The following is a 57,671-nucleotide window of genomic DNA, read 5'->3' as shown; positions in this document are numbered from 1 at the left end:
AGGGCGGTCCAGATATCGCGTGCCATGGCGCGGCGGGCGCGCGAGGCCTCATCCATGCTGGCTTCGTAGAAGCAGATCTTTTCGTCCATGCTCTTCTTGGCGCGGTACATGGCGAGGTCGGCATTGTTGAGCAATTGCGCACGGTCGACGGCGTCACCGGGGAACATCGCCACCCCCAGGCTGGCGCCGGGGACGATGTCGGTCTGTGCCAGGTGCAGCATGGTGGTCAGGGCGCGTTGCAGGCGGCTGATGAAGTCGGCCAGATGGCGCTGTTGACGGAATACCTTGAAGGCGACGAATTCATCACCGCCGAAGCGCGCCACGGTCTCGCCCTCGCCCACGGTGTTCTTGAGGCGCCGTCCCAGTTCGGAAAGCAGTTGGTCGCCCACGCCATGACCGAAGGCATCGTTGATTTCCTTGAAGCCATCCAGGTCGATGCTGACCACGGCCACCTGTTGCTCGCCGGCATGCGGGGTGGACATGGCTTCGTCCAGCCGTTCCAGGAAATGGACGCGGTTGGGCAGGCCGGTCATGGCATCGTGCCGGGCCATGAAGAGGATTTTTTCGTTGGTTTCCAGTTGCTCGGTGCGGTCGCGGGTGATCTTGGCGAACCCCAGCAGGCGTCCATCTTCCTGGTAGATGGGATCGATCACCACGTGCGCCCAGAAGCGCGAGCCGTCCTTGCGCACGCGCCAGCCCTCGTCCTCGAACTTGCCCTCGCGCAGGGCCAGGGCCAGGTTATTGGCGGGCAGGCCAGCGAGACGATCCGGCTCTTCATAGAAGACCGAATAATGCTGGCCGATGATTTCTTCGGCGGTATAGCCCTTGAAGCGCTGGGCGCCGGCATTCCAGCTGGCGACCACGCCATCCGGACGCAGCATGTAGATGGCGTAGTCCTTGATCCGCTGCACCAGCAGCCGATAGGCGTTTTCCGAACCGAATTCGATCAAGTCATTCTGCTGGCTCATCGCCCTTGCCCCCACTCCCCGATTGCATGCCGTCATTGTACGCTGGCACACCCTTGGCACCGTGGTGCTGGTGCTACGCATACCGATTGACGGCCAGGTGCGGCGGCGAGGCGTCCAGGCGGAAGGTCGACACCAGGCTGGCCAGGGCCGCAGCCTGTTCCTTCATCGAATTGGCAGCGGCGGCAGCTTCCTCGACCAGCGCCGAGTTCTGCTGCGTAGCCTCATCCATGTGGGTGATGGCCAGGTTGACCTGGGTGATACCGTGACTCTGCTCCTGACTTGCATGCGAGATCTCGGCGACGACATCGGTCACCCGCCTCACGCTGTTGACGACGTTTTCCATCGTCAATCCGGCTTGCTGGACCAGGCTGCTGCCCTGCCCGATCTGGCCTACCGATTCATTGATCAGTTCGGTGATTTCCTTGGCAGCGGTGGCGCTGCGCTGTGCCAGGTTGCGCACTTCCGAGGCCACGACTGCGAAACCGCGTCCCTGCTCGCCGGCCCGGGCTGCTTCCACTGCCGCGTTCAAGGCCAGGATATTGGTCTGGAATGCGATGCCGTCAATGACGCTGATGATGTCGACGATCTTGCGCGAGGAGGCATTGATGCCGTCCATGGTGCTGACCACCTGGCCCACCGCGACGCCGCCCTGGCTGGCCACTTCCGAGGCCGACACCGCGAGCTGGCTCGCCTGCCTGGCGTTATCGGCGTTCTGCTTCACGGTGGACATCAGCTCCTCCATGGCCGAGGCGGTCTGTTCCAGTGCACCAGCCTGTTGCTCCGTGCGCGAGGACAGGTCCAGGTTGCCGGTGGCAATCTCGGCAGAAGCCTGTTCGATGGTGTGCGTGCCTTCTCGCACCTTGCCGACGATGGCGACCAGGCTGTCGCGCATCTGTTTGATGGCCATCAGCAGGCTGGCGGTGTCGCCCGGCCGGGTCAGCACTTCAGAGGTCAGGTCACCGGCGGCGATCTGCTGGGCGATGTCGGCGGCATAGGCAGGTTCACCGCCCAGTTGCTTGAGCAGACTGCGGGTGATCAATACGGCCACGATGATCGAGATAAGCGTCACCAGCAAGGTGAGCGCGGCGACCACCATGGAGCCGTGGGTCGCCATTTCCAGTGTGGAATGGTGCGCCTTGTTGTTTTCGGCATCCACTTCCTGGATGACCTTGTTGATGTCCTCTACGATCTGACGTCGCAAAGGACTGCAGTCATTGACAAGGAAATCGCGGAATTCCTCGCTCCTCCCGCTTTCCCGGTAGATCCGCGGACGCTTGAGTTCCTCGGCCATCTGCAGCAGTCCGGCACGGACCTTTTCAAAGCCCTTGTTGCCCACCAGTTGCACTTCGAGTTCAGCCAGCGCCTTGAGGTAAAGCTGCTTTTGTTGATCGACGATGGCCAGCTCCTTTTGCGCATCGGCATCGCTTCGGAACACATAGGCGTTGCGGGCGGCGATACCGGTCTGGTCCAGCGCTTCCCGCGCCAGGTAGAGCGGCACCAGGTGCCGATTCTGGACGGCATCGGCGGCCTTGATGGAAGCGGTCAGCGACTGGATGCTGGTCAGGGCGACCGCCGCCAGCACCACCGTCAAGGTCAGCAACAGCGCGAACGCCAGCGATAACTTGGTGCCGATCTTCATGTTCCTGAATATATTCATTGTTCCCCCTCGGTTGTGATTGTTGAACACCGACCAATCCAGAGCGAATCAATCCATGTAGTAGAGGACTATAGACAAAGGCCGGAACCAGGGATTTAGGGCTTTTCCCGATGGGAGTGAATTTCAAGTAAAAAGGCGCCAGTGTTGCCACTGGCGCCTGTCCGCTATCCGGTACCGATAAAGCCGGCCGCGATAGTTGTTGTATTTAGAACTCATTTCATAAATAGGCGCGAGTGCGAGCGAGTCCCTTTTGGGATGAAGTGCAAGGCGCGAATTTGGGTCAAGACTGGGCGTCTTGACCCAAATTCGTAACGCAGCAATTCGCCCAAACGGGCCGCTCCCTGCGGGTTCTGCCCAGAAAGGGCGCTGGCCGCGTTGCGCTCCTTACGTGTGGCACCGCCACACGACGCGTCGCGCGCCTTGCCAGCGCCCTTTCTGGGCAGAACGCATCTCACGACTATTTATGAAATGAGTTCTAGGTACTTTCGCCCGGTCCGATGTATCCGTTCAGAGCTTTTCGGTCTCCCCGCTCTTGGGCTGCCACTTCATGAGCCGCTTCTCGATCATGCCCACGGCCAGGTCCAGCACCAGCGCAAAGACGGTCAGCACGACGATGCCGGCGAAGACGGTGTTGATATCGAAGGTCCCTTCGGCCTGCAGGATCAGGTAACCGACACCGCGGGCCGAGCCCAGGTACTCCCCCACCACGGCGCCGACGAAGGCCAGGCCGATAGAGGTGTGCAGGCTGGAGAATACCCACGAGGTGGCCGAGGGCAGGTAGACGGTGCGCAGCAGCTGGCGTGCATTGGCGCCCAGCATGCGGGCATTGGCCAACACCACCGGGCTGACTTCCTTGACGCCCTGGTAGACGTTGAAGAAGACGATGAAGAATACCAGCGTCACCGCCAGCGCCACCTTGGACCAGATGCCCAGGCCGAACCACATCGCGAAGATCGGTGCCAGGATCACGCGGGGCATGGAATTGGCGGCCTTGACGTAGGGATCGAGGATGGCGGAGGCGGTCGGCGACAGCGCCAGCCAGAGGCCGATGCCCAGGCCAGAGACGGTGCCGATGATGAAGGCCAGCACGGTCTCGGTCAGCGTGACGAGCAGGTGTGAATAAATCTCCGCCGGGAAAGTGAGCGTAAAGAAAGTGGTGTCGCCCACGCCCACCTCCAGCGAGCCGCTGCCGACCGTGAACCACTCCCAGATGCGCTGCGCCACCTTCAAAGGTTCGCCGAAGAAGAAAGCGGTCTGCGGATTGCGCGTGGCCACGTGCCATACCAGCAGGACGATGGCCAATACCATCAGTTGCCAGAAGCGGATGTTCTTGTGATTCGGTTTCAGTAATTTCCACATGGTGCTGATTCTCTTCCCTGATCGTTTCCGGTACGGCCTACGCTGCGCGCTTCTGTTGTTGATAACCCTTGAGCACTTCGTCGCGCAGTACGTCCCAGATCTGCTGGTGCAGCTCGACGAAGCGGGGATGCATGCGGATTTCGGCCACATCGCGCGGGCGCGGCAGGTCGATCCTGAATTCGCCGATGGGGTGGGTACCTGGGCCGGCGGCCAGCACGATCACGCGGTCGGACATGGCGATGGCTTCGTCGAGGTCGTGGGTGATGAAGAGCACGGCCTTCTTCTTGGCGTTCCACAGGTCCAGCACTTCGTTTTCCATCAGCTGGCGGGTCTGGATATCGAGCGCCGAGAAGGGTTCATCCATGAGGATGATGTCGGGGTCCAGGATCAAGGTCTGCGCCAGGGCCACGCGCTTGCGCATACCGCCGGAGAGCTGGTGCGGATAACGGTCGCCGAAGCCTTGCAGGCCCACGCGTGCCAGCCATTGCTCGCCCAGTTCCTGGGCCGCCTTCTCGTCCTGGCCGCGATACTGCAGGCCGGCGATTACGTTCTGCAGTGCGCTGCGCCAGGGCATCAGTGCCTCGGCCTGGAACATGTAGCCGGCGCGGCGGTTGATGCCGGTGAGCTCTTCGCCGAAGACCTTGACACTGCCCGAGGACGGTTGCAGCAGTCCGGCGCCGACGTTGAGCAGGGTGGACTTGCCGCAACCGGTGGGACCGACCACGGACACGAATTCGCCCGGTGCGATGGACAGGTCGGTATTGGCCACGGCGGTGTAGCGCTGGGAACGATCGTCCTTGGAGACGAAGGTGCAGGTGATGTTGTCGAACTGGAGTGCTGGCGTCATGGCTTCAGGGCTTCAGGGATTCACTGCATAACGGGCCGGTACGGCCGCGCTGGAGAATAGTGAGGCAAGCGCCCCGCTCAGATGCGCAAATGCCCGTTACCGGGCATTTGCTGTGCATTCGCATCGGGTGGGAACGCTGCGCTTACCTGTCTTACTTGTATTTGGCGTTGGCCTTCTGCACGAAGGAGTTGGTGAAGGTCTTGGAGAGGTCGATCGGCTTGTCGGCCAGCGACGGCTCGAAGGCCTTCAGCGTACGCAGGGCGGTATCCGGGCCACCTGGCGGGAAGTAGCCGTCCGGAGAAATGGCCTGGCGCACCTTCATGAAGGCATCGATGTAGAGCGAGCGGTCGCCCAGCAGGTAGCTCTCCGGCACGGCCTTGATGATGTCCGAGGGGCCGGCCTTCTGGATCCACTTCAGCGCGCGCACCATGGCGTTGGTCAGGGCTTGGGTGGTGTTGGGATACTTCTGGACGAAGGCCGCCGGGGCGTACAGGGTGGCAGCCGGCATCGGGCCACCGAAGACGTCGTTGGTGTCCTTCAGGGTGCGGGTGTCGGCGATGGTCTTGATCTCGTTGTGCTGTTCCAGCATGGAGATCACCGGGTCCAGGTTGGCGATGGCATCGATCTGGCCGGAGCGGATCGCCGAGATCGCACCGGCCGAGGCGCCCACGCCGATGAAGGAGACGTCGGTGGGCTTCAGGCCGGCCTTGGCCAACACATAGCTGGCCATGATGCTGGTGGACGAACCGGGCGCGGTCACGCCGATCTTCTTGCCCTTGAGGTCGGCCACGCTCTTGTAGTTGGGCATGGTCTTGTTGTTGGCCGCCAGCACGATCTGCGGCGCACGGCCCTGCAGCACGAAGGCGACGATGGCCTGGCCCTTGGCCTGCATGTTGATGGTGTGCTCGTAGGCACCGGAGACGACGTCGGCGCTGCCGCCCACCATCGCCTGCAAGGCCTTGGCTCCGCCGGCGAAGTCGGAAATTTCGACCTGCAGGCCTTCATCCTTGAAATAGCCCAGCTGTTCGGCCACGGTCAGCGGAAGGTAGTAGAACAGGTTCTTGCCACCAACGGCGATGGAGACCTTGGGCTTTTCCAGAGCCTGCGCACCGGCACTGCCGTTGAAAGAAAAATAGCCGGCCAGGAACAGGCCAGCGGCGATCAGCAATTGCTTCCAGCTCAATTTCATTATGTCTCCTCCGTGTGTGGATGGGGGTGCTGCTTTATTTTCTGCTGTCTGTGCAGTGTTGGTACGCAATCCCGTGCAGATTGCACTACCGTTTCGCGCCGCTCAGACCACACCGTGGTCGCGCAGCATCTTGATGTGGGCCTCATCATACCCCAGCGATTGCAGGATTTCATCGCTGTGGGCGCCCAACTCGGGGCCAAGCCACTTGGTCTGGCCAGGCGTCTCGGACATCTTGGGCGTGATGCCGGGCAGCTTGACCGGCGTGCCGTCGGCAAACTGGTGCTGCTCGAACATGTCGCGCGCCAGGAACTGGGCGTCGCTCATCATGTCCTTGACCGAGTAGATCTTGCCGACCGGGACATCGGCTGCCTGCAGCCTGGCCAGGGCATTTTCGATGGTCTGCGTGCTGCACCACTGCTGGATGGCGGCATCGATCTCGGCGGTACGGGGAACGCGGCCGTCGTTGCGCGCCAGACCCGGATCGTTGGCCATGTCCTCGCGATCGATGGCGCTCATCAGGCGCTTGAAGATGGCGTCGCCATTGCCGGCGATGACGATGTTCATGCCGTCGCCCGTGGTGTAGGTGTTGGAAGGCACGATGCCGGGCAACGCGCCACCGGTGCGCTCGCGCACCACGCCTGCAAAGTCGAATTCGGGAACCATCGATTCCATCATGTTGAAGACGGCCTCGTACAAGGCCACATCCACCATCTGCCCCTGGCCGGCGATGCAATCGGCGCCCTGCTTGCCGTTCCAGCGACCGCCGGTGACGTCGCGGTGGCGCAGTGCCATCATGGCGCCGATCACGCCGTGCAGGGCGGCGATGGAGTCGCCGATGGAAATGCCGATGCGCACCGGTGGACGATCCGGGTGACCGGAGACATAGCGGATGCCACCCATCGATTCGCCGATGGCGCCGAAGCCCGGCAGGTCGCGCAAGGGGCCGGTCTGGCCGTAGCCGGACAGGCGCACCATGATGGTGGCAGGGTTGAGCTGCCTGAGGTCCTCATAGCCGAGCTTCCACTTTTCCAGCACGCCGGGACGGTAGTTCTCGATGATGACGTCGGCCTCCAGGGCGAGCTTGCGGGCGATTTCCTGGGCGCGCTCGTCCTTCATGTTGAGGGTGATGCTCTTCTTGTTGCGGGCCTGGACCGACCACCACAGCGAGGTGCCATCCTTGAGGACGCGCCACTGGCGCAGCGGGTCGCCGTTGCCTGGGGCTTCGACCTTGATCACGTCGGCGCCGAATTCGGCCAGCATGCGCGAGCAGAACGGGCCTGCAATCAGCGTTCCCAGTTCCAGTACCTTGATGCCGGCCAGCGGGCCGGGCTTGGATGTGCCTGTGCTCATCGTGCTTGCACCGGAAGGCTGGCGCTGCGAAGCGGCCGATCCGGTGATCTCCTCCTGATCGTGATGCCGGACCTGGCTCTTGTCGGGTAGTGGCCAGTGTCCTGAAATGCGTGGGTTGGTGTGCAGTCCGGCGCGCAGGATTGCTGCGCGGTCGCCTGCGGCAGCCTCCGGGGGTACCGGCCGGCTGGCAGTCGTCATTCTATTGCAGCATGGACTGAATGTCGCGCATTTTGACCTTCATCGCCGGCGCCATGCCTGCAAGTTTTTCATCTGAAAACGATGCCGGCCTCACGTCGTCCGGCGGTCCAGCATGGCGCGGGCGATGGTGCCTGCATCCACGTATTCCAGCTCGCCGCCGACCGGTACGCCGCGCGCCAGGCGGCTGACCTTGAGGCCACGGGCCTTGAGGGTTTCGCTGATGTAGTGGGCGGTGGCTTCGCCTTCGTTGGTGAAGTTGGTGGCCAGCACCACTTCGCTGACCACGCCATCGGTGGCGCGGGTGATCAGCTTTTCGAGATGGATGTCACGCGGGCCGATGCCGTCCAGCGGCGAGAGGCGCCCCATGAGGACGAAATACAGGCCCTTGAAGGTCAGCGTCTGCTCGATCATGACCTGGTCGGAGGGAGACTCCACCACGCAGAGCTGGGTATGGTCGCGCTGGCTGTCCTGGCAGGTCTCGCAGATGACCTGCTCGGTGAAGGTGTTGCACAGCGCGCAATGACGGATGGTATCGAGCGCCTGCGCCAGCGATTTGCTGAGCTCGGCAGCAGCGTCGCGATCATGCTGCAGCAGGTGATAGGCCATGCGCTGCGCGGTCTTGGGCCCGATGCCGGGAAGCCGGCGCAGCGATTCGGTGAGGACGGTGAGACTGGAGGGCGTTTTCAATTGCGGTCTACGGAATAGCGGAAGGCTTCCAGCGCCTCGGCGGTCATCGAGGGGACGAATTCGATGATCTCGTATTCGGCCACACCCCCGATGAAGAAGGGATCGGATTCCATGATGGCTTCGATCTCGGCACGATCGGCGCAGTCGGCAATGATGATGCCGCCGGTGCGCGGGACCTTGCGGCCCGACATCAGGAACACGCCGTCGGCATATTGCTGGTTGAGGAATTTCTTGTGCGCGGTCAGCAGGGAGTCGATGTCGCCTGCCGGCTTGGTGTACGTGATCGAGACGATGAACATGGTGCATCCCCTAAACAATCGTGCATTCCGTCAACATCATGGATGTCTTGCATTACCGCAGCGATCATGGCGGCCCGGCATGCATGCACGAGCCGCACCGACCTCAGAACGGCATCTTGAAGCCCGGGGGCATCGGCATGCCGGCGGTGACACCGGACATCTTTTCCTGGGCGGTGGCTTCAGCCTTGCGCACGGCATCGTTGAAGGCGGCGGCGACCAGGTCTTCCAGCATGTCCTTGTCGTCAGCCAGCAGCGACGGATCGATGGCGACGCGCTTGACGTCGTTCTTGCAGGTCATCACGACCTTCACCAGACCGGCGCCGGACTGGCCTTCCACTTCGATGTTGGCCAGTTGTTCCTGGGCCTTCTTCATGTTGTCCTGCATGGCCTGTGCTTGCTTCATCAGACCTGCCAGTTGACCTTTCATCATGCTCATGCTCCTTGTTTCAATTCACGGGATTCTATCGTGTTTGCGGAAGGGGCCGGCAATCCGGTCGCCCCTTCCGTTTCTGCTTCACAACGCCTGGATCGACCCCGGCACGATGGTGGCGCCAAATTCGCGCATCATGGTCATCACGAAGGGGTCACTGGTCATCTTCTGTTCGGCCTGGCGCTGGCGCGCAGCGCGCTCGGCTTCGGCCACCGCATTGGCGGTGTCGGCGACGGCGCCAAGCTCGGTTTCCACGCGGATCTCCTTGCCGAAGCGCTCTGCCAGAGCCGCCACCAGCTTTTCCACGCTGCCGGAGGAACGCAGTGTATCGAGCGGGATGCGCAGGTGGAAGCAGACATTGCCGCCATTGAGCGCTTCACAGCGCACCAATTCACTCTGGAAAGCCATCTGATGGGCCACGCCGCGTAGGGCCAGGCTGGCAGCCAGGCTCGGCCAATGGCCATCCCAGCCCAGCTCGGTGGCGATGCGCGCGGTTTCCTGCTGTTGCGCGGGAGTCGCGGCCGGGCGCTGCGGGGCTGCTGGCGCAGCTGGTGCTGCCGAAGCTACCGGTAGGGCAACCGGTGCGGCAAGGGATTCAGTTTTTTTTTCCGCTGGGAAGCCAGCCGGTGGCATCGTGTCGGCACGGACATCCTCTTCCCATGGCGGGATGGAATCGTAGGGCGGTGGCTCGGGCATGTCCGGCATATCCGACGGCGCTGGTGCCGCGGCGCGGGCAGCGGGAGCAGGAGCAGAGGGCGCCAGCGGCGCAGCGGTCTCTGCAGGGATCGCCGCCGGTGCGGGTCGGGCAGCAGGCGCCTTGCCGCTCTTGCCGACGCGCGCCGCCATCAGCGCGGCCTCGCGGGCAGAGGCTGGGGTTGCCGGCACGGCGGCCGCGGGCACTGCGGCAGGGGACACGGCCGGTGCAGGCGCGGGCCGGGCTACGGCCGGTGCTGCTGGGCTCGACGCCGCTGGCGCAGGCGGTGTCGCTGTCGCCGGTGCCTGTGTGCGGGGGACCGGGGCGCTCGTCACGGCCGCCTGCGGCGCCATCAGCGGCGCTGCCTGGCGCGGTGTAGCCGGACGGGCTGCAGCCGGGGCGGCGGCGGGCGGTACCGGGCCACCGGCATTGGCACTGACCGGGCGGAAAGCCAGCATGCGCAAGAGCGTCATGCTGAAACCGGCGTATTCGTCCGGAGCCAGGCCCAGTTCATTGCGGCCGTGTACGGCGATCTGGTAGAACAGCTGCACATGTTCGGCACTGAACTGTGCCGACAGGCGCAGGATATCTTCGCGATTGGGCAGGTCCTCGGCCAGGGCGGCCGGTACCGCCTGCGCCAGGGCGATCTGGTGCAGCAGCGTACCCAGGTCTTGCAGCGCGGCATTGTAGGACAGGCTGCGGCTGGCCATGTCGTCAGCCACGCCCAGCAGCGCTGCGCCATCCTGTGCCGCCAGGGCATCAAGGACGCGGATCAGGTAGGACTGGTCAAGCGCGCCCAGCATGCCTTGCACGGCTTCCAGGGTCACCTTGCCGGCGGCATAGGCAATGGCTTGGTCGGTCAGTGACAACGCATCGCGCATGGAGCCGGAGGCACCCTGCGCCAGCAGGCGCAACGCGGGTGGATCGAACGCTATGCCTTCCTGGTTGAGGATGTTGTCGAGGTGGCCGATGATGTGGCCGGGCGGCATCTGCTTCAGGTTGAACTGCAAGCAGCGCGACAGCACGGTCACGGGAATCTTTTGCGGGTCGGTGGTGGCCAGGATGAACTTGATGTGCTCGGGCGGCTCTTCCAGCGTCTTCAGCATGGCGTTGAAGGCGTGATTGGTGAGCATGTGCACTTCGTCGATCATGTAGACCTTGAAGCGGGCGTTCGACGGTGCATAGATGGCCTGCTCGAGCAACTGCGCCATCTCGTCCACACCACGGTTGGAGGCGGCGTCCATCTCGATGTAGTCGACGAAACGGCCGGCATCGATGGCCACGCAGGCTTCGCATACGCCACAGGGGGTCGCGGTGATGCCGCCGTTGCCATCCGGGCCGACGCAGTTGAGCGACTTGGCCAGGATGCGCGAGAGCGTGGTCTTGCCCACGCCCCGGGTCCCGGTGAACAGGTAGGCGTGGTGCAACCGCTGCTGTTCCAGCGCGTGCGTCAGCGCGCGCACGACGTGTTCCTGGCCTACCAGGGTGTCGAAGCTGCGGGGACGATATTTACGGGCGAGAACTTGATAGGACATGAGGTGGCTGCAGTCGGCTTTTTGGCTCAGGGGGGCATTTTAAGCTATTTCGCCGCCGGTATCGCCTTTGCCTGCATGCCCCGGTGTCGCCGGCGCCCCCGATGTCCGATCAGTCCGTGCTACGGCGCGCCTTCTTGCGCCCGTACATGGCGGCATCGGCGTCGCGTAGCAGATCCGCCAGGTCTGGATGCTGCGATGGAACGTACTGGACCGCACCAACACAGTAGTCCAGCCGGTACTGGCGCTGCCGGGTCAGATTGAAAGCTTGCACCGTCTGCTCCAGATGCTGCAGGACGACATCGGAGTCGGCCAGGGTGGTATTGGTCAGGAAGACCGCGAACTCGTCCCCCCCCAGGCGCCCGATCACATCGGATTCACGCAGGCTGGTCATCAGCAGGCCGGCGAAATCGATCAGGGCCTGATCGCCTTCAGCATGCCCGAAGCGGTCATTGATCTGCTTGAAATGATTCAGGTCGAAGTTGAGCATGCAGGCGGCATGGCCGATGCGTCGCGCCGATGCCAGGGCGTGGCGGGCCAGCGCCTCGAAGCCGCGCCGGTTCGATACCCCGGTGAGGTCGTCGATGGTGGCAAGCTTCACTGCGGCCAGTTCCTGTTCAACCATGGCAGCCAGGTCCTTGAGCAGGGATTGCTCATCGCCATCGAAGCTACGGGGGACGGTGTCGACCAGGCACAAGGTACCGAGAGTGAAGCCGCTTTCGCTCTTGATAGGGCAACCTGCATAGAACCGGATGAAGGGCTCTCCGGTGACCTGCGGATTGCCGGCAAAACGCGGATCGAGCCTGGCATCGGGAACGATGGTCAGTTCTTCACGCAAGATGGCATGGGCGCAGAAGGAAACATCACGCGAAGTCTCGGTCGCATCACCCAGGCCGACACAGGACTTGAACCACTGCCGATGTACGTCGACCAGTGTCACCACCGCCATCGGCACATCGAACAGGCGCCGCGCCAGGCGGGTCAGGCGATCGAAGCGTTCTTCTCTGGGCGTATCGAGGATGCGCAGCGAATGCAGGGCGTCGATGCGGGCAGCTTCATTGACGGGTTGCTCGGCAATTATCATGATTCATCAACGCAGATAGACGTGGTTGCCCAGGTTAACGGCAGGCTGCGGCTCACTTTAACCCCAAATTTTTCGAGAAACAAGAATTAGTTGTACGCAAAAAGCAGCGATGCTGCCCGAGCCGGCTTTTCCAATGTTCGACTTAAAACAGCAGGTCTCCCCTATTCCGACCCACTGTCAGGCAACAACCAGCATCGACGATGCGGTTGCCAAGCCTGCGGCTACCCTTTCTGTGAAGGCTTTCCGGAGATCAGCAACGACGGCCCGTCATTTCCTGGGCGCCGTCGGCTCATCGGCCATCTTGTCCGCGGCCCCCTTGCCCTTGTTCTCAGCGTGCGGGGATTTGGCCGTTTTTCCGGACTTGGCCGCCGCAGCCTCGCCGGATGCTCCGGCCTTGGCCTGGCCATTCACCGTCAGGCCGTTGGCGGAAAGCTTGGCGGCTGCCTTATCCTTGATGCCCTTGACGCGTGCCTGCAGGTCGCTCCAATCCTTGAAGCTGCCGCCTTTCTGGCGTTCATCCAGGATGCGCCTGGACATCGAGGGACCGATTCCGCGCACGCCATCGAGTGCAGCCTGGTCGGCCTTGTTGACATCCACCTCGGCCAGGGCGAGACCGGTGGCGACGAAGAAGCTAAGCATGAACAACAGGGTTTTCTTCAACATGATGCGTCCTTTCGACTTTCTGGATTGAGTAAAAAAACAAAGGGCAGCGCATCCGGAAACGCGCTGCCCATGCTCAACGAAAGTCACAGCCGCCTGTTGACAGTAATCCAGCTAGAAAACCGCTCTCAAATCACCCTGCCAGCAATTCCTCGCGAGTGACCGTGGCCGTACCGAGCTTGCCGACCACGATGCCGCCGGCACGATTGGCCATGGTGACGGCGTCGACCAGCGTAGCGCCGGCGCCCAGCATCACGGCCAGGGTGCCGATGACGGTATCGCCTGCGCCGGAGACGTCGAACACTTCACGCGCCATGGTGGGGAAGTGAGTGACTTCGCCGTCGCGATACAGGCTCATGCCCTCTTCCGAACGGGTCAGCAGCAAGGCCTCCAGGCCCAGTTCGGTACGCAGCTTCTGGGCACGCGCGGTGAGGTCTTCCTCGTTCTTCCACTGGCCGACGATGCGCACCATTTCCGACTTGTTGGGCGTGAGGATGGAGGCACCGGCGTAGCGTGTGAAGTCGTCACCCTTGGGGTCAACCAGGATGCGCTTGCCCAGCTTCCTGGCGGCGGCGATCATCTCGGCGACATTGACCAGCCCGCCTTTGGCGTAGTCGGAGAAGACGATGACGTCGTAATCGGCCACCAGCGAATTGAACTGGGTCAGCTTGTCGCGCAGCACGGTGTCGGTGGGCGCTTCTTCGAAGTCGATGCGCACCAGCTGCTGCTGGCGGCCGATCACGCGCAGCTTGACGATGGTGGCGATGCTGGCGTCGCGGTTCAGATGGCTATCGATGCCCATCTCGCGCAGCATGCTCTCCATCACGCGTGCCGGCTCGTCGTCGCCGGTGACGCCCAGCAGTGCCGTCTTGGCTCCCAGGCTGGCAGTATTGCGCGCCACGTTGGCGGCGCCGCCGAGGCGCTCCTCGCGGCGTTCCACGCGCACCACGGGAACCGGTGCCTCGGGCGAAATGCGATTGACTTCGCCGAACCAGTAGCGGTCCAGCATGACATCACCCACGATGAGGATGCGGGCGCAATCCCAGGCGGAAGAGAGATCCTTGTCCACGTTATTATCCTCGCGCTTGGAGAGTGCGACCGATGCCGTAGTATTCGATGCCACTGTCAGCCATGAGCTGCGGATCGAACAGATTGCGGCCATCGAAGATGACCGGGGTCTTCAGTGCGACCTTGACGCGCTCGAAATCAGGGCTGCGGAAGGCTTTCCACTCGGTGACGATGGCCAGGGCGTCGGCGCCTTGCAAGGTGTCGTTGGGCGACGCGGCGAAGCGAACCTTCTGCAGCAACTGCGTATCGTCGGCGAAGTCCAGTTCCAGCACGCGGCCGGCTTCCTTCATGGCCACCGGATCGTAGACGGCCACGCTGGCACCGCGCCGCACCAGCTCACCGATCAGTACGCGCGAAGAGGCTTCGCGCATGTCGTCGGTATTGGGCTTGAACGCCAGGCCCCAGATCGCGAAGTGCTTGCCCGCCAGGTCCTCGCCGAAGCGGGTGACGATCTTCTTGCCCAGGACGTGCTTCTGGAGATCATTGACACGCTCGACCGCCTGCAGGATCAGCAACTCCTGATCGTAGTCGCGGGCGGTGCGTTCCAGCGCCTGCACATCCTTGGGGAAGCAGGAGCCGCCATAGCCGCATCCGGCGTACAGGAAGCTGTGACCGATACGCGGATCGGAACCGATGCCATGGCGCACGGACTCGATGTCGGCCCCCACCCGATCAGCCAGGTTGGCCAGCTCGTTCATGAAGGAAATGCGCGTGGCCAGCATGGCGTTGGCGGCGTACTTGGTGAACTCGGCCGAGCGCACATCCATCCAGTAGGTGCGCTCGTGGTTGCGGTTGAAGGGGGCGTAAAGCTTCTTCATCAGCTTCTGCGCACGCAAACCATCAGTGCTCTGGTCGTGACCGATCACGATGCGGTCGGGGCGCATGAAATCCTCCACCGCCGCACCTTCCTTGAGGAACTCGGGATTGGACACCACCGAGAAGCTCGCGTCGGTCTTGCCGCGCTGCGCCAGTTCCCCGGCAATGGCGGCCTTGACGCGGTCGGCAGTCCCCACGGGCACGGTGGACTTGTCGACCACCACCTTGAAGCCTTCCATGTGAAGGCCGATGTTGCGGGCCGCCGCCAGGACGTATTGCAGGTCGGCCGAGCCGTCTTCGTCAGGAGGGGTGCCCACGGCAATGAACTGGATATCACCATGCGCCACACTGGCAGCCACATCGGTCGAAAACTGCAGTCGGCCGGCAGCGCGGTTGCGCGCCACCACTTCTTCCAGGCCAGGTTCGTGGATGGGGATGCCGCCGTTGTTGAGGATGTCGACCTTACGCTGGTCAAGGTCCAGACAGAACACGTCGTTGCCGAGTTCGGCCAGGCAGGCGCCGGTCACCAGGCCAACGTAGCCGGTGCCGATGATGGTGATTTTCATGGTAGATCCAGAGTTTCAAGTACGGCCATGCGGCCCTAATTCATCACGTTTAATTCATCACATTCAGTTCTTCGGTGCGGCGCGGCGGGTAGGTCTCCCACTGGCTGCAGCCCGGGCATTGCCAATAGAACTGGCGTGCCTTGAAGCCACAATGGCTGCACTGGTAGCGCGCCAGCTTCTGGGTGTAGCCATGCACCAGGGTCTTGACCACCGCCAGCTCGGGGCGCACTGTCTGGGGTGCACTCATCATGCGGGCCTCCAGGAACTTGTCCAGGCCCAGCAGAGTGGGCGTACGACGCAGCTCGTCACTGACCAGGACGTTGGCGGCCTCGATGCCATCGGCGTCGAGCACAGCCTTGAAGACCACTTCCAGCAGGTCGATCGATGGTGCTTCGGCCAGGTAGGCGCGCAGCAGATTGATCCCTTCCTGCGGGCGGCCCACGGCGATATAGCCGTCCATCAGGCGCTGCGCCACCAGTGCGGTGTGTGGCACGCTCTGGTGCTCCACGCGGCGCCAGGTTTCCAGCGCCCCCTCGATATCACCCCGGGCGCGCAGCGCATCCCCCATGAGCATGGTGGCACGCACGCTCTTGCGGTCCGCAGCCAGGGCCTGCTCCAGCAAGGACACGGCGGCATCGGTATTGGTGCGTACCAATTCGTCAGCGGCCAGTTCGCAATAGAACTGGGCGATCTCACGCTGCCGGCCACCGGCGCCGGTGGCCTGCAATATCTCGGCCGCAGCAATGGCACGGGTCCATTCCTTCTCGCGCTGGTAGATTTCCAGCAGGGCGCGGCCAGCCTGGGCGCTGTAAGGGGTGTCGATGAGCTTGTTGAAGGTTTCCTCGGCGCGGTCCAGCAGACCGGCCTTCAGATAATCCTGACCCAGTTCATACAGGGCATGCCCATGATGCTCGGCCGGCAGGTCCGGGCGCGCCAGCAGGTTCTGGTGCACGCGGATGGCGCGCTCGGTCTCGCCCCGGCGGCGGAACAGGTTGCCCAGGGCAAAGTGCAGCTCCACGGTTTCCGGGTCCAGCTTGACGATTTCGATGAAGGCGTCGATGGCCTTGTCGGGTTGCTCGTTGAGCAGGAAATTGAGACCCTTGAAATAGCCCCGTGGCAGGGCGCGCGATTCGGACAGTAACTGGTTGATATCGACCCGCGCGGCAATCCATCCGAGTCCGAAGAAGACCGGAATGCCGAGCAACCACCAAAATTCAAATTCCATAAAGAGAGAGGGGCAATTAGAGGATGTGCTGCGCGGTGATCACGCTGTCGGGCTGTGGCGGCTGGGCCTGTGCCTGGACCAGGTCCTCCTGGGCCTTCTGGATCTGGGCCAGGGTCTTCTTGTAGCGCGAGGCTTCGCGACGATGGCGCAAGACCAGCGGCGCCATGGCCAGCACGCCCAGTACCGCGCCGATCACGAAGAAGGCCAGCAAGACCAGTACCAGCGGGTCGCTGCGCTCATAACCGAGGAAGAAGTGCATGGTCACTTCCTGAGTGTTGCGCAGGGCAAAGAAAAAGAAGAACACGAACAGGATGGCCGCGATCAATCGGGAGAGTATTTTCATGGCGTAATCCTTTCTGGCGGGTCAGTGTGCTGCCCGGAAGGCCGCCTGCGCACCTCGCGGCGGGGCGTGCCAGATCGCAATTATTGCGCTGGCCGGAAAAATCGGGCCCGTTTCGCTCGCTTTCCAGGCCAATCCAGGTCAAATGCGGATTGTACGTGAAAAAAAACGGCATCCAAAGATGCCGTTCATTTTGTTGATCTGCCTTTACACCCGCTCAGCTCGCGCTGGGCAGATGCGAGGCTTCAACGATTACTGCAGCCTGACATCGCCATGAACGAACATGGCGACAGGAACTGCCTGGTCACAGGCCGAGCCGGTTCAATCCTCGCGGATTGGCTGGCCGACCATCGCATCGACGCGTTCGCGCAATTCCTTGCCCGGTTTGAAGTGCGGTACCCGTTTTTCGGGAACCATCACCTTGTCGCCGGACTTGGGATTGCGGCCGATACGCGGCGGACGGCGGTTGAGCGCGAAGCTGCCAAAACCACGGATTTCGATGCGCTGGCCGGTCGCAAGTGCGTCGACCATGGCATCGAGGATGGTCTTGACCGCGTAATCCGCATCCTTGGCGACAAGTTGCGGATAACGCTCAGCCAGACGGGCGATCAGCTCCGACTTCGTCATCGTGACCGGAAGATCAGTTCTTGTTGTCGAACTTGGCCTTCAGCAGCGCGCCCAGGCTGGTGGTGCCCGAAGCAGCGTTGGAGTCAGCCGACATCTTCTGCATGGCTTCCTGGGTCTCGGCGTTGTCCTTGGCCTTGATCGACAGCTGGATGCTGCGCGCCTTGCGGTCGATGTTGATGACCAGGGCTTCGACGGAATCGCCAACCTTCAGGTGGGTACCGGCATCTTCCACGCGGTCGCGGGAGATTTCGGAGGCACGCAGGTAGCCTTCGACTTCGTCGTTCAGCTGGATCACGGCGCCCTTGGGCTCAACCGACTTGACGGTACCGGTCACCAACGCACCCTTGTCGTTCAGGGCGGCGAAGTTGTTGAACGGGTCGCCTTCCAGTTGCTTCACGCCCAGGGAGACGCGCTCGCGTTCCACGTCGATGGCCAGAACAACGGCTTCCAGCTCGTCGCCCTTCTTGAACTTGCGCACGGCTTCTTCGCCAGCTTCGGTCCAGGACAGGTCGGACAGGTGCACCAGGCCGTCGATGTTGCCCGGCAGGCCGATGAACACGCCGAAGTCGGTGATCGACTTGATCGAACCACGGACCTTGTCGCCCTTCTTGTGGCTCATGGCGAAGTCGTCCCAAGGATTCGGCTTGCACTGCTTCATGCCCAGGGAGATACGACGACGCTCTTCGTCGATTTCCAGAACCATGACTTCGACTTCGTCGCCCAGCTGGACAACCTTGTTCGGGGCCACGTTCTTGTTGGTCCAGTCCATTTCGGAGACGTGCACCAGACCCTCGATACCTTGCTCGACTTCCACGAATGCACCGTAGTCGGTCAGGTTGGTGACCTTGCCGAACAGGCGGGTGCCTTGCGGGTAGCGACGCGACAGACCGGTCCACGGATCGTCGCCCAGTTGCTTCACGCCCAGGGAGACGCGGTTCTTCTCTTGATCGTACTTGAGGACCTTGGCGGTGATTTCTTGGCCAACCGACAGCACTTCCGACGGGTGACGCACGCGACGCCATGCCAGGTCGGTGATGTGCAGCAGGCCGTCGATGCCACCCAGGTCAACGAACGCACCGTAGTCGGTGATGTTCTTGACGATACCGGTGACGACGGTGCCTTCCTTCAGGGTTTCCATCAGCTTGGCGCGTTCTTCGCCCATCGAGGCTTCGATCACGGCACGGCGCGACAGAACCACGTTGTTGCGCTTGCGATCCAGCTTGATGACCTTGAATTCCAGGGTCTTGCCTTCGAACGGGGTGGTGTCCTTGACCGGACGGGTGTCGACCAGCGAACCCGGCAGGAAGGCACGGATGCCGTTGGTCAGGACAGTCAGGCCGCCCTTGACCTTGCCATTGACGGTACCGGTGACGATCTCGCCGGACTCCATCGCCTTTTCCAGCGAGAGCCACGATGCCAGACGCTTGGCCTTGTCGCGCGACAGGATGGTGTCGCCGAAGCCGTTTTCCAGCGATTCGATCGCAACGGAGATGAAGTCGCCGACGTTGACTTCGACTTCGCCGTTGTCGTTCTTGAATTCTTCAACAGGGATGAATGCTTCCGACTTCAGGCCGGCGTTGACGATCACGAAATTGTGATCCAGGCGCACGACTTCTGCCGAGATGACTTCACCCGAACGCATGTCCTGACGCGACAGCGATTCTTCAAACAGAGCAGCAAATTCGCTGGAGGTATCAACACCTGCAGCGATAACGGTAGTGGTAGACATAAAAGAAAGTAAGAAAGATTGGCCGGTATCCGTACGATGCAATCGTCCCGACTTGCACTGCCGCCTGCGTTGCCGCCGATGGCATGGATACTGGGTTAGGTTTATCAACACCCGTCAGACTTTGCATCTGCCGGGCACCAATGGCACTACGGGTACAACAAGGACTTGCCCATGATGACAGCGAAAGGCGCTTTTTCAAGCAGATTCAAGCGCCTTCAATGCCCCAAGGCAGCGTACCAGCTGAGTACCTGCTGCACCGCTTCGTCAGCGGTCATGTCGGATGTATCCAGGTGATATGCGCCCTCCGCAGGCTTCAAGGGGGCCGACGAGCGACTCATGTCGCGTTCGTCACGTTCCTTCAAATCTCTGGAGAGGTCTTCGATATTAGCAGAAAAACCCTTGTCAATCAATTGCTTATAGCGTCTTGTAGCGCGCGCTTCCACACTGGCGGTCAAAAACACCTTCAGACGGGCGTTGGGGAAGATGACGGTACCCATATCGCGACCATCGGCCACCAGGCCGGGGGATTTCCTGAATGACAACTGCAGGGCGTACAAGGCCTGGCGCACGGTGATCAAGGCGGCGATACGAGAGGCGGTATTGCCGACCTCTTCGGCACGGATGGCCTGGGTCACGTCTTCATTGGCCAGGAAGATGTGGGCGCCATCGAAATGGCAGTGCAGGTGCTCGGCCGCCTTGGCCAGCGCATGCTCATCATCCAGTGCGATGCCGCGACGCAGCACGGACAGCGCCGTCAGGCGGTACAGTGCACCCGAATCCAGGTAATGGAAACCCAGTTGCTGGGCCACCTTCTGGGCCACGGTCCCCTTGCCGGAGGCGGTAGGTCCATCGATGGTGATGACCGGTATCTTTGCTTTTTCCATGGCCTGAACCCTTTATCAGTGAATAATTTAGTGCAATTTCTCGTTACTACAGGGTTTATCAGATCAAGGTTTGCTCGGCAATCTTTTTGAAGACATCAAAGTAATCCGGGAAGGTCTTGGCCACGCATTTGGGGTCGTTGATGCGCACGCGGTTGCCACGCCGCAATGCACCATCCAGCGATGCCAGGGAGAAACACATGGCCATGCGATGGTCGTCATAGGTATCGATGGCGGCGCTGCCGATCTCGGCCGGCGGCGTCACCTTCAGGTAGTCCGCGCCCTCTTCCACCTCGGCGCCGAGCTTGCGCAGTTCGGTGGCCATGGCAGTGAGGCGGTCGGTCTCCTTGACGCGCCAGCTGGCGATATTGCGCAAAGTGCTGGGGCCGTCGGCATAGAGCGCGGCCACGGCGATGGTCATGGCGGCGTCGGGAATATGGTTGAAATCGGCTTGGATGGCCTTCAGGGGGCCGTTGGACGAGGCCTCGATCCAGTTCTCGCCCATGGTGATGGTGGCACCCATCTGCTGTAGCGCCTCGACGAAGCGCACATCGCCCTGGATGCTGTCGCGCCCCACGCCTTCGACCCGGATCGGGCCGCCAGTGATGGCGCCGGCGGCCAGGAAGTAGGAGGCTGAGGACGCATCGCCCTCGACGTGGATACTGCCCGGGCTGCGGTAATGCTGGCCGGGCTGGATGATGAACTGCTGCCAGCCGTCGCGCTCGACCTCGACGCCGAAGCGGCGCATCAGGTTCAGGGTGATCTCGATGTAGGGCTTGGAAATGAGTTCCCCGACCACGTCGATCTGCATGGCCTCCTCACGCGCCATCAAGGGTGCCGCCATCAGCAAAGCCGTCAGGAACTGGCTGGACACATTGCCGCGCACCTTCATGCGCGACGAGCTCAGCTGGCCGCGACGGATATGCAGCGGCGGGTAGCCCGGGTTGCCGGTGTAGTCGATACGCATACCGACTGCGTTCAAGGCATCGACCAGGTCGCCGATGGGACGCTCATGCATGCGCGGCACGCCGTGCAGCGTGTAGTCGCCACCCAGCACGGCCAACGCCGCGGTCAGCGGACGGATGGCGGTGCCGGCATTGCCCATGAAGAGATCAGCCTGATGCACCGGCAGTACGCCGTTGACGCCGTGTACGATGTAATCCTGGGTGCCTTCGATCTGCTCCCACTTCACGCCCAGGGTCTGCAAGGCCATCAGCATGACCAGGGTATCGTCGGAGGCCAGCAGGTCGAAGATGCGGGTGGTGCCGCCGGACAGCGCCGCCAGCAGCAGGATGCGGTTGGAGATGCTCTTGGAGCCGGGCAGCTTGACCGTGCCTTGCACGTGGTGCACCGGAGCCAGGTCGATATGACGGGGGTAGGAAGGCTGTTTCATCGTGATTCGTTTTCGGTGGATGAATCGGGCCGCCGCAGCGGCACGCAAAGTTTCATTATTCTGCCGGCAGGGGCGGCTCAGGCACCCTTGCGCTCGGCGGCCTCGATGGCGGCAGCCCATTGCTGGCGCGCATCGCGGGCACTGGCATAGACCTGTTCCAGCGCGGGGCCATCGCTATTGGCGATCATCTCGCGGATGGCCTGCAATTGCACCAGATAGGCATCGACTTCGGTCAACAGGGCATCGCGATTGGCCAGCGTGATGTCGCGCCACATCTCGGGCGAAGAAGCGGCAATGCGGGTGAAATCGCGGAAGCCGCTGGCGGCATACTGGAACAGCGTTTCCGCATGCGGCTTGGCGGCGATATCGTCCACCAGCGCAAAGGCCAGTACATGCGGCAGATGGCTGACCGAGGCAAACACTGCATCATGCTCCTGCGGCGAAAGACGATGGATGATCGCGCCACAGGCGCGCCAGGCGGCGGCGACCGTTTCCACGTCCTGCGCGGCGTTCTCGGGCAAGGCGGTGATGACCACCTTCTTGCCTTCGTAGAGGTCGGCCAGGGCGGCTTCCGGTCCATGCTGCTCGCGCCCGGCGATCGGATGGGCCGGGACGAACTGGCCGATGCGCGCACCCAGCACCTTGCGGGCGGCAGCAACCACGTCGCCCTTGGTGCTGCCGGCATCGGTGACGATGGCCTGCGAATCCAGGTGCGGGGCGATGGAGGCCAGGATGGCTTCGGTCTGGGCTACCGGGGCGGCCAGCAGGATCAGGTCGGCACCATCGACGGCGGCCGCCGGGTCGGTGGCAACGGTATCGATGAGCCCCAGTTCACGGGCGCGTTCCAGGCTGGCCAGGGAACGACCGACGCCGACGATGTGGGCGGCCTGGCCGGCGCGGCGCAGCGCCAGGGCAAACGAGCCGCCGATGAGGCCCACGCCGAAGATGACGACTTTCTTGAACACGGTGGACTCGGACGGTAAAGGTGTCAGGACGGCCGCCACTTACAGGCCCAGTGGATAGGAACCCAGCAGCTTGAAGAAGGCGGCATTCTGGCGCAGTTCCTCCAACGCCTGGGCGACCTTCTCGTCCTGCTCGTGACCTTCCAGGTCGACGTAGAAATAATATTCCCACGCTCCCATGCGGGCCGGTCGCGACTCGAAGCGCGTCATCGACACGCCATGACGCGCCAGTGGCGCCAGCAGGTTGTAGACCGCACCCGCCTTGTTGGGCACCGACAGCACGATGGAAGTCTGGTCACGGCCGGAGGGCGCCGTACGCAGACGGCCGATGATGGCGAAGCGGGTGCGATTGTGCGGGTCGTCCTGAATGTGCGCGTTGACGGTCTGCAGGTTGTACTTCTGCCCGGCGATCTCGCCGGCGATGGCCGCCACGCTCTTGTCTTCACCTGCCATGCGCGCCGCCTCGGCGTTGGAGGCCACCGCCTGGCGTTCGATGGAAGGATAGTTCATATTCAGCCACGCATTGCACTGGGCCAGGGCCTGCGAGTGTGCACAGATGCGGCTGATGCCCTCCATCCTGCCGTCGGCGGTCATGAGGCTGTGATGCACGGGGATGGATACTTCGCCGCTGATGGTCAGCGTGGTCTGCAGCAGCAGGTCCAGCGTGCGATTGATGACACCTTCGGAGGAATTCTCGATGGGGACCACGCCGAAATCGGCGGTACCGGCTTCGGCGTCGCGGAACACTTCATCGATGGAGACGCAGGGCAGACCTTCGATGGCGTGGCCGAACTGCTGGTACACCGCCTGTTCGCTGAAGGTGCCTTCGGGGCCGAGATAGGCCACGACCACGCGCTTTTCCAGCGCGCGGCAGGCCGACATCACTTCGCGGAAGATGGTCTGGATATCGGTCCCCAGCAAGGGGCCGGGATTGCGGTCGGCGGCGCGGCGCAGCACCTGGGCTTCGCGCTCGGGGCGAAACACGGGAGCATTGGTCTCGGCCTTGACGTGACCCACTTCCTGCGCGACGCGGGCGCGCTGGTTCAGGAGGTCGAGGATTTGCGCATCGATGGCATCGATCTTCTGGCGCAGGGGCAGCAACTTGTCGTCACTCATCTTGCTCTTTCAGTGTCTGCAGCCGCATTCCGGCGCGAAGACCGGCCTGCGGCGCTCTTGGCATGGCATTGGCATGGCGCACGACCGAAGGCCGGCACCGCACGGGCAGGCTGCCCGGTCAGGTGCGGTTCAACCGTGCTGCTTTTCGAAGTCTTTCAGATAATCGACCAGGGCCTGTACGCCCTCGATCGGCATCGCGTTATAGATCGATGCACGCATGCCGCCGACCGACTTGTGGCCTTTCAGCTGCAGCAGGCCGCGCTCTTTGGCGCCGACCAGGAAAGTGTCATTGAGCGACTCGTCGCGCAGGAAGAAGGGTACGTTCATGCGGGAACGGCAATCCACTGCGATCCGGTTGCTGTAGAAATCGGTGCTGTCCAGGTAACCGTAGAGCAGGCCAGCCTTGGCGACGTTGCGCGCTTCCAGCGCGGCCACGCCTCCCTGGCGCTTGATCCACTGGAACACCAGGCCGGCGATGTAGATCGCGTAGGTCGGCGGGGTGTTGTACATGGAATCGTTGTCAGCCACGATCTTCCAGTCGAAGGCCGAGGGACAGAACGGCAGCGCGTGACCGAGCAGGTCTTCGCGCACGATGACGATGGTCACGCCGGCCGGGCCGATGTTCTTCTGGGCGCCGCCGTAGATGACACCATACTTCGAGACATCGACCTCGCGCGAGAGGATGTGCGAGGACATGTCGGCCACCAGCGGCGCGCCGTCGGTATCGGCGGCGACCTCGGGTGTGTATTGGTATTCGACGCCGTCGATGGTTTCGTTGCTGCAGATGTGCACGTAGGCGGCATTGCGCGAGAGCTTCCAGTCACTGCGCGCCGGGATGCTGGCGAACTTGCGGTCGGCCGAGGAAGCCGCCACGTTGACGGTACAGTAGCGCCCCGCCTCCTTGATCGACTTGGTCGACCAGGAACCGGTGTTGATGTAGTCCGCCACGCCCGCTTCGTGCTTGCCGGCCGGGGAACGCAGGGCCGCCAGGTTCATGGGGATGATGGCGTTTTCGGCGATCGCCCCACCCTGCAGGAACAGCACCTTGTAGTTGGACGGGATGCCCATCAGCGCGCGCACATCGGCCAGCGCGGCTTCGATGATGGACATGTATTCCTTGCCGCGATGGCTCATCTCCATGACCGACATGCCACTGCCATGCCAGTCCAGCATCTCGTCGGCTGCCTGTTGCAGCACTTCCTTGGGCAATACCGCCGGTCCGGCGGAAAAGTTATAAACCATTTCTGCGTTCGCCATCAAAAAAGGCGGCCGGCATGTCACCAGCCGCCCGGGACTTGCTTTATTCGCCAGCGGCAGGTGTTTCGCTGCCGGCGCCCTCGGCGGTTTCGCCGTCGATCACGTCTTCCACATCGGACTCGACCACGCGTTGCAGGCCGGACAGCTTGGTGCCGTCTTCCACCGCAATCAGGGTCACGCCCTGGGTGGCACGACCCATTTCGCGGATCTCCGACACACGGGTGCGGATCAGCACGCCACCGGTGGTGATCAGCATGATCTCGTCGGTGGAATCGACCAGCGTGGCCGCAACCACCTTGCCGTTGCGCTCGCTGGTCTGGATCGCGATCATGCCCTTGGTGCCACGGCCATGGCGGGTGTACTCGGTGATCGGGGTACGCTTGCCGAAGCCGTTCTCGGTGGCCGTGAGCACCGACTGCTGCTCGTTCTCGGCCACCAGCAGGGCGATGACCTGCTGCGTTTCTTCCAGGTTCATGCCGCGCACGCCACGGGCGGTACGGCCCATGGGACGGACATCGTTTTCATCGAAACGCACCGCCTTGCCCGAATCCGAGAACAGCATCACGTCATGCGCACCATCGGTCAGCGCCGCACCGATCAGGAAGTCGCCCTCGTCAAGGTCCACCGCGATGATGCCGGCCTTGCGCGGGTTGGAGAAGTCCGACAGCGGGGTCTTCTTGACGGTACCCAGGCTGGTCGCCATGAAGACATAGCGGTCATCCGGGAAGCTGCGATTGGCGCCCGACACCGGCAGGATCACGGTGATCTTCTCGCCATCCTGCAGCGGGAACATGTTGACGATGGGCTTGCCGCGCGAATTGCGCGAACCCTGCGGCACTTCCCAGACCTTCAGCCAGTACAGGCGGCCACGGTTGGAGAAGCACAGGATGTAGTCATGCGTGTTGGCGATGAAGAGCTGGTCGATCCAGTCGTCATCCTTGGTCGCCATGGCCTGCTTGCCGCGACCGCCGCGCTTTTGCGCACGGTACTCGGAGACCGGTTGCGACTTCATGTAGCCGGTGTGGGACAGGGTCACCACCATGTCCTGCGGCGTGATCAGGTCTTCGGTGGCCAGGTCGGTGGCGTTGTGCTCGATGGTGGAGCGACGCTCGTCCTTGGCACCGATGCCGTAATCGTTCCTGGCGGCGTTGAGTTCGTCGGTGATGATGGCGGTCACGCGGGCCGGCTTGGACAGGATGTCCAGCAGGTCGGCGATCTGTGCCATCACGTCCTTGTATTCATTGACGATCTTGTCCTGCTCCAGCCCGGTCAGGCGTTGCAGGCGCATCTGCAGGATTTCCTGGGCCTGCTCATCGGAGAGCTTGTACAGACCATCGGACTGGATACCGTAGTGGACCGGCAGGCTTTCCGGGCGGAAGGCCTCGATACCGCCTTCGTTGGCTTCGCCGGCACGGGCCAGCATTTCGCGCACCATGGACGAATCCCAGGCGCGCGTCATCAGCTCGGCCTTGGCAATCGGCGGCGTCGGTGCGGCACGGATGATGGCGATGAAATCATCGATGTTGGCCAGTGCCACGGCCAGGCCTTCCAGCACGTGGCCGCGCTCGCGCGCCTTGCGCAGTTCGAACACGGTGCGGCGGGTAACCACTTCGCGACGGTGCGACAGGAAGCATTCCAGCAATTGCTTCAGGTTCAGCAGGCGGGGCTGGCCATCGACCAGGGCCACCATGTTCATGCCGAAGGTGTCCTGCAGCTGGGTCTGCTTGTAGAGGTTGTTCAATACGACCTCAGGCACTTCGCCACGCTTCAGTTCGATCACCACGCGCATGCCGGACTTGTCGGACTCGTCGCGCAGGTCGGAAATGCCTTCCAGCTTCTTGTCGCGCACCAGCTCGGCGATGCGTTCGAGCAGCGCCTTCTTGTTGACCTGGTAGGGCAGCTCATCGACGATGATGGCGATGCGGCCTTCACGACCATACTCTTCGAAGTGGGTCTTGGCGCGCATGACCACGCGACCACGACCGGTGCGATAACCATCGCGCACGCCGGAGACGCCGTAGATGATGCCGCCGGTCGGGAAGTCCGGTGCCGGCACCAGCTCGATCAGTTCATCGATGGTGCAATGCTCGTTGGCCAGCAGGTGCAGCGCGCCGGTGATCACTTCGGTGATGTTGTGCGGCGGAATGTTGGTGGCCATGCCCACGGCAATGCCGGAGGAGCCGTTCACCAGCAGGTTGGGGATACGGGTCGGCAGGACCGACGGTTCCTTTTCCTTGCCGTCGTAGTTGGGCACGAAATCGACGGTTTCCTTCTCGATATCGGCCAGCAGTTCGTTGGCGATCTTGTCCAGGCGGCACTCGGTGTAACGCATCGCCGCGGCGCCGTCGCCGTCGATGGAACCGAAGTTGCCCTGGCCGTCGACCAGGGTGTAGCGCAGCGAGAAGTCCTGGGCCATGCGCACCAGGGTGTCATAGATGGAGGCATCACCGTGCGGGTGGAACTTGCCCATCACTTCACCGACCACGCGCGCACACTTCACGAAGGGGCGGTTCCAGACGTTGTTCATCTCGTGCATCGCGTACAGCACGCGGCGATGCACCGGCTTCAAGCCATCGCGCACGTCCGGCAGTGCCCGACCCACGATCACGCTCATGGCGTAATCGAGGTAACTCTTGCGCATCTCTTCTTCGAGGGAAATGGGGATGGTTTCTTTAGCGAATTGATCCATTGGAGAGTCGAAAGATGTTTCCCGGCCAGAAAATCCTGCCGGGCGGGCGTGGCCCTTGGACTGATCAGAACAGTGGATTCTAGCATGCCGGGAGGGTCAAAAGCCCGCCAACCGCCCTCAAAACGCCTCCAACGGCCTGCATCGCGGCGCCGCACCGACTTGACGCAAAAATGCAGTGCACCGCCACCAGGCGCTCCCAGCCTGCGAGAGCGGCCGACCTTTGCGTCTGGCTCGCTATATATATTAGATGTCCGTGACGGCAGCTCAGTGCTCAGCACACGATCAGCGGGCGGTTCACATGAGCTTCACACGAACCCACATGAACAGCCTCAACATAATTGCCGCACAGCATCATTTGCTCATGCAATTGCCGCATGGTGTTGAAATTACAAATGGGAAAAAGCTTTCCCGACATCATTCCCACACTGCCTGCCAGAAAAAATCATCATGAGCCCACGGGGCGATGCCCCGGAGAAAATGACAACTACTTGCCCCGGCGAAAATGCGCGAACTGTATGAAAAATAAGGATTTTCTTAAAAAAACCGTGATTTTTAAGGCCTGGATGGAACAAAAACGGCTCAAAAATATCCCGTTGCGAAGAAACAACACAGTCCCAAAAACGTTGTCTGGACCAATTGGCAAGCATCGCTGAAGGACAATCCGTGTGGCAGAATGGCGGCTAAGTTCATTACTAGCCCCATGGAACAAGGGCCAGTGACGACCTGAACACATGATATTATTCATTTTTTGATGTCGTAATCTTGTAGCGCAGTTTATCTGCGGATATCTCACCCGAGAGGAGAAACATGAACAAATTAGCAAAACTCGTCTTCGCTGCTGCGTCCGCAGCCATCGCACTGTCTGCCACCGCTCAGGAAACCAAGGACATCAAGGTTCGTCCCGGCAGCCTGTATCTGCAAGATGGCCGTGACGTCGTGACCCGCAGCGGTTACGGTCTGTGCTGGCAAACCGCTTACGTGAACGGTCCGTGCGAAGAACCGCCGGCACCGGCTCCGGTTGCTGCTGCCGCTCCTGCTCCGGCTCCGGCTCCTGTCGCTGCCCCGACCTCGGAAAAGGTCACCTACGCTGCTGACGCCTTCTTCGATTTCGACAAGGCAACCCTGAAGCCTGCTGGCAAGGCCAAGCTGGACGAACTGGTTGGTAACCTGAAGGCCATCAACCTGGAAGTCATCATCGCTGTCGGCCACACCGACTCGATCGGCTCCGTTGCCTACAACCAGAAGCTGTCGGTTCGCCGCGCTGAGTCCGTCAAGGCCTACCTGGTGTCGAAGGGCGTCGAAGCCAACCGCGTCTACACCGAAGGCAAGGGCAAGTCGCAACCGGTCGCCGACAACAAGACCGCTGCTGGCCGCGCCAAGAACCGTCGCGTGGAAATCGAAGTTGTGGGTACCCGCAAGTAATCGATTTACGCTACAAGGCTCTATGAACCCCGCTTCGGCGGGGTTTTTTTATTGCTGCTGCATTTGCGTGTCAGCGCGTTTTTGTGGTCGTTCTTGATCTGCCGCCGCCAACCGTGGCTGTCCGTTTGGGCTATCATTAGGCCCCATGAACACGACCATTGTGACCAACGCGACCATGAACGCCGATCCTCAAGAGATCCAGAAATTCAGTGAACTGGCCCATCGCTGGTGGGACCCGGGTTCGGAATTCCGTCCCCTGCATGAAATCAACCCGCTGCGCCTGGAATGGATCAATGCACGCGCTCCGCTGGCCGGCAAGAAAGTCATCGACATCGGCTGCGGTGGTGGCATCCTGGCCGAATCCATGGCCATCAAGGGCGCCGACGTCACCGGCATCGACCTCTCCGACAAGGCCCTGAAAGTGGCCGACCTGCACAGCATGGAATCGGGCGTGCAGGTGCGCTACGAAAAGATCGCCGCCGAAGACATGGCGGCACGCGAAGCCGGCCAGTACGACGTGGTGACCTGCATGGAAATGCTGGAACACGTCCCCGATCCGGCCGCCATCGTACGCGCCGCCGCCACCCTGGCCAAGCCGGGCGGCAAGCTGTTCTTCTCCACGCTGAACCGCAACATGAAGTCTTACGTGATGGCCATCATCGGCGCCGAATACGTGCTGCGCCTGCTGCCCAAGGGCACGCATGATTACGCCAAGTTCATCACCCCGGCCGAGCTGGCCCGCTACACCCGCGAAGCCGATCTGCAGATCGACGCCTTCAAGGGCATGGGCTACAACCCGCTGACCAAGATCTACTCCCTCAACGCGGACACCAGCGTCAACTACCTGGTGGCCTGTACCAAGCTGGCCTGATCGGCCATCCCGCCGCCGCAGCCATGCTGCGGCCCCCCTCCCCTCCACTGCCATCACTGACACGACCCCATGCCACTACGCCCTCCGCGCGCGATCCTGTTCGACCTCGACGGCACCCTCGCCGATACCGCACCCGACCTCGCGGCGGCCGCCAATTTTCTGCGCCAGGAGCGCGGTCTGGGCGACGCTCCCTATGAGCAGCTACGTCCGGTCGCCTCGGCCGGTGCGCGTGGCCTGATCGGCGCGGCGCTCGGCATCCATCCGGGCGACGACCGGTACGAAGCGCTGCGCGTGCGCTTCCTGGATCGTTACGAAGCCAACATGAGCCAGCACAGCCGCCTGTTCGACGGCATCCCCGAACTGTTGGCCCAGCTGGAATCGCGCCAGATCGCCTGGGGTATCGTTACCAACAAGGCAGCGCGCTTCACCGATGTCCTGGCGCCGCAGATCGGCCTGGGCCAGGCTGCCTGCATCATTTCCGGCGATACCACACCACATCCCAAGCCGCATCCTGCCCCCCTGCTGGAAGCCGCGCGGCGCCTGCAATTGGCACCCGAGGATTGCTGGTACGTCGGCGACGACCTGCGCGACATCCAGGCCGGCCGTGCCGCCAGCATGCCTACCATCGCCGCCGCCTGGGGCTACTGCGGCCATAGCGAGCCCACTGGATGGGATGCCGATGCCCTGCTGCATACCCCACTGCAGATCCTTACCCTCCTCTCCTGATGCTCCGGCGGCGCCCTGCGGAAACTTGGGCGCCGCTTTCCCCTCCTAGCACTGCACCACCATACGCCAGCGTCACGTATCACAGCGACGGCGCCTCGCATTAGAATGACGGCAGGCGGGCTCGCCGCTGCTGAGCACCGATCGCCGCCGACACATCACAATCAGAACCGGCCTCCCTTGCAACCAATGCAGCCAGTGCAGCGGACGGGCCGGCACCGACAAGGGAAAACCGCAATGACCAAGCCGGGCACCGCCTCTTTCACCCAGCATCCCGCGTGGCAGCGCCTGCGCCGCCCCCTCCGATGGCTGGCCTGGACCCTGGTCGTCCTGCTGGTACTGGCCGCCCTCAGCTGGGCTGCCCTGCCGTCCCTGGTGCGCAAGATCGCCATCGACCAGACCCAGGCGCAGATCGGTCGCAAGCTCTCCATCGGCGAGATCAGCTTCAATCCCTTCCGGCTGGCGCTGCGGGCCTCCGATATCACGCTCTTCGAAGCCGATGGCAAGAGTCCCTTCTTCAGCACCCAATCGCTGCTGGTGGACATCTCCTCGGCCTCGCTGCTACGCATGGCGCCGGTACTGGATGAGATCAGGCTGACCACCCCGCAACTGCATGTCATCCGCCTGGACGCCAACGGCAGCGGCCACTACAACTTCTCCGACATCCTCGAGCGGCTGGCCGCGCAACCCAAGAGCGAAGGCCAGGCCCGCTTCTCTCTGGCCAACGTGCAATTGCAGGATGGCGCAATCCGCTTCGAGGACAAGGTCAGCGGCAAGAACATCGACATCGCCGCTCTGCAACTGGGCCTGCCCTTCATCTCCAACCTGCCCGGCAACATCGACAGCTTCGTGCAGCCGCAACTGGCCGCTACCATCAACGGCACGCCGCTGCACCTGAAGGGTCGCAGCAAGCCCTTCGCCTCGTCCCAGGAATCGGCCTTCGCCATCGACATCGACCAGCTGGACCTGGTCAGCTACCTGCCTTTCGTTCCGGCAGAATTGCCCCTCGCAGTACAGAGCGCCAAGCTCACCACCAGGCTGGACCTGGGCTTCAGCCGCAAGGAAGACAAACCCAGCGTGACCCTGGCCGGTGATATCCGCATCGATGACATCTCCTTGCAGGACAAGGCCAAGGCCCCGCTGCTCAAGGCCAAGTCACTGGCCGTGCAGCTCGGTCAATTCGACCTGCTGGCCGCCAGCGGCGAGATCAGCCAGATCAGCCTGGAACAGCCGCAAGTCTGGGTCGACATGAATGCCCGCGGAGAAATCAACTGGTTGCGCGCCCTCGCCAGCAACACCAGCAACACCCGCAACGGCAAGGCCACGGCCAAACCGGGCGCCACGCCAGCACAGGCTGGCGCGCCGGCACCAACGACACCAGCATCAACTGCCCCCATCGTCCTGCAACAATTGAAAGTGCACGGTGGTGACATCAACTGGCGCGACCAGGCCAACGCCAGCCCGGCGCAGGACATCAAGCTCACCAAACTGGAGATCAGCGCCACCGGTCTGTCCACCGGCACCGATGCCAAGCCGGCCCAACTGAATCTGTCGGTGACGGAAAACGGCCACGGCACGCTGGGCTTCGACGGCCAGGTCCAGCCGCTCAAGGTGCAGGTCAGCGGCAAGCTCAAGCTGGAACGCATCGACCTCGCCGCCTACCGCAATTACCTGGGGCGCACGCCCGTCACCGACATCGCCGGCAAGCTCTCCGGCAACACTACCCTGCAACTGCGTGATGGGCACATCAAGCTCGACGACACCAGCGTGGACCTGGCCGACCTGCGCCTGACACCCCCAGGCAAGGGCGCCCAGCCGATCAGCCTGCAGTCCCTGTCATTGCAGGCAAAAAATCTCAGTGACACGCTGGACCAGACCATCCCCTTCAAGCTGCAGGCACGCTTCGACAAGACCGGCGGCGCCGAACTGAGCGGCCAGGCCGCACCACGCCTGAAGCAGCTGGACCTCGACCTGGACGTCAAGGACCTGCCCATCGCGCCCTTCCAGCACTACTTCACCGATGTCCTCAACGTGACCCTCAGCACCGGCCTGGTCAGCGCCAAGGGCAAGCTGGCCGTCACACCGCCGCTGGAAGCGCAAAAACTCGCGCTGGATTACAAGGGCGAGGCCGCCATCACCAACCTGCGCATGCAGGACAAGGTCACCTCCACCGACTTCCTGCGCTGGCGTACCCTGGCCCTGAGCGGCATCCAGGCCAGACTGGGTGCGCGCACGCAAGTGGCGCTGGAGAAGATCACCCTGTCCAACTTCTACGCCCGCGCGATCCTCTCCGACAAGGGCCGCCTGAACCTGCAGGACATCGTCGTGGCTGACGCGCAGGAGCAGGGCTCGATCACCGACGACAGCAAGAAGGACAGCAAAGAGGCCAAACCCGGCAACACCGGCACCTCCCGCAAGACCACCTCCAGCGCCCCCGTGACCACCCCAGCCGCCTCCGCTGATGCGCCCATCGTGCGCATCGGACAGGTGGTCCTGGATGGCGGCAACATCAACTACACCGACAACTTCGTCAAACCCAACTACACCGCCAACATGACCGGCCTGGCCGGCACCATCGGCCAAATCTCCTCGGAGAAGCCGCAGCCCGCGCCCGTCAACATCAACGGCAAGATCGACAACGACGCGCCGCTGCAGATTTCCGGCTCGCTCAATCCGCTGTTCAAGCCCATGTACCTTGATCTCAAGGCCAGCGCCAACGGCGTGCAACTGCCGCGCCTGACGCCCTATTCCGCCAAGTACGCCGGCTACCCGATCACCAAGGGCAAGCTGTCCATGGACGTGCAATACAAGATCGAGAACGACAAGCTGGTCGCCCAGAACGACCTGCGCATCGAACAGCTGACCTTCGGCGAACGCGTGGACAGCCCCGACGCCACCAAGCTGCCGGTGATGCTGGCGGTCTCGCTGCTCAAGGATCGTGACGGCAACATCAATCTCAACCTGCCGATTTCAGGTTCGCTCTCCGACCCCGAGTTCTCGGTCGGCGGCATCATCGTGCGGGTCTTCGTGAACCTGATCGTCAAGGCCGTCACCTCCCCCTTCGCCCTGATCGGCTCGATGTTCCGTGCCGACGAGCACATCGGCGAATTGCGCTACATCGAGTTCGCGCCCGGTTCTTCAGAGGTCACCGACGAAGTCCGCAAGAAGCTCGATGCCCTCGGCTACGTCCTGCACGAACGCCCCGGCATCAAGCTCGACATCACCGGCCGTGTCGATCCGCAGATCGATGACCAGGGCCTGCGCCAGGAAGCCCTGGAACGCAAGATGCGCGGCCTGAAGCGCGCCGACCTGATCGCCCGCGAAGGCCAGCCCTCCGCCCCGGTACGCATCAGCCCGGCCGAGCGCGGCAAGTATCTGGAGCGCGTCTACAAGGACAGCAAATTCGACAAGCCGCGCAACGTGATCGGGTTGTCCAAGTCCCTACCGCCGGAAGAGATGGAAAAGATGATCCTGGAACACACCGAGGTCACCCAGGATGATCTGCGCAATCTGGCCCAGCGTCGAGCCGACCAGGTGCGCAATTACCTGCAGGAGCAAAGCGTGATCGACCCGGCGCGCATCTTCCTGATCGCCCCCAAGTTGGACGGCGCCGGCATTCCAGCCAAGGAGCCCAAGGCGCGGGTGGAACTGACGATCCAGTGATTGAATGAACGGATGAATGGATGAGTGGAGTGGACGCCGGACCTTGAAAAGCCCGGCCACGCCCATACAACTAGGAGTAGGTTATAATTTACCTCCCGCCGAAAAGCGGGCGCCTCTCTAGCGGGAGGCAAGCGTAATACGCAGATTCAAGCGCCCAGCTGGATTTGCGAAGCTTCAACACTCACGGGGCCGACTTGGTTTCGACAGGGGTTGCAAAGCGGAACAGGGCATGCCGAGGACTGGTTACCTCGTTAATCCATCCGGAACTGCTTAAATGCAAACGACGAATCTTACGCTCTCGCAGCGTAAATCGCACCTAGAAACCTAAGAAATTTCTAGCTCTACAGCACTTCTTCCCTGGGGTGTGCTGGCAACAGCGGTAGAGTCATTTACAGGGAATCGTGGCGTATCGGGTTACTTGATACGTCATTAAATCCAAGGTAACTCGTCCTGTCGAAGCGTGTGCGTCCGCGTCGCCAGGATTAAAACCAATTGACTGCACTACGCATGTAGAACTGTCTGTAGAGTGCTTCTGGACGCGGGTTCGATTCCCGCCGGCTCCACCAAACACATTTCCAGCTCATTCCAGTGGAATTAAAAAACCCTAAGAAATCAAACACTTAGGGATTTTTTTCGTCTGAAATCTGCAGAAGGGCATTCCACTTCCGCCAACAGGAAGCAGAACCCCAGCGTGCAGGCACCCGCCCCCATCACCTCCGGACATTTCCCGGCTAGCCCCCGATCGCGCCCTGTCGCGCCAACAGATCCTGCAGCGCCTGGTTCTCCATCTGCATCGTCCGGGACAGCTCGACGGCCAGGAACTCGATGAAGGCGCGCACCGCCGGGACCAGGCCGCGGCGCGAAGGGAATACGGCATGCAACTGGTGGGCCGCTGCGCGATAGTCCGGCAGCACGACCACCAGTTCGCCGCGCTCGATCGCCTGGCGGCATACATTGAAGGGAAGTACGGCCAGTCCCGCACCTCCCATGGCCGCAGCCTGCATCAGATGCACGTCGTCGGTTACCAGTACCGGCGCATAAGCGACGTCCACCATCGCATTGTCCGCGCCCTGCAGCCGCCAGCGCGCCGCTTCGCCTGGCATGCCCCCCGGTCCCAGTCCACGTTGTCCCTGCAGGGCTTGCACCGAGCCGAAGGGGCCATGGGTAGCAACGAAGTCCGGGCTGGCCGTGAGGATCTGGTGGCTGGTGCCGAAGCTTCGCACCACCAGGTTGGAATCCTCCAGCGTACTGCGCACCCGCATGGCGACATCGATGCCTTCGCCGATCACATCAACGCGCCGATTGCTCAACTCCAGTTCCAGCCGCACATCAGGATGAGCCGTGAGAAAACGGGCCAACAGCGGTGCCAGGAAGATATGCGACACGCCCATGGGCGAACTGACCCGCAGGCGACCGGCCGGGCGTGCACCGGCGTGTTCGGTGACCTCCACCGCCGCGCGTGCGGCATGTGTCATCGCCTCGCAGTGGGTGAAGAACGCCGAGCCCACCTCGGTCACCCGCACCACCCGCGTGGAGCGCTGCAGCAGGCGCACGCCCAGTCGCTGCTCCAGTTCGGCCACGCGGCGGCTGATGCGCGACTTGGGCGTGTTCAACGCCCGCGCAGCGGCTGAAAAGCTGCCATGCACGACCACAGCGGCAAACAAGGCCAAATCGTTGAGGTCTTCCATGAGACGGATCCAGAATGGAAAATTCTGATTATAGACAGCTGATTGTCCTATATGGAGAACAATCTGATCCAATTCCGCTGGCTAGTGAAGAGGGTTTCGGGCCGGTATCGTGGCTCCTGTCGCTCTGATTACCGATCCCTGAAAGGACCTCACCATGAAGATTCTCCATCTCGACTCCAGCATCCTCGGGGACGCTTCTGCCTCCCGCGTGCTCAGTGCTGCCCTGGTTGAAGAACTGCGCAGCCGCTATCCCGAGGCGACAGTCACCGCCCGCGATCTGGTCGCCGCTCCCATCGCGCATCTTGACGGCCCCATCGCAGGCGGCTTCCGCCAGCCAGGCACGGTCACCAGCGACGCCGGCCTGCGCGCTGAACATACGCTCTCAGACACCCTGGTCAGTGAACTGCTGGCGAGCGATGTCATCGTACTGGGCGCGCCGATGTACAACTTTTCGGTTCCGAGCCAGCTCAAGGCCTGGCTGGACCGCATTGCCCAACCGGGGCGTACCTTTCGCTATACCGAAACCGGTCCCGTTGGCCTGGCGGGTGACAAGGCGGTGCTGGTGGCATCGACGCGGGGCGGCATGTATTCCTCCGGCCCGGCGGGCAGCATGGATCATCAGGAATCGTATCTGAGCGCGTTCTTCGGTTTCATCGGTATCAAGCGGGTGAGCTTCGTGCGTGCCGAATTGCTCACCAAGGGCGCCGAATTGCGCAGCACCTCGATGCGCCAGGCTCTGGATGCGGTGCCGGCGGCAGTTACGGGATTGCTCACGCGCGAAGGGGCCTGATCATGATCCATGTCGTGACATTGACCTACCTGCGGCCGGTCGAGGACATCAACCAGCATCTGGACGCCCACAAGAGGTGGCTGATCGACAACGTCAGGCAAGGCAAGGTGATCCTTGCCGGCCCCATGGAAAACCGGACAGGCGGGCTGCTGCTGGCCAGTTGTTCCGATCGCGAGGAACTTGACGCCATGATGGCGCAGGACCCGTTCATCGAGAGCGGCGTTGCCAGCTATGAAGTGTATGCCTGCGTGCCGGCGCTGGCATCGCTGCAATTTCCGCCACATTGGGCGCCGCTGGCCAAGTTCGTCTAGGGCAGGCTCAGCGCTGCCGTCTCGTAGAGGAAATCGGCGCAATCCCTCAGCGCCTGTGCGAGGTCAGGACCGTGGACATATACTCCAGCGCAAAGTCCACGAAGGTCCTGGCCCGCAGCGGCAGGTTGCGCCGCGCCGGATAGACCACGTGCGCCGGCAGCGTGCTGGCTTCCCACTTCGGCAGCAGTCGCACCAGCCGGCCGGAGACCAGGTCCTCCTCGACCAGCCAGGTCGGCAACGCCGCCACGCCGAGGTCCATGCGCGCTGCTTCGCGCAGGCTGGTCACGCCTTCGGATTGCAGCAGCGGTCGCACCTGCAGGCGACTTTCCTCCCCGTCCCGATACAGCGTTACCTCGCGCGTGCCGCCAAAGGTAGCGGACGACAGGATCACCCACGGCCATTCCTGCAGGTCCTCCGGACGACGGCAGCGGCGGTGTGCCGCCACCAGCCCGGGTGACGCCACCACATGACGGCGGATCTGTCCCAGGGAGCGCGCCACCACCCGGTCGTCGGTCAACGCGCCAGCGATGATGCCGACGTCACAGCCCTCCTCGATCATGTGCAGCGGACGGTTCGAATAGGCCAGTTCCATCGTCACGCCGGGGTGTGCGTGGATGAAACTGCTGATGAGACGACTCACCACGGTCTGCCCGAAGTCGATGGTGGAAAACACCCGGATGTTGCCCTGCAGTCCGCCCTGTTCCAGCCTCAGTCGTTGCTGGGCTGCGTCGGCCAGTTCGATGAGGGCACGGGCATCATGCAGGAAGCGCTGGCCGGTCTCGGTCAGGCTCATACGATGGGTATCGCGCCTGAGCAGCTCGGCACCGCACTGCTGTTCCAATGCGCTCAACTGCCGGCTCAGGGTCGGCTGGGTCATCCGCAGCGCCCGCGCAGCGGCGGAGATACTGCCGCATTCGACGATGGCAACGAAGCTGCGCAACAGGACCAGATCATCGAACATGGCTATGCAATAAGTGGATAAACGATATGTCGATTATACGGCTACAGCAGAAGCGGCGGCAGTGAGATGATTCTTCCATGCCGTTCCACCCCAATGACTTTCCATTCAGGAGAAAAACCATGACCAGCATCGCCAATACAGCTTCCGGTTCCCGGTCCAGCAACAAGGTCGCCATCGTCACCGGCGCATCACGCGGCATCGGTGCCGCCATCGCCAAGCGGCTGGCGGCCGACGGCATTGCCGTCATCATCAACTATGCCGGGCGCAAGGCCGACGCAGACGCGGTCGTGGCCGAGATCGAAGGCGCCGGCGGACGCGCTGCCGCAGTCCAGGCCGATGTCGCCGTCCCGGCCCAGGTGGCCGCCATGGTCGATCAGGCCTGCACGCTCTTCGGTGGCGTCGACTTCCTGGTCAATAACGCCGGCATCATCCAGCCCGGCCTGACCATGCTGGCCGATACCGATGACGAACTCTTCGACCGGCTCATCGCCATCAACCTCAAGGGAAGTTTCAACACCATGCGCATCGCCGCCAAACGGCTGCGCGAAGGGGGACGCATCGTCAATTTTTCCAGCAGCGTGAAGACTCTGGCCTTGCCCGGTTACTCGGTCTACGCCGGCACCAAGGCAGCGGTGGAGGCCATGACCAATATCTTCGCCAAGGAATTGCGCGGACGCAGCATCACCGTCAATGCGGTGGCGCCGGGACCGACCGCCACCGATCTCTTCCTCAAGGACAAGAGCGAGGCCCAGATCGAACACCTGGCCAAGCTGCCGCCGCTGGAACGCCTGGCGCAGCCGGACGATATCGCTGAGGTGGTGGCCTTCCTGGTCAGCCCGGCCGGCGGCTGGATCAACGGCCAGACCATCCGCGCCAATGGCGGCATGGTCTGAGCCCACGCTCAGCGCACCGGATAATCCACCTGGTGCCGCGCGATGCGCAGGCTGCCCAGTTGCTGGCGCACGGCTAGGTGGGCGGGGTGATCGGCATAGGCACGCAAGGCCTCGGCGCTGTCGAATTCCGTGACCAGCACCACGTCACAGGCGTAATCGACGCCACTGACGTCGGTGCCGACCTCCAGATGGCGCAGGCCGGGAATGCGGCCGGCCAGCCCTTCGAAGGCTTGCCTGACCTGTTCGACATTGGTCAGATGCGGCGCGCTACCGCGCTCGCCCTGGATGTCCCACATCACGATGTGCCGGACTGCCATCTCAGTTCCCCGCAACCGGTGCATGGCCATGCCAGGCATTTTCCAGCAAGGCGCGCAAGGCGGCCCGCTCCAGCGGACGCGGATTGGCGTAGGCATTCTGCAAGGCGATATCGGTGCAGCGATCAAGCTCTTCATAGGGCATGCCCAGCTCGCGCAGCGACAACGGCGCCTGCAGCGCGCGCGCCAGGGCATGCACGCCCTGTGCCGCGTCCGCGCTACCGAGGGCGCGGGCGATGCGCTGCATGGCCTGCGGTGCGGCCGGCGCATTGTAGGCCAGCGCATGCGGCAGGATCACGGTATGGGTCTCGGCATGCGGCAGGTTGTAGCTGCCGCCCAGCGTGTGGCACAGCTTGTGATGCAGCGACATGCCGACATTGCCCAGCACCGTCCCGCACAGCCAGGCACCGTACAGGCATTGGCTGCGGGCATCCAGGTCATCGGCGCGCAGGACGATCTGCGGCAGCCCTTCGGCCAGTGCGCGGATACCCTCCTCGGCCAGCATCGACATGATGGGATTGGCATCGGCCGCGTACAAACCCTCGGCCGCATGCGCCATGGCATTGATGCCGCTGGTGACCGACAAGGGCAGCGGCAGGCCCAGGCTCAACTCGGGATCGTAGATCACGGTGCGCGGCAAGACGCGCACATCGCGCCCGGTCTTCTTGAGGCCGGCTTCGGTGATGCCATAGATCGGCGTCATCTCGCTGCCGGCATAGGTGGTCGGGATAGCAAGGATGGGCAGCTCGGACTCCAGCGCAATGGCCTTGCCCAGGCCCATGGTGGAACCGCCGCCGATGGCGATGGCGCAATCGGCCTCCAGTTCCCGGGCGACTTCGCGGGCGTGGCGCGCGGTCTCGATGGGCACATGCATGACGGCCTGATCGAAGATACCGGCGCAGCGTTCGCCGATCAGCGCGGCCACACGTTCGGCCTCGGCACGCTGGCCCGGGGTACACAGCACCAGGGCACGGCGGGCGCCCAGGTGCTCGGTTTCGCCGACCAGATGTTGCAGGCTGCCGGCGCCGAAGATCACGCGGGCCGCAGCGCTGGTGTAGGTAAAGGCTTGCATGGTGGTCTCGGTTCAGTTGCGCTGGGGATTGAGGATGAAATCATAGTGCAGCGTGTAGAAGGGCTGCTCGCAACGACTGCCATCGGGGGCGATACCCGGTTCATGGCGCGGCCAGTCGGCGATCAGCGTGGAACGCACGCCGAACACGGCATCCGAGTCCAGGTAGTGGTCGCCACGGCGGAACACGTGGGTGATCAATGTTTCATGGCCCTCGGCCCGGATGCGGAAATGCAGGTGGGCCGGGCGCCACGGATGCCGCCCCAGCTTGTCCAGCATCCGCCCCACCGGACCGTCATGCGGGATCGGATAGGAGTTGGCCAGGATGCTGCGGAAATGGAAGCGTCCCTGGGCGTCGGTCTGCAGGGTGCCACGGGCTTGCAGCTGATCCAGGTCGGGATACTGCACATCATAGAAACCATCTTCGTCGGCCTGCCACACTTCCAGCGTGGCATGGGCCAGCGGCTGTCCATCCAGTCCGCGCACGCTGCCGCTGACGAAGCAGGGCTCGCCCCGCGCACCGTTGGCGATGTCGGCGCCCAGTTCGTAGCGTGGCGAATTCTCGACATGGAAAGGGCCGAACACCGTGGCCTCGGTGCAACCGGCGGGCTTGTGGTTCTGCTGCGCCATCACCAGCGTGGACAGGCCCAGGATGTCGGAGAGCAGGATGAACTCCTGGCGCTTGTCGGAACACATCTGGCCGGTCTCGGTGAGAAAACGGATGCCCTCGAACCATTCTTCCTCGGTCAGCTTGACCTCGCGGGCGAAGGCGTGCAGGTGCTGCACCAGGCTGGTCATGATCTGCCGCAGGCGCTCATCGGGCATGCCTGCATGGCGGGCCAGCACGGCCTGGGTGATGGTGTCTTCGTTCAGGTTGAGCATGGTCTCCTCGCTTTTTCTGATGGATCGTCCGGATTTTTCCGCTGGGCGTTAATATAGGCCGGTTTTTTGGATGGATATATGCCGGAAGTGGAAAACTGTTTTCCACCCGGCCATGACGGGAGACCCGGGTGGACCGCTGGAGCCAATTCGAACTCTTCGTGCAGGTGGCCGAGCTGGGCAGCCTGTCGCGTGCGGCAGAGGCGCTGGGCATGTCCAATGCCGCGGCCAGTCGTAGCCTTGCCGCACTGGAAGAACGCCTGGGTGCACGCCTGGTCGAACGCAGCACGCGCCGTCTGGGACTGAGCCAGACCGGCGAAGCCTTCTACCGCCAATGCAAGGCGGCCCTGGGGCAGATGAAGGAAGCCGAGGAACTGGTCAACGCCAATAGCGTGGCGCCCAGCGGCATGTTGCGAGTGACTTCCTCGCTGTCGTTCTGCATGAAGCACATCAGCCCCATCCTGCCCCGCTTTCACCAGCTCTATCCGGACATCTCCCTGGACCTGGTGGCGGCCAACCGCTATGTCGACCTGCTCGACAGCGGTATCGATATCGCCATCCGCACCCGCGAATTCGAACCGGATTCCAACATCGCCGTGCGCCGCCTGGCCTCGACCCGCCGCATCCTGGCGGCCGCTCCCGGTTACCTGGCCGCCCGCGGGGTGCCGCGCACGCTGGACGACCTGGCCGCGCACGACCTGCTGGTCTACAGCCACGCCAACCAGCCCAACAGCCTGCGCTTCCAGCATCGCCAGGCCGGTGAGCGCGCGCTGGACATCAGCGCCCTGATGCAATCCAACGACGGCCAGATCATCCGGGCCGCCGCGCTCGAGGGGCTGGGCATCCTGATCCAGCCCAACTACATCATCTACGACGACGTCGTGGCGGGCCGGCTGGTACCGATACTGGATGAATGGGACCTGCCGCGCCTGACCATCAACATCGCCTACCAGGGACGCAAGCACCTGCCGGCCAAGGTGCGGGTGTTCATTGATTTCCTGGTCCAGCATTTCGAGGAAATGGACTACGAGCGCAAATGGACGCGCTGAGCGGTCTCTCTCGGTCGCCAAAATACCGACTGGTAAATAAAAAATACCAATCAGTAGCATTTGCCTTTCGTTGGTAGTAATCTAGCGGCCATGTGAAGCCCGCGCCCTGGCGCCCCGACGTTCGCCACGAGGAATGACTCGCATGTCCATCACTACTACCCTGCCTGCCTCCCTGTTTCCGTTTCGCCGGCTGCGCCTGCCCCTGCTCCTGCGCTTGTGCAGCGGCCTGCTGCTACTGGCCCTGACCGGGATGGCCGCAGCACAGGCCGCCGCCCCCTGGCAGGAGGTATTGCCGCAGGCCCAGGCCGTGGGTAACGGCACCATGCGCTGGCTGGGCCTGCGCATCTATGACGCCACCTTGTGGGCGCCACAGCGCCCGCTGGATGATAACCAGCCTTTCGCACTGCAACTGGATTACAAGGTGAGCATCAGCCGCGAGCGACTGGCCAATACCTCCATCGACGAAATCCAGCGCATGAGTCCGGCGCCGATCCCCGGTCCCACGCTGGCCCGCTGGAAGAGCGAGCTCAACCGCGCCTTTGTCGATGTCGCCGATGGTGATGAACTGGTGGGGGTCTATCTGCCCCGGCGCGGCATGCGGCTCTACGACAAGGACAAGCTGCTGGCAGAGATCGCCGATCCCGAACTGGCACGCTCCTTCTTCAATATCTGGCTCGGCCAGCCCAGCCGCGATGATGGCCTGAGGCGCCGCCTGCTCGGGGAAACGCCTTGAGCGCAGGTGCCGCCCGCCAGACCGGGCGCTGGCAGGACGCGGCCTATGGCATGCTGGGCGCGCCGCTGGCGATGGCGGCGCTGCCGTTGTTCGTGCAGCTGCCGGCGTATTACGCCAGCCACGTCGGCGTCGCACTGGCACCGCTGGGGTGGGTGTTGTTCGCTGCGCGCCTGCTGGACATGCTGCAGGACCCGCTCTTCGGTCATCTGCTGGACCGTTCGGCGCACCGCCAGAAACGCTGGATGGCCCTGGCCGCGCTGGTGCTGGCCCTGGCCTTCGTCTGCCTGTGGAAGCCCCCCGCCACGCCCCAGGCCGCCATGCTCTGGCTGGTCGGCATGCTGGTGCTGGCCTATGGCGCGCACAGCATGTTGAGCATCGGCTACCTGTCGTGGGGTTCACGCCTGCCTGACGATGGCCTGCGCGCCGTGGCCTGGCGCGAGGCGGCCGGGCTGGTCGGGGTGATCGTGGCCAGCGTGGTGCCAGTGGGCATCCTGGCCGCCGACCCGACGCAGGTGGCGGGCCGCCTGAACGGGTATTGCCTGTTCTTCGCCGCCGTGCTGGGGATGGCACTGCTGCTGTTGCTGCGCCAGCCGGCGCCGCCCGGCCTGCCTCAAGGGCAACCGTGGCGCCAGGCGATGGCCAGCCTGTGGGCCAATCGCGCCTTCCGCGCCCTGTTGCCGCCCTATCTGCTCAATGCGCTCTCGGCCGCCATTCCGGCCACGCTGGCCTTGTTCTTCATCGAAGATCAATTGCAGGAGAAGGCCCTGGCCGGTCTCTTCCTGGCCGCCTATTTCGGCGCGGCTGCCCTCGGCCTGCCGCTGTGGAGCGCACTGGCGCGCAAGGTCGGTACCGTGGCTTGCTGGCGCCTGGCGATGCTGCTGTCGACCGCCGGCTTCATCGGTGCCGCGTGGCTGGGGCCGGGCGAGCGCATCGCTTTCCTGGCCGTGTGCCTGGCCACCGGTGCCGCACTGGGTGCCGACCTGTTGCTGCCGCCGGTCTTGCTGGCACGGGTCGTGACCGGCCGCGGCTCGGTGGGCGCGGCCTTCGGCATCCTCACCATGCTGGGCAAGCTGGCGCTGGCGCTGGCCGGCATCGCGCTCCCCATCCTGTCGGCTCTGGATTACCACCCTGGCCAGGGGCCCGGCACCAGCCTGCCCCTGGTCTATGCCGCCCTGCCCTGCCTGCTCAAGCTGTGCGCCTTCGTGGTGCTGGGCAGCTATGGCCGCAGGCATCCCCTCTGACGCATCACCATGAAGAAAGACACGAGCTCGTCCCATCCAGCCCGCTCCCTGCGTCTGGTGCTGGGCGACCAGCTCAACCCGCTGCATTCCTGGTTCGATGCCGTCGATCCCGAGGTGGTCTACGTGCTCATGGAAGTCCGTTCGGAAACCGACTACGTGCTGCACCACGCCCAGAAGATCCTGGCCATCTTTGCCGCCATGCGTGCCTTTGCCGGGCGCCTGCGCGCCGACGGCCACCGGGTCCGCTATATCAGCCTGGACGATGCCAGCAACCGTCAATCGCTGGAGGCCAACCTGTCGGCGCTGGTGGCCCACTACCAGTCCCGGGAGGTGCAATGGCAGGCGCCGGATGAATGGCGGGTCGATCAGCTCCTGCAGCAATGGGCGCATGAGCAAGCGCCGGCGCTGTCGGCGACGATGGTCGACACCGAGCATTTCCTCACCGCCCGCCATGAACTGCCGCGCCTCTTTGCAGGACGCAAGCAATGGCTGATGGAACACTTCTACCGGCAGATGCGCCGCCGCTTCGAACTGCTGCTGGATGCGTCCGGCCAGCCCGAAGGCGGTCAATGGAATTTCGACCACGACAATCGCAAGCGCTGGCCCGGCACCCCGCCCGAACCCGAGGACTGGCGCGCCCCGCACGACCATGGCGCGCTGTGGCAGATGCTGCAGGCGCAGGGCGTGGCCAGCTTCGGCGACCCACAGGCCGCGCAATTGCGCTGGCCACTGGATCGCGACGAAGCCTTGCAGCACCTGGAGCATTTCATCACCCGCGTGCTGCCCTGCTTCGGCGACTATGAAGACGCGATGAGCAGCCAGGCCCAGCGCCTGTTCCACTCCCTGCTGTCGTTCGCGCTCAACGTCAAGATGCTGCAACCGCTGGAAGTGGTACGTCGTGCCGAGCAAGCCTATCGCGATGGCGATGCGCCGCTGGCGGCGGTGGAGGGCTTCATCCGCCAGATCATCGGCTGGCGCGAATACGTGCGCGGCATCTACTGGTCGCAGATGCCCGGCTACGACCAACGCAATGCCCTGGGCCACCGGCTGCCGCTGCCGGCCTGGTTCTGGACCGGCCAGACCCGCATGCACTGCCTGCAGCACGCCATCGGACAGTCGCTGCAGACGGCCCACGCCCATCACATCCAGCGCCTGATGGTGATCGGCAACTTTGCCTTGCTAGCCGGACTCGATCCGAAAGAACTGCATCACTGGTACTTGGGCATCTACATCGACGCCTTCGAATGGGTGGCGTTGCCCAACACCCTGGGCATGAGCCAATGGGCCGACGGCGGCGTCATTGCCACCAAGCCCTACGTCAGTAGCGCCGCCTACATCGGGCGCATGAGTGACTATTGCCAGGGGTGTGTCTACGACCCCAAGCAAAAGACTGGTGAAGAGGCCTGCCCCTTCAATGCCTTGTATTGGGACTTCTTCCTGCGCCACCGTGCCACCTTCGGCAACAACCCGCGCATGGGCATGGCCTACCAGCAACTGCGGAAGATGGACCCGGGCGAGATCACCCGCCTGCAAGAGCAGGCCACGGCGCTGCGCGCTCGCCTGGACACACTCTAGGGCCTGTTCCCACTCAATCTGCGAGATGAGTGGGAACAGGCCCTAGGGAGTGCAGGGAAACTCCCACAGGCCGATAAATTGTGCCTGACTGCCCGAAAGCGGGCAAAATACGCAAAATCTGACGAAGTCACGAAATTCTCTGCATAATGCCCGGTCAAAGCTTGCTTTCCGGCATGAGTGTGACGACTGTTGCTTTTCGTCGAAAACCGATTATAGCGAATTCAATTTTTATCTAATGAATTTGATTTATTTGTGTAATATACCGATAATGGATTTATGAAAACCGCAAAGACAACCAGCTCCGAGGTCTGCACCACCCAGGAAGCGGCCCATATCCTGGGTATTTCGGTGTCGTCCGTGCAGCAACTGGTCGAGGCCGGCATCATCGAGGCCTGGAAGACCAAGGGAGGTCACCGCCGCATCCCGCTGGCCGCCGTGCATGCCTACAAGGCCACGCCCGGCTCCTCCGCCGATGCTGCCGAACATGGCCGCGGCAACCCGGCACCGCGACCCGGCAACGGCCGCACCGCCGTGCTGGTGATCGAGGACAGTCGCCTGCAGCGCGAGTTGTATGCAGGGGCGCTGGCTTCCTGGGGCCTGCCGCTGGATCTGGTCTATTGCGACAACGGTTACAAGGCACTGCTGGAGATCGCGCGCAGCAAACCCGACGTGGTGCTGGCCGATATCGTGATGGAGGGCATGGACGGCTACGAAGTGGTCAAGACCATCCTCAACGATCCGCAGCTGCAGGATGTGAGCATCGCCATCGTCAGTAGCCTGGACCAGGACGAGATGGCGCAGCGTGGCGGTATTCCGGCAGGGGTGGTGTTCTTCCCCAAACCGGTCAATTTTGATGAACTACGCGGCTACCTGCGCGCCTGTTGTGCACGCAGGGAGCGCGAGTCCCGCTAGGGATTACCACTGGAAAGGCCTGCAGCGCCATGGATGACCGGAAACACCCTCCCCTGCCCCTCCGGTTTGCACGCATCGATCTGCGCCTGGCACTGGGGCTGTTTTCCCTGCTGCTGATCAGCGGGCTGTGGTTGGGTGCGCTCAAGGAGCTGCAGACCAGCCGCGCCAATTACCTGCAGGACGCCCGTCGCGATGCCCAGTCGCTTTCGCGACTGTTCCTGGAACATGCCTACCGCACCATCGAAGCCGCCGACCAGGCTGCCGTCTACCTGCGTTACCGCTATGGTGAACGCGGCCCGGCCCTGGACCTGGCCAACGAGATCGACAATGGCCTGGTGGCACGCAATGTCTACAACCTCTTCACCATCGTCGACCGCAACGGTGACGTGGTGCTCTCCAGCAAGCCCTTCACGCCCCTGAACCTGTCGGACCGCGAACATATCCAGGTCCACATGCACGGCGGCGAAGACAAGCTTTTCATCAGCACCCCGGTACTGGGCCGCGTCTCCAAGAAATGGTCGCTGCAGCTGACGCGACGCATCAACCGCCCCGACGGCGGCTTCGGCGGCGTGGTGGTGGTCTCGATGGACCCGCAATACTTCACCAGCCTGTACCACCAGATCGACGTCGGCCATCATGGCGTCATCACCCTGGTCGGCGCCGATGGCGTGGCGCGTGTGCGCCGCACCGGCGACATGGACGCCATGGGCGAGCAGGTGCGCGGCGGCAAGGTCTACGCCGCCATGCTGGCCCAGGGTAGCGGCGTGGTCGAGGCCGCCAGCCGGGTCGACGGCCGCGAGCGCATCTACGCCTTCCAGAAGTTGCGCGACTATCCGCTCTACGCCTCGGTGGGCATCGACATCGAAGAACGCCTGGCCCCCTATTACCGCGAACGTAACCGTACGCTCACGCTGGCGGCCCTCATCACGCTGGCGGTGCTGGTATTCAATGCGGTGCTGATCTGGATGGCCGGCTCGCTGCAACGCAGCCGCCAGGACGCCATGCAGGCCAACCAGGCCAAGTCGCGCTTCCTGTCCAACATGTCGCATGAGTTCCGCACCCCGCTCAACGGCGTGCTCGGCTATTCCGACGCCTTGCGCGAGGAGCTGGGGGAGTCGCCCCTGGCGCAATACGCCACGGCCATCCACGACAGCGGCAATCGCCTGCTGGACCTGGTCAACTCCATCCTGGAGGTGACCGAACTGGAAGACCGCCGCGTGACCGTACACATGGCGCCGGAAAACCTGCGCGAACTGGTCGGCCAGGCCATCGCCCGCCACTACCCGGCCGCCCGGGACAAGGGCGTGCTGCTGGAATGCCGCATCGCCGACGACGTGCCGCAGGTGCTGGTATGCGATCAGCGCAAGGTGTTGCGCGTGCTGGAAAACCTGCTCGGTAACGCCGTGCGCTATACCGACGCCGGCCGCATCATGGTCGAGGTCGAGCGCAGTGCCGCCGACCGGCTCGACATCCACATCAAGGACACCGGCATCGGCATTCCTGCCGCGCAACTGGAGACCATCTTCGAGAAGTTCACCCAGGCCGACGACAGCGTGCGCCGTTCCAGGGATGGCGCCGGCCTCGGACTGACCATCGCCCAGCGTCTGGTGACGCTCATGGGCGGCAAACTCGTGTTACAGTCCAAACAACATCAGGGATCGACTTTCAGCTTCACTTTGCCACTGCAAGAGCCGAAGTAAAACGGCCGCAATGAAATGAAAACACAGGGGGAAACCGTGCATCCGGGCCAGCCAGAGAGCGACTATCTTCATATCGATCCCAGCGATCTGCTGGATGCCGTGGGCGGCGATGTACGCACCGTCGCTTCGCTGGCGCGCACCTTCGTGGACGGCGCACCTGCCATCTTCCTGCGACTGGAACAGGCCACCCTGGCCGGCAATGCCGACGCCACCCGGCACGAAAGCCACACCCTCAAGGGCATGTGTGCCCTGTTCAATGCCCGCGTGCTGACCGCGCTGCTGCTGCAGGCCGAACAGGCCGGCCGCCAGGGCCAGACGCCACGACCGGAAGAACTGGTGCAGCTGCAGGTCAGCTTCAGGCTGGTACTGGACGAGATCCGGCGCTACGCCCACGCCCCCATATCGGCCTGAATCAGGCCGACACCAACGCCTGCATCACCGCCGTACCTGCCTGCCCGACATGACCCAGCCCCAGCCTGCCCCCAGCATCTCGCCGCTCCAGCCACGCATCCGTCGCTCCGCCGTCACGCTCGGCGTGCTGCTGCTGGGTCTGCTGATGGCCACCGTGGTGGTCTCCGGGGCTTTGCTGTATCGGGCCAGCCTCAATGACTGGCGCAACGACCTCTCCACCCTTTCCACCGTGCTGGCAGAAAGCACGGCCCAGACCATGTCCTCGGCGCGTCTGGTAATCGACAGCATCCAGTACGACATCGAAGCCGCCAACATTGAAGATGAGCAGCATCTACGCCAGCACGTAGGCAGTGCCGAGTTTTCACAGGCCATGCGCGAAAAGATCCGTGGCCTGCCCTTTATCTCGGGGGTCGGTATCAGCAACGCCGAGGGCCGCATCATCGCACTCTCGCGTGCCCATCCGGCGCCGTCGCTGGACCTGACCGACCGCGACTACTACCTGCACCACAGCCAGTCGGCCTCGACCGAGGATTTCCTCGGGGAAACCGTCAATTCGCGCGCCGCCGGCGTGCCCACCTTCTACCTGAGCCGGCGCATCAACGATCGCCAGGGCCGCATGCTGGCCATCGTGGTGGTGGCCTTGCCGTGTTCCTTCTTCGAAGATTTCTTCAGCGCCGTCACCAAGGACAAGCCGTTTTCCATCCTGCTCTCACGGCGCGACGAAAAGGCCCTGATCAGCACCTCCCTGGTTCACGATACTGATACCGAACGCGACATCACGCCTCTATCGGAACTGCATCCGCAGCGCCCACTCCCCCAGAACCAGGATGGCCGGACGCCCTACTATTTCATGCAGTCGCACTGGCTGGGCATCCACCGGCCGGTACGCAATGCGCCGATGTTCCTGGAGATCGGGGTGACCGACAAGGTCTATTTCGGTGAGTGGCTGGAGTCCATGTACCCGCTCATGCTGGTGGCGGCCATCAGCCTGGTCGGTCTGATCGGCGGCTTTGCCGTGGCCTTGCGCCAGGCCCAGCGGCGCGAGCAGGACGCCCTGCTCGCCATGCAGCTCAAGGAAGAGGCCGACCAGGCCAACGAGGCCAAGTCACGCTTCCTGGCCATGGTCAGCCACGAAATCCGCACCCCCATGAACGGCATCCTGGGCCTGTCCGAACTGCTGATGGAATCGGGCCTGTCCAGCAAGCAACGGCATTATGCCGACAGCATCCACAACGCCAGCGGTGGCCTGGTGCGCATCATCAACGACATCCTGGACTTTTCCAAGATCGAGTCCGGCAAACTGGACCTGGAAGAGCTGGCCTTTCATCCGGTCCGCCTGGCACGTGACGTGGCAGAGCTGTACCGACCCTCGATCCATAATCGGGAGGTGCAGTTCGACCTGCGCATTGATTGCGACGAAAGCCTGTGTCTGGTCGGCGACCCGTCCCGGCTGAAACAGGTGCTCGGCAACCTCCTGAGCAACGCCATCAAGTTCACCCCGGCCGGATATGTGCGCCTGAGCATGTCGGCGCGACGGGAAGAGTCCGGTCGTAACCGCTGGCGGCTGTTCTTCGCCGTTGCCGACAGTGGCATCGGCATCACGCCGGAAGCGCTGGCGCAATTGTTCCAGCCTTTCACCCAGGCGGACAATACGATTTCGCGCCGCTTCGGCGGCACCGGCCTGGGCTTGACCATCAGCAAGAATCTGGTGGAATTGATGGGCGGCAGGATCGCCTGCCAGAGCGTGCCAGGACAATCGACCCGATTCAGTTTCGATATCCTGTGCGCCGAAGGCGCGCAACCGCAAGCGCAGCCCGGCATCAGCTCACCGCCACCCGCCCAGGAAGCACCAGTCTCCAGCCCGCCGGTGGAACAGGCTCCGGCCACGGTTCCGGGCCCGGCCCCAGCCTCGACAGCGGTGCCTGCCGCGCCCCCCTCGTCGGTGATGAACGGCGCCCGCATCCTGGTGGCCGAAGACACCGATATCAACCGCCAGCTACTGCGCATCCTGCTGGCGCGGCGTGGCTGCGTCCTGCAGGAAGTGGAAAACGGTCTGCTGGCGGTAGACGCCATGCGCCACGGCCAGTACGACCTGGTGCTCATGGATTGCATGATGCCCATCATGGATGGCTACCAGGCTACCGCCGAAATCCGCGCCATCGAACAGGCCCAGGGCCGCCCGCGCATCCCCATCGTCGCCCTGACGGCCAGCGCCATCGAAGGCGATCGCCAGCGCTGCCTGGACGCCGGCATGGACGATTACCTCAGCAAGCCCTTCACCCAGGTGGGCTTGATGAATACCGTTGAAAAATGGCTGCAGCAAAATCCCGAAACAGGAAAATCCCTGAATCAGGAAAATCCCTAAGAAAATAAAACAACTGTTTAATTTGTTTTATTTGATTTATTTGTTTGTAGTCCCTATGATGGTTCCTGAGCGCACTCATACATCCGAATAGCGCACCTATCAGGAGTTCTCATCATGAAATGGTTCTACGATCTGAAAATCGCCCACAAGCTCAACGCTGCCTTCCTGGTGGTGCTGGTGTTCATCGTAGGGCTGGGCGGCTTCGCCGTTGCGCAACTGGGGCAAGTCAACCAGAGTTCCACCGACATTGCCCGCAACTGGCTGCCCAGCATAAGCACGCTGTCCAAGATCAGCCTGGCACTGGCACGCTCCCGCAGCTTCGACATGCAGCAACTGCTGACCGACGACAAGAAGGAAGAGCAGGCCTCCCGCGAGCGCGCCGACAAGCAGATGGAAATCCTGATCAAGGAAGTGACGCAATACGGCAAGCTGGTTTCCGAGCCCCGTGAAAAGGAGCTGTATCCCGAGATCCAGCGCAACATCGCCGAATACAAGACCGTACACGACCGCATTTCCGCACTGTTCCAGGACGGCCAGAAGCAGGCCGGACACGCGCTGCTCAACAGTGCCTCGACCCCGGTCTATCGCAAGCTGCAGGAGCAGATCAGCGAACTCTCCGAAGTCAACGGCAAGGGTGCGGTCGTGTCCGATGCTACCGCCACGCAGGTCTATGAGCAGGCACGTCTGGCCATCATCATCCTGGTCGCTGCATGCATCACCTTGTCGATGGTCTTGTCATGGTGGATCGCCCGTCTGGTAGCCCGCCCGCTGACCAATGCGCTCGCCATTGCCCGCCAGGTGGCCGAAGGTGACCTCACCGCCGACATCCCCAGCGCCCATCGCGACGAAACCGGCCAGCTGCTGGATGCACTCAGGCAGATGAACGGCAACCTCCTGAACATCGTGCGTGAAGTGCGCCAGGGCACCGATACCATCTCCACCGCCTCGGCCGAGATCGCCACCGGTAACATGGACCTGTCCTCCCGCACCGAACAACAGGCCGGCGCCCTGGAAGAAACCGCCTCGGCCATGGAAGAACTGACCTCCACCGTGCGCCAGAACTCCGACAACGCCCGCCAGGCCAACCAGCTTGCGGTGTCCGCCTCGGAGATCGCCCAGAACGGCGGCCAGGTGGTCGGCAAGGTGGTCGATACCATGGGCGCCATCAACGAATCCTCGCGCAAGATCGTCGACATCATCGGCGTGATCGACGGCATCGCCTTCCAGACCAATATCCTGGCCCTGAACGCCGCCGTGGAAGCGGCCCGGGCCGGTGAACAGGGACGCGGTTTCGCGGTGGTGGCTTCCGAAGTGCGGTCGCTGGCCCAGCGCAGCGCCGCCGCCGCCCATGAAATCAAGGGTCTCATCGACGACTCCGTGGCCAAGGTGGACACGGGCAGCAAGCTGGTCCATGAAGCCGGCCAGACCATGAACGAGGTGGTCTCCAGCGTCAAGCGCGTCTCCGACATCGTGGCCGAGATCACCGCCGCTGGCGCCGAGCAGTCGCAAGGGATCGAACAGATCAACAATGCCGTGGTGCAGATGGATGAAAACACCCAGCAGAACGCCGCCCTGGTGGAACAGGCCGCCGCCGCCGCCAAGGCCCTGCAGGAACAGGCTGCGCGACTGAGCCAGACCGTCGGCGTGTTCCGCCTCGACAACAGCCATGTGCCGGCCCCCGTGATGACGGCCGCAGCCGCCGCACCGGTGGTGCGCAATATCACCCCGGCGCGCCCGGTGGTGACCCAATCCCGCACCCGTAGCATCGCCCAGCCGGCGGCGACTCGCCCTGCCGCTACCAAGAGCACGCATGACCACGCCGCCGACACCGGCGACTGGGAACAATTCTGATCACTGAGGACCACCATGGACGCCTTTCAGAAAGAAATCGACGAACGCACCAACCTGACTTCCAGCAACAAGTTCGAACTGCTGCTGTTCCGCCTGGGAACCCCCGATGGTTCCACCGACAAGCCGGGTGAGCTGTACGGGATCAACGTCTTCAAGATCCGCGAGATCGTCCCCATGATGGACATCACCGCGGCCGCCGGCATGCGCTCGCCGATGCTGGGAATGGTCAACATCCGCGGCCAGGTGATGTCGGTGGTCGACCTGCCGGCGGTAGCCGGATGCAAAGCCGGACATGGCATGAACATCCTGCTGATCACCGAATTCGCCCGCCATACCCAGGCCTTCGCGGTGGAGTCGGTAGAAGAGATCGTGCGACTGGACTGGAGCCAGGTATTGCCGGCCGACTCGCACTCCCCGGGCAGCCTGGTGACCAGCATCGCCCGCCTTGATTCGGCCCTCGATGGTGGCCGCCTGGTGCAGGTGCTGGACGTGGAGCACATCCTGAACATGGTCTCGCCGGTCAAGCAAGAGCCGCAGCTGCCCAATCCCGGCGCCACCGAACTTCGGCTCAAGCCCGGCTCGGTGGTACTGGCCGCAGACGACTCGCGCATGGCGCGGGCACTGATGGAGCAATGTCTCAAGGACCTGAACCTGCCCTACGTGATGACCACCGATGGTCTCCAGGCCTGGAAGAAACTTCAGGAATTGTCACAAGCGGCTGAACAGGAAGGCAAGCCGCTGACCGACAAGGTCGCCATGGTACTGACCGACCTCGAAATGCCGGAAATGGATGGCTTCACCCTGACCCGCAAGATCAAGGCCTCGGACCGATACAAGCAACTGCCGGTGGTGATCCACTCCTCACTCACCGGTTCCGCCAACGAAGACCATGTGCGTTCGGTGGGCGCCGATGGTTATGTCGCCAAGTTTTCCCCGCCCGAACTGGCAGCAATGCTGCGCAAGGTGCTGCCCCCCTGACGGCACCTACTGCAGAGCCAATGACGGCGTTTTTTACAAGCGCGCAGCCGCCCTCGGGGGTGGCTGACTGAAGCATGCCGGACGCCACCTTCCCAGGTGGCGTCCGGCTTTGTGCCTGGTCACTGCGGTCGCGGGCATTCCCGGCGCTCTTGAGCTATCTCAAACTATTTCGAGACCAGGCTCCTAGAATCAAAGATGAGCGTTCTTCCGGCACAACAGCAGCGCGCCCATGCCGGCGCCCTGGACGCATCCGCCCCGACCCGCGCCCGGTCGCACCTGTTGCAGGAGACTGGTCATGTCCCACACCGCCGCCCCCACCCCGACCGTCGAAGCCGGCTTGCCCAGCCAGGCCATCCCCGACTTGCTGACCGAGATGGATGCCGAGCACCGCCAGGTGCTACAGGGCATTGCCGCGTTGGCACTATTGCCGGCCGAACGCTTTGCCGGCGCCTATGCCGCGCTGGTGGCCGACATCGAAGCCGGCTTTCGACAGGAAGAGAACATGATGGACGCCATCGGCTACGGCGAGATTCGCGCGCACCGGCGCGATCACGCCGAGCTGCTGGCGCTGATGCATCGCTTGCGCCCTTATCTGGATGACGGCAATGCGCCGCTGGCCGATATCGTGATGGCGATGATCCCGGCCATGCTGATACGGCACATGTCGGGCATGGATCAGGATCTGGCGCTGGCCTTGCGGCAGCACGCGTCTGGCGCAGGCGACTAAGCCGGCACGCTTGCGCTGGCTCGCCGGGTCGGCACTGCAATTTCCGGTTCCGTCCGGGGCAGATGGCAGGCCCGCGCCCGGCCCCGCCAGCCAGGGATCCTGAAATCGTTGACGCCTGAAAGGCGTCGCACGAGGAATGGACAGCCGGGCACACTCCATCGCCCGATACTCACCAATAAATAAATCAAATTAAACATTTAAAGTATCGGTGAGACGCTTCTCCCGAGCGTTGGCAATCGGCTTGCAAAACGTCATGCCACCAAAAAAATACCCATACATTTCAATTGCTTAGATAAATCATCAAGGAAGCTCACCCGGTCTTTTCTTCCCGACAACTGCGTTGGGCAAGCGCAACGAATTTATTATTTATCTCACGAATAAATCGTTTTTTTAACGATTTAAATGAATTTGTGTTTTAATGATTCCATCAACCAACTTACCTGGAGTCGATCATGCGTCTGAACCTGCCCGTCACCCAACAAGAGCGCGACATCGACGCCCATGCCTCCATCGTTTCCAAGACCGATACCAAGGGGCGTATCACCTACGTCAACCCAACCTTCATCGCCGTCAGCGGCTTTACCGAGGAAGAACTCATCGGTGCGCCGCAAAACCTCGTGCGCCATCCAGACATGCCGGAACTGGCTTTTGCCGACTTGTGGAGCACCCTCAAGGCAGGCCTTCCCTGGACCGGCCTGGTCAAGAACCGCTGCAAGAACGGCGACTTCTACTGGGTCAAGGCCAACGTCACCCCGATCTGGGAGCGCGGTGTCTGCAGCGGCTACATGTCGGTACGCACCAAGCCCAGCCGTGCCGAAATCCATGCCGCCGAACAGGCCTACAAGGAACTGAAGAAAGAAAGTGCGCGCATTGCCGTGTATCGCGGCGAGGTCGTGCCAACCGGATTACGCGGCGCGGTGCAACGGGCCGCACGGATATCGCTCAAGACCCGGCTCGACCTGGGGCTGGGCACGGCCGCCATCGGCGTGGGCGCGCTGGCCTTCCTCAATGCGCAATGCCTGGGTCAGGCCAGCAGCCTGCCGACCCTGGCCGCCTCCGGCGTCGCCCTGGCCAGCCTGGCGCTGTTGCGCATGACGCTGGTAGCACGCATCTTCACGCCACTGCGGCAGGCGGTCGCGCAATCGCGTCGGGTCGCCGGTGGCGATCTCTCGGCCAGCGACCTGCTGGCGCGCCGCGATGAAATGGGGTCCTTGCTGCAGGCAATGGAACAGATGCGCGTGAATCTGGTGGCATCGGTAGGCGACGTACGCCGCAGTGGTGTGCACATGGCCCAGGCCACCAGCGAGATCGCCCGCGGCAACATGGACCTGTCCTCGCGTACCGAATCGCAGGCCAGTAGCCTCGAAGAGACCGCCGCCAGCATGGAGGAACTGGCCTCCACTGTCACCCAGAACAGCGAAAACGCGCGCCAGGCCAACCGCCTGGTGGAAGAAGCGCTGGTCACCACCCGTACTGGCGAAGCCTCGATCAGGCACATCAACGAGACCATGGATGCGATCAACAAGAGCGCCGACCAGATCAAGCAGATCACCGGGCTGATCGATGGCATCGCCTTCCAGACCAATATCCTGGCGCTCAATGCCGCCGTGGAGGCTGCGCGCGCCGGCGAACAGGGTCGTGGCTTCGCTGTCGTGGCCGGTGAGGTACGTACTCTGGCACAGCGTTCGACCCAGGCCACCAAGGAAATCAAGGCCCTCATCGATGAATCTTCGCAGCGCGTCGGTGCCGGTGTGAAGCTGGCCGACGAGATGCGCAACACCATGGACGGCATCATGCGTTCGGTGACGCAGGCCGCCACGGCGGTGGCAGAGATCACGGCCGCCTCGGGCGAACAGCAGACCGGCATCCAGCAAGTCAACGAAGCCGTGGTGATGATGGACGAAGTGACCCAGCGCAATGCCGCACTGGTGGAGGAAGCCGCGGCGGCCGCCGCCAGCCTGGAAGAGTCAACCCAACAGATGATCCAGGCCATCAGCGTGTTCAATCTGGACGCTGCGGTAGCGAGCACATCAGGCAGCGCTACCGGCATGACCGCGACACAATCGGCCCTGCCGCAACGCGGCACAGCGAAGGCGCTGGCGATGCGTCGCGCCAGCTAGCGATACGGGGCTGACCTCCGCCCCCTGCTGCGGAGGCTACGATGAGGGGAGGCCATCATGGGACATTGTGATGCCCTGGTGTCCAGGGAATGCAGTAGTCCGTGCGTGGAGGACGGCACGGTCGGTGACGCCCTCGACATGCGCGCCCTGCTCAAGGCCAATGCGCGTTATCGCCACATCATCGGCAACACGCCGGCCATCATCTACAGCAGCGTGCCCTCGGGCGACTTCCGGCTCACCTTCGTCAGCGAGAACGCCTCGCGGGTGCTGGGCTACGAGCCGCAGGAGATGCTCGACGATTCCAACTTCTGGTTCAACCACATCCATCCCGACGATACGGCGGCCATCTTTTCCAGCCTGGCCATGCTGTTCGTGGAAGACCAGAAGATCTACGAATACCGCTTCCGCGCCAGCGATGGCCGCTATCTCTGGATGCATGACACGCTGCGCCTGATCCGTGACCAGGCCGGCAGGCCACTGGAGGTGATCGGGCTGATGACCGACATCAGCGGCCGCAAGGAAATGGAAGATACCCTGCAACGCCAGGCCGAGGAACAGGGCAAGCTGATCGAACAACTGGGCATGGCGCAGGCGCAACTGATGCAGTCGGAAAAACTGGCCTCCATCGGCCAGTTGGCAGCGGGCGTGGCGCACGAAATCAACAACCCGATCGGTTTCGTCGCCGCCAACCTCAATACCCTGGGCAACTACGTGGCGACCCTGCTGGAGGGCATCAAGCTCTACCAGTGCGTGGTCGGCGGCGCCCTGCCGTCCAGTGTGGCGCAGTCCGAACTGCAGGGCT

The 57,671-nt window shown here is 62.9% G+C and carries 50 protein-coding genes and 1 other RNA gene (2 of these 51 running past the window's edge); 22 read left to right on the top strand and 29 right to left on the bottom strand.

Translation table 11 applies throughout. The annotated features are described in order from the left end of the window. From I5R65_RS18440 to gyrA, 24 genes are all read right to left on the bottom strand, one after another. Positions 1 to 968, bottom strand: the 5' portion of a protein-coding gene (locus I5R65_RS18440) for a bifunctional diguanylate cyclase/phosphodiesterase (protein ID WP_180666661.1). The gene continues 745 nt to the left of window position 1, outside the view; only the first 968 of its 1,713 coding nucleotides appear in the window; its start codon is at positions 966 to 968; the stop codon falls past the left edge of the window. A 73-nt stretch (positions 969 to 1,041) separates the two neighbouring features. Then, complete coding sequence (locus I5R65_RS18435) at positions 1,042 to 2,625, bottom strand: methyl-accepting chemotaxis protein (protein ID WP_180666658.1); 1,584 nt, start codon at positions 2,623 to 2,625, stop codon at positions 1,042 to 1,044. A 507-nt stretch (positions 2,626 to 3,132) separates the two neighbouring features. Next, complete coding sequence (locus I5R65_RS18430; protein ID WP_180666656.1) at positions 3,133 to 3,984, bottom strand: ABC transporter permease; 852 nt, start codon at positions 3,982 to 3,984, stop codon at positions 3,133 to 3,135. Between the two features lie 37 nt (positions 3,985 to 4,021). Beyond that, positions 4,022 to 4,831: an ABC transporter ATP-binding protein gene (locus I5R65_RS18425; RefSeq protein WP_180666654.1), complete on the bottom strand. Its 810-nt coding sequence runs from the start codon at positions 4,829 to 4,831 to the stop codon at positions 4,022 to 4,024. 151 nt (positions 4,832 to 4,982) lie between these two features. Next, entirely contained in the window at positions 4,983 to 6,020 is a 1,038-nt protein-coding gene (locus I5R65_RS18420) for an ABC transporter substrate-binding protein (protein ID WP_180666652.1), read from the bottom strand. Between the two features lie 102 nt (positions 6,021 to 6,122). Then, positions 6,123 to 7,370, bottom strand: coding sequence for a CaiB/BaiF CoA-transferase family protein (locus I5R65_RS18415; protein ID WP_180666650.1), 1,248 nt, complete (start codon positions 7,368 to 7,370; stop codon positions 6,123 to 6,125). 288 nt (positions 7,371 to 7,658) lie between these two features. Next, positions 7,659 to 8,255, bottom strand: a complete 597-nt coding sequence (gene recR, locus I5R65_RS18410) for a recombination mediator RecR (RefSeq protein WP_180666648.1) — start codon at positions 8,253 to 8,255, stop codon at positions 7,659 to 7,661. Then, positions 8,252 to 8,554, bottom strand: coding sequence for a YciI family protein (locus I5R65_RS18405; RefSeq protein WP_006465015.1), 303 nt, complete (start codon positions 8,552 to 8,554; stop codon positions 8,252 to 8,254). Before I5R65_RS18405 ends, recR begins: the two co-directional genes overlap by 4 nt. Positions 8,555 to 8,657: 103 nt before the next feature. Continuing rightward, positions 8,658 to 8,984 (bottom strand): YbaB/EbfC family nucleoid-associated protein, encoded by a 327-nt coding sequence (locus I5R65_RS18400; RefSeq protein ID WP_180666647.1) that lies wholly within the window; start codon positions 8,982 to 8,984, stop codon positions 8,658 to 8,660. An 84-nt stretch (positions 8,985 to 9,068) separates the two neighbouring features. Then, a complete protein-coding gene (locus I5R65_RS18395; protein ID WP_180666645.1) occupies positions 9,069 to 11,213 on the bottom strand; it encodes a DNA polymerase III subunit gamma/tau in 2,145 nt (714 codons plus the stop codon). 109 nt (positions 11,214 to 11,322) lie between these two features. Next, positions 11,323 to 12,294 carry a diguanylate cyclase gene (locus I5R65_RS18390; RefSeq protein ID WP_180666643.1) on the bottom strand — a complete coding sequence of 324 codons (972 nt, stop codon included), beginning with the start codon at positions 12,292 to 12,294 and terminating at the stop codon, positions 11,323 to 11,325. Positions 12,295 to 12,561: 267 nt separating this feature from the next. Next, on the bottom strand, positions 12,562 to 12,957 hold the full coding sequence (locus tag I5R65_RS18385) for a helix-hairpin-helix domain-containing protein (protein ID WP_180666642.1): 396 nt from the start codon (positions 12,955 to 12,957) through the stop codon (positions 12,562 to 12,564). 130 nt (positions 12,958 to 13,087) lie between these two features. Continuing rightward, the gene (gene rfaE1 / locus I5R65_RS18380; protein WP_180666640.1) at positions 13,088 to 14,023 is read right to left on the bottom strand and encodes a D-glycero-beta-D-manno-heptose-7-phosphate kinase; all 936 of its coding nucleotides are present in this window, start codon (positions 14,021 to 14,023) and stop codon (positions 13,088 to 13,090) included. Between the two features lie 4 nt (positions 14,024 to 14,027). Further along, positions 14,028 to 15,404: a UDP-glucose/GDP-mannose dehydrogenase family protein gene (locus I5R65_RS18375; RefSeq protein ID WP_180666638.1), complete on the bottom strand. Its 1,377-nt coding sequence runs from the start codon at positions 15,402 to 15,404 to the stop codon at positions 14,028 to 14,030. Between the two features lie 49 nt (positions 15,405 to 15,453). Then, positions 15,454 to 16,629: a lipopolysaccharide assembly protein LapB gene (gene lapB / locus I5R65_RS18370; RefSeq protein WP_180666636.1), complete on the bottom strand. Its 1,176-nt coding sequence runs from the start codon at positions 16,627 to 16,629 to the stop codon at positions 15,454 to 15,456. A gap of 16 nt (positions 16,630 to 16,645) precedes the next feature. After that, entirely contained in the window at positions 16,646 to 16,972 is a 327-nt protein-coding gene (locus I5R65_RS18365; protein WP_180666634.1) for a lipopolysaccharide assembly LapA domain-containing protein, read from the bottom strand. Between the two features lie 318 nt (positions 16,973 to 17,290). Beyond that, on the bottom strand, positions 17,291 to 17,596 hold the full coding sequence (locus I5R65_RS18360; RefSeq protein ID WP_006462119.1) for an integration host factor subunit beta: 306 nt from the start codon (positions 17,594 to 17,596) through the stop codon (positions 17,291 to 17,293). 13 nt (positions 17,597 to 17,609) lie between these two features. Continuing rightward, on the bottom strand, positions 17,610 to 19,325 hold the full coding sequence (gene rpsA / locus I5R65_RS18355; protein WP_180666632.1) for a 30S ribosomal protein S1: 1,716 nt from the start codon (positions 19,323 to 19,325) through the stop codon (positions 17,610 to 17,612). A 215-nt stretch (positions 19,326 to 19,540) separates the two neighbouring features. After that, positions 19,541 to 20,209 carry a (d)CMP kinase gene (gene cmk / locus I5R65_RS18350; RefSeq protein ID WP_180666630.1) on the bottom strand — a complete coding sequence of 223 codons (669 nt, stop codon included), beginning with the start codon at positions 20,207 to 20,209 and terminating at the stop codon, positions 19,541 to 19,543. A gap of 58 nt (positions 20,210 to 20,267) precedes the next feature. Next, positions 20,268 to 21,599, bottom strand: a complete 1,332-nt coding sequence (gene aroA / locus I5R65_RS18345) for a 3-phosphoshikimate 1-carboxyvinyltransferase (RefSeq protein ID WP_180666628.1) — start codon at positions 21,597 to 21,599, stop codon at positions 20,268 to 20,270. Positions 21,600 to 21,676: 77 nt separating this feature from the next. Further along, a complete protein-coding gene (locus I5R65_RS18340; protein WP_180666626.1) occupies positions 21,677 to 22,564 on the bottom strand; it encodes a prephenate dehydrogenase/arogenate dehydrogenase family protein in 888 nt (295 codons plus the stop codon). Positions 22,565 to 22,603: 39 nt separating this feature from the next. Further along, positions 22,604 to 23,677 (bottom strand): prephenate dehydratase, encoded by a 1,074-nt coding sequence (pheA, locus tag I5R65_RS18335; protein ID WP_180666624.1) that lies wholly within the window; start codon positions 23,675 to 23,677, stop codon positions 22,604 to 22,606. 129 nt (positions 23,678 to 23,806) lie between these two features. After that, entirely contained in the window at positions 23,807 to 24,919 is a 1,113-nt protein-coding gene (serC, locus tag I5R65_RS18330) for a 3-phosphoserine/phosphohydroxythreonine transaminase (protein ID WP_180666622.1), read from the bottom strand. Positions 24,920 to 24,977: 58 nt separating this feature from the next. Then, positions 24,978 to 27,623: a DNA gyrase subunit A gene (gyrA, locus tag I5R65_RS18325; protein WP_180666620.1), complete on the bottom strand. Its 2,646-nt coding sequence runs from the start codon at positions 27,621 to 27,623 to the stop codon at positions 24,978 to 24,980. Between the two features lie 319 nt (positions 27,624 to 27,942). Here gyrA and I5R65_RS24395 point away from each other — a divergent pair, with 319 nt between their 5' ends. The 6 genes from I5R65_RS24395 (at position 27,943) to ssrA (ending at position 34,868) form a co-directional block, all read left to right on the top strand. After that, positions 27,943 to 28,074, top strand: a complete 132-nt coding sequence (locus tag I5R65_RS24395; RefSeq protein WP_255493400.1) for a hypothetical protein — start codon at positions 27,943 to 27,945, stop codon at positions 28,072 to 28,074. 356 nt (positions 28,075 to 28,430) lie between these two features. Next, positions 28,431 to 29,045, top strand: a complete 615-nt coding sequence (gene ompA, locus I5R65_RS18320; RefSeq protein WP_006462111.1) for an outer membrane protein OmpA — start codon at positions 28,431 to 28,433, stop codon at positions 29,043 to 29,045. Positions 29,046 to 29,190: 145 nt separating this feature from the next. Next, positions 29,191 to 29,916 (top strand): bifunctional 2-polyprenyl-6-hydroxyphenol methylase/3-demethylubiquinol 3-O-methyltransferase UbiG, encoded by a 726-nt coding sequence (ubiG, locus tag I5R65_RS18315; RefSeq protein ID WP_180666618.1) that lies wholly within the window; start codon positions 29,191 to 29,193, stop codon positions 29,914 to 29,916. 69 nt (positions 29,917 to 29,985) lie between these two features. Beyond that, positions 29,986 to 30,642 carry an HAD family hydrolase gene (locus I5R65_RS18310; RefSeq protein WP_180666616.1) on the top strand — a complete coding sequence of 219 codons (657 nt, stop codon included), beginning with the start codon at positions 29,986 to 29,988 and terminating at the stop codon, positions 30,640 to 30,642. 234 nt (positions 30,643 to 30,876) lie between these two features. After that, positions 30,877 to 34,302, top strand: a complete 3,426-nt coding sequence (locus I5R65_RS18305; RefSeq protein ID WP_180666615.1) for a DUF748 domain-containing protein — start codon at positions 30,877 to 30,879, stop codon at positions 34,300 to 34,302. A gap of 185 nt (positions 34,303 to 34,487) precedes the next feature. Continuing rightward, positions 34,488 to 34,868: a transfer-messenger RNA gene (gene ssrA / locus I5R65_RS18300) on the top strand. A gap of 165 nt (positions 34,869 to 35,033) precedes the next feature. Here ssrA and I5R65_RS18295 read toward each other — a convergent pair. Continuing rightward, positions 35,034 to 35,990: a LysR substrate-binding domain-containing protein gene (locus I5R65_RS18295; RefSeq protein ID WP_180666613.1), complete on the bottom strand. Its 957-nt coding sequence runs from the start codon at positions 35,988 to 35,990 to the stop codon at positions 35,034 to 35,036. Between the two features lie 154 nt (positions 35,991 to 36,144). On the opposite strand from I5R65_RS18295, the gene I5R65_RS18290 reads away from it, so the two are divergent. Both I5R65_RS18290 and I5R65_RS18285 read left to right on the top strand, forming a co-directional pair. Further along, positions 36,145 to 36,780 carry an FMN-dependent NADH-azoreductase gene (locus I5R65_RS18290; RefSeq protein ID WP_180666611.1) on the top strand — a complete coding sequence of 212 codons (636 nt, stop codon included), beginning with the start codon at positions 36,145 to 36,147 and terminating at the stop codon, positions 36,778 to 36,780. A 2-nt stretch (positions 36,781 to 36,782) separates the two neighbouring features. Continuing rightward, positions 36,783 to 37,091: a YciI family protein gene (locus I5R65_RS18285; protein ID WP_180666609.1), complete on the top strand. Its 309-nt coding sequence runs from the start codon at positions 36,783 to 36,785 to the stop codon at positions 37,089 to 37,091. A gap of 46 nt (positions 37,092 to 37,137) precedes the next feature. Here the strand turns inward: I5R65_RS18285 and I5R65_RS18280 are convergent, their stop codons facing one another. After that, on the bottom strand, positions 37,138 to 38,052 hold the full coding sequence (locus tag I5R65_RS18280; protein ID WP_196872201.1) for a LysR family transcriptional regulator: 915 nt from the start codon (positions 38,050 to 38,052) through the stop codon (positions 37,138 to 37,140). Between the two features lie 119 nt (positions 38,053 to 38,171). Here I5R65_RS18280 and I5R65_RS18275 point away from each other — a divergent pair, with 119 nt between their 5' ends. Continuing rightward, on the top strand, positions 38,172 to 38,945 hold the full coding sequence (locus I5R65_RS18275) for an SDR family oxidoreductase (RefSeq protein WP_180666607.1): 774 nt from the start codon (positions 38,172 to 38,174) through the stop codon (positions 38,943 to 38,945). A gap of 8 nt (positions 38,946 to 38,953) precedes the next feature. Here I5R65_RS18275 and I5R65_RS18270 read toward each other — a convergent pair whose 3' ends face one another. From I5R65_RS18270 to I5R65_RS18260, 3 genes are read right to left on the bottom strand one after another with little or no spacing between them, the layout of a single operon-like run. After that, complete coding sequence (locus tag I5R65_RS18270; RefSeq protein WP_231395230.1) at positions 38,954 to 39,262, bottom strand: Dabb family protein; 309 nt, start codon at positions 39,260 to 39,262, stop codon at positions 38,954 to 38,956. A gap of 1 nt (position 39,263) precedes the next feature. Continuing rightward, the gene (locus I5R65_RS18265) at positions 39,264 to 40,331 is read right to left on the bottom strand and encodes a maleylacetate reductase (protein WP_180666605.1); all 1,068 of its coding nucleotides are present in this window, start codon (positions 40,329 to 40,331) and stop codon (positions 39,264 to 39,266) included. A gap of 12 nt (positions 40,332 to 40,343) precedes the next feature. Next, entirely contained in the window at positions 40,344 to 41,210 is an 867-nt protein-coding gene (locus I5R65_RS18260) for an intradiol ring-cleavage dioxygenase (protein WP_180666603.1), read from the bottom strand. Positions 41,211 to 41,338: 128 nt separating this feature from the next. Here I5R65_RS18260 and I5R65_RS18255 point away from each other — a divergent pair, with 128 nt between their 5' ends. The 13 genes from I5R65_RS18255 to I5R65_RS18195 form a co-directional block, all read left to right on the top strand. After that, complete coding sequence (locus I5R65_RS18255) at positions 41,339 to 42,256, top strand: LysR family transcriptional regulator (RefSeq protein WP_180666601.1); 918 nt, start codon at positions 41,339 to 41,341, stop codon at positions 42,254 to 42,256. 142 nt (positions 42,257 to 42,398) lie between these two features. Then, positions 42,399 to 42,989 (top strand): chalcone isomerase family protein, encoded by a 591-nt coding sequence (locus I5R65_RS18250; RefSeq protein WP_180666599.1) that lies wholly within the window; start codon positions 42,399 to 42,401, stop codon positions 42,987 to 42,989. Beyond that, entirely contained in the window at positions 42,986 to 44,230 is a 1,245-nt protein-coding gene (locus I5R65_RS18245) for an MFS transporter (RefSeq protein ID WP_231395229.1), read from the top strand. The genes I5R65_RS18250 and I5R65_RS18245 overlap by 4 nt, the downstream gene beginning before the upstream one ends. Before the next feature lie 9 nt (positions 44,231 to 44,239). After that, on the top strand, positions 44,240 to 45,805 hold the full coding sequence (locus I5R65_RS18240; RefSeq protein ID WP_180666598.1) for a cryptochrome/photolyase family protein: 1,566 nt from the start codon (positions 44,240 to 44,242) through the stop codon (positions 45,803 to 45,805). A 276-nt stretch (positions 45,806 to 46,081) separates the two neighbouring features. Further along, positions 46,082 to 46,717: a response regulator gene (locus tag I5R65_RS18235; protein ID WP_180666596.1), complete on the top strand. Its 636-nt coding sequence runs from the start codon at positions 46,082 to 46,084 to the stop codon at positions 46,715 to 46,717. A 29-nt stretch (positions 46,718 to 46,746) separates the two neighbouring features. Further along, positions 46,747 to 48,417 carry an ATP-binding protein gene (locus I5R65_RS18230; protein WP_180666594.1) on the top strand — a complete coding sequence of 557 codons (1,671 nt, stop codon included), beginning with the start codon at positions 46,747 to 46,749 and terminating at the stop codon, positions 48,415 to 48,417. A 15-nt stretch (positions 48,418 to 48,432) separates the two neighbouring features. Then, the gene (locus I5R65_RS18225) at positions 48,433 to 48,828 is read left to right on the top strand and encodes an Hpt domain-containing protein (RefSeq protein WP_180666592.1); all 396 of its coding nucleotides are present in this window, start codon (positions 48,433 to 48,435) and stop codon (positions 48,826 to 48,828) included. Positions 48,829 to 48,877: 49 nt separating this feature from the next. Then, complete coding sequence (locus I5R65_RS18220) at positions 48,878 to 51,193, top strand: ATP-binding protein (protein WP_180666590.1); 2,316 nt, start codon at positions 48,878 to 48,880, stop codon at positions 51,191 to 51,193. A gap of 114 nt (positions 51,194 to 51,307) precedes the next feature. Then, the gene (locus tag I5R65_RS18215) at positions 51,308 to 53,044 is read left to right on the top strand and encodes a methyl-accepting chemotaxis protein (RefSeq protein WP_180666588.1); all 1,737 of its coding nucleotides are present in this window, start codon (positions 51,308 to 51,310) and stop codon (positions 53,042 to 53,044) included. A gap of 15 nt (positions 53,045 to 53,059) precedes the next feature. Next, the gene (locus I5R65_RS18210; protein ID WP_180666586.1) at positions 53,060 to 54,022 is read left to right on the top strand and encodes a chemotaxis protein; all 963 of its coding nucleotides are present in this window, start codon (positions 53,060 to 53,062) and stop codon (positions 54,020 to 54,022) included. Positions 54,023 to 54,317: 295 nt separating this feature from the next. After that, positions 54,318 to 54,749, top strand: a complete 432-nt coding sequence (locus I5R65_RS18205) for a bacteriohemerythrin (protein WP_180666584.1) — start codon at positions 54,318 to 54,320, stop codon at positions 54,747 to 54,749. 452 nt (positions 54,750 to 55,201) lie between these two features. Beyond that, positions 55,202 to 56,869 carry a PAS domain-containing methyl-accepting chemotaxis protein gene (locus I5R65_RS18200; protein WP_180666582.1) on the top strand — a complete coding sequence of 556 codons (1,668 nt, stop codon included), beginning with the start codon at positions 55,202 to 55,204 and terminating at the stop codon, positions 56,867 to 56,869. A 57-nt stretch (positions 56,870 to 56,926) separates the two neighbouring features. Then, positions 56,927 to 57,671, top strand: partial view of an ATP-binding protein gene (locus I5R65_RS18195; protein WP_180666580.1) — the 5' portion only. Its footprint extends 638 nt past the window's final position; the window shows 745 of its 1,383 coding nt (coding positions 1–745); the start codon lies at positions 56,927 to 56,929; its stop codon lies beyond the right edge, outside the window.

It is taken from the genome of Herbaspirillum sp. AP02 (assembly GCF_015767275.1).
Classification (GTDB): domain Bacteria; phylum Pseudomonadota; class Gammaproteobacteria; order Burkholderiales; family Burkholderiaceae_D; genus Herbaspirillum.
Note: the sequence above shows the minus strand (reverse complement) of the source record. Positions and strands in the feature narration are given on the sequence as shown.

Bases quoted from the DNA above. Each gene is read 5' to 3' on its own strand.
- I5R65_RS18435 (WP_180666658.1), bottom strand. From the start codon at position 2,625: ATGAATATATTCAGGAACATGAAGATCGGCACCAAGTTATCGCTGGCG.
- I5R65_RS18430 (WP_180666656.1), bottom strand. From the start codon at position 3,984: ATGTGGAAATTACTGAAACCGAATCACAAGAACATCCGCTTCTGGCAA.
- I5R65_RS18425 (WP_180666654.1), bottom strand. From the start codon at position 4,831: ATGACGCCAGCACTCCAGTTCGACAACATCACCTGCACCTTCGTCTCC.
- I5R65_RS18420 (WP_180666652.1), bottom strand. From the start codon at position 6,020: ATGAAATTGAGCTGGAAGCAATTGCTGATCGCCGCTGGCCTGTTCCTG.
- I5R65_RS18415 (WP_180666650.1), bottom strand. From the start codon at position 7,370: ATGAGCACAGGCACATCCAAGCCCGGCCCGCTGGCCGGCATCAAGGTA.
- I5R65_RS18405 (WP_006465015.1), bottom strand. From the start codon at position 8,554: ATGTTCATCGTCTCGATCACGTACACCAAGCCGGCAGGCGACATCGAC.
- I5R65_RS18400 (WP_180666647.1), bottom strand. From the start codon at position 8,984: ATGATGAAAGGTCAACTGGCAGGTCTGATGAAGCAAGCACAGGCCATG.
- I5R65_RS18395 (WP_180666645.1), bottom strand. From the start codon at position 11,213: ATGTCCTATCAAGTTCTCGCCCGTAAATATCGTCCCCGCAGCTTCGAC.
- I5R65_RS18390 (WP_180666643.1), bottom strand. From the start codon at position 12,294: ATGATAATTGCCGAGCAACCCGTCAATGAAGCTGCCCGCATCGACGCC.
- I5R65_RS18385 (WP_180666642.1), bottom strand. From the start codon at position 12,957: ATGTTGAAGAAAACCCTGTTGTTCATGCTTAGCTTCTTCGTCGCCACC.
- I5R65_RS18375 (WP_180666638.1), bottom strand. From the start codon at position 15,404: ATGAAAATCACCATCATCGGCACCGGCTACGTTGGCCTGGTGACCGGC.
- lapB (WP_180666636.1), bottom strand. From the start codon at position 16,629: ATGGAATTTGAATTTTGGTGGTTGCTCGGCATTCCGGTCTTCTTCGGA.
- I5R65_RS18365 (WP_180666634.1), bottom strand. From the start codon at position 16,972: ATGAAAATACTCTCCCGATTGATCGCGGCCATCCTGTTCGTGTTCTTC.
- I5R65_RS18360 (WP_006462119.1), bottom strand. From the start codon at position 17,596: ATGACGAAGTCGGAGCTGATCGCCCGTCTGGCTGAGCGTTATCCGCAA.
- rpsA (WP_180666632.1), bottom strand. From the start codon at position 19,325: ATGTCTACCACTACCGTTATCGCTGCAGGTGTTGATACCTCCAGCGAA.
- cmk (WP_180666630.1), bottom strand. From the start codon at position 20,209: ATGGAAAAAGCAAAGATACCGGTCATCACCATCGATGGACCTACCGCC.
- aroA (WP_180666628.1), bottom strand. From the start codon at position 21,599: ATGAAACAGCCTTCCTACCCCCGTCATATCGACCTGGCTCCGGTGCAC.
- pheA (WP_180666624.1), bottom strand. From the start codon at position 23,677: ATGAGTGACGACAAGTTGCTGCCCCTGCGCCAGAAGATCGATGCCATC.
- serC (WP_180666622.1), bottom strand. From the start codon at position 24,919: ATGGTTTATAACTTTTCCGCCGGACCGGCGGTATTGCCCAAGGAAGTG.
- gyrA (WP_180666620.1), bottom strand. From the start codon at position 27,623: ATGGATCAATTCGCTAAAGAAACCATCCCCATTTCCCTCGAAGAAGAG.
- I5R65_RS24395 (WP_255493400.1), top strand. From the start codon at position 27,943: ATGAACAGCCTCAACATAATTGCCGCACAGCATCATTTGCTCATGCAA.
- ompA (WP_006462111.1), top strand. From the start codon at position 28,431: ATGAACAAATTAGCAAAACTCGTCTTCGCTGCTGCGTCCGCAGCCATC.
- ubiG (WP_180666618.1), top strand. From the start codon at position 29,191: ATGAACACGACCATTGTGACCAACGCGACCATGAACGCCGATCCTCAA.
- I5R65_RS18310 (WP_180666616.1), top strand. From the start codon at position 29,986: ATGCCACTACGCCCTCCGCGCGCGATCCTGTTCGACCTCGACGGCACC.
- I5R65_RS18305 (WP_180666615.1), top strand. From the start codon at position 30,877: ATGACCAAGCCGGGCACCGCCTCTTTCACCCAGCATCCCGCGTGGCAG.
- I5R65_RS18295 (WP_180666613.1), bottom strand. From the start codon at position 35,990: ATGGAAGACCTCAACGATTTGGCCTTGTTTGCCGCTGTGGTCGTGCAT.
- I5R65_RS18290 (WP_180666611.1), top strand. From the start codon at position 36,145: ATGAAGATTCTCCATCTCGACTCCAGCATCCTCGGGGACGCTTCTGCC.
- I5R65_RS18285 (WP_180666609.1), top strand. From the start codon at position 36,783: ATGATCCATGTCGTGACATTGACCTACCTGCGGCCGGTCGAGGACATC.
- I5R65_RS18280 (WP_196872201.1), bottom strand. From the start codon at position 38,052: ATGTTCGATGATCTGGTCCTGTTGCGCAGCTTCGTTGCCATCGTCGAA.
- I5R65_RS18275 (WP_180666607.1), top strand. From the start codon at position 38,172: ATGACCAGCATCGCCAATACAGCTTCCGGTTCCCGGTCCAGCAACAAG.
- I5R65_RS18270 (WP_231395230.1), bottom strand. From the start codon at position 39,262: ATGGCAGTCCGGCACATCGTGATGTGGGACATCCAGGGCGAGCGCGGT.
- I5R65_RS18265 (WP_180666605.1), bottom strand. From the start codon at position 40,331: ATGCAAGCCTTTACCTACACCAGCGCTGCGGCCCGCGTGATCTTCGGC.
- I5R65_RS18260 (WP_180666603.1), bottom strand. From the start codon at position 41,210: ATGCTCAACCTGAACGAAGACACCATCACCCAGGCCGTGCTGGCCCGC.
- I5R65_RS18250 (WP_180666599.1), top strand. From the start codon at position 42,399: ATGTCCATCACTACTACCCTGCCTGCCTCCCTGTTTCCGTTTCGCCGG.
- I5R65_RS18240 (WP_180666598.1), top strand. From the start codon at position 44,240: ATGAAGAAAGACACGAGCTCGTCCCATCCAGCCCGCTCCCTGCGTCTG.
- I5R65_RS18235 (WP_180666596.1), top strand. From the start codon at position 46,082: ATGAAAACCGCAAAGACAACCAGCTCCGAGGTCTGCACCACCCAGGAA.
- I5R65_RS18230 (WP_180666594.1), top strand. From the start codon at position 46,747: ATGGATGACCGGAAACACCCTCCCCTGCCCCTCCGGTTTGCACGCATC.
- I5R65_RS18225 (WP_180666592.1), top strand. From the start codon at position 48,433: ATGAAAACACAGGGGGAAACCGTGCATCCGGGCCAGCCAGAGAGCGAC.
- I5R65_RS18220 (WP_180666590.1), top strand. From the start codon at position 48,878: ATGACCCAGCCCCAGCCTGCCCCCAGCATCTCGCCGCTCCAGCCACGC.
- I5R65_RS18215 (WP_180666588.1), top strand. From the start codon at position 51,308: ATGAAATGGTTCTACGATCTGAAAATCGCCCACAAGCTCAACGCTGCC.
- I5R65_RS18210 (WP_180666586.1), top strand. From the start codon at position 53,060: ATGGACGCCTTTCAGAAAGAAATCGACGAACGCACCAACCTGACTTCC.
- I5R65_RS18205 (WP_180666584.1), top strand. From the start codon at position 54,318: ATGTCCCACACCGCCGCCCCCACCCCGACCGTCGAAGCCGGCTTGCCC.
- I5R65_RS18200 (WP_180666582.1), top strand. From the start codon at position 55,202: ATGCGTCTGAACCTGCCCGTCACCCAACAAGAGCGCGACATCGACGCC.